The sequence below is a fragment of the Actinoplanes hulinensis genome (assembly GCF_019429605.1).
Classification (GTDB): domain Bacteria; phylum Actinomycetota; class Actinomycetes; order Mycobacteriales; family Micromonosporaceae; genus Actinoplanes; species Actinoplanes campanulatus.
Map to the genome: position 1 here is coordinate 115,344 of NZ_JAHXZI010000006.1, position 57,671 is coordinate 173,014.

The following is a 57,671-nucleotide window of genomic DNA, read 5'->3' on the forward strand; positions in this document are numbered from 1 at the left end:
CCGCCGCAACCGGAGCATGCCCCGCAGCTCGCCGGTGCTCAGCGTGCCGTCGATGATCTCGTGCACCTGCTGCAGCGTGAACCCGAGATCCTTGAGCGCGATGATCCGGTTGAGCCGGGCCAGCTGGGCGGCCGTGTAGTGCCGGTAACCGGTGGCCGGGTCGACGTGGGCCGGCCGCAGCAACCCGATGGCGTCGTAGTGGCGCAGCATCCGGATCGACACGCGGCCGTGCCGGGCGAAGTCTCCTATGGCGAACATGACAACTCCGAGTTCACTGCCTGACACCGTGTGAGGGTCAACAACCTGATATTGCTGTGTGATGCTCGTTGACTATGCCGCGCCCGTCGCGGCCTCCCCGGCCGAGGCCGAAGCGGCGGCGGTCTCCGCGGAACAGGTGGGGTACGACGGCTTCGCGGCGGCCGAGACGAAGCACGACGTCTTCACCACCCTGGCCCTGGTCGCGCGGGCCACCTCGAGGATCGCGCTGCAGTCCGGCATCGCGGTGGCCTTCGCCCGTAACCCGATGACCGTGGCGGTCCTCGCCAACGACCTGCAACTGATCTCCGAGGGCCGGTTCCGGCTCGGGCTGGGCTCGCAGGTGCGCCCGCACATCGAGCGGCGGTTCGCGATGCCGTGGAGCCGCCCGGCCGCGCGGATGGAGGAGTTCGTGTCGGCGCTGCGGGCGATCTGGCACTCGTGGGCGACCGGCGAGCGGCTGATGTTCCGCGGCGAGTTCTACCGGCACACGCTGATGACCGAGTTCTTCGACCCGGGGCCGAACCCGTTCGGCAATCCGGGGGTGGAGCTGGCCGCGGTCGGCGAGCGGATGGTGGCGGCCGCCGGCCGGGTCGCCGACGGGCTGCTGGTGCACCCACTGACCAGCCGGTCCTATCTCGGGGAGCGGATCGTCCCGGCGCTGCGGGCGGCCCGCGGCGGGGAACTGGACGGTTTCGGGATCGAGATGAGCGCCATGGTGGTGCTCGGCGGTGACGAGGCGGCCCGGAGCCGGGCGGAGCAGGCGGTCCGGCGGCAGATCGCCTTCTACGCGTCGACCCCCGCCTACCGGCCGGTGCTGGAGCTGCACGGCTGGGGTGAGCTGGCGGACCGGCTCAACGTGCTGTCCCGGCGGCAGGCGTGGGCCGAGATGGCCGCCGAGATCAGCGACGACGTGCTGGACTGTTTCGCGGTGTCCGGCGACCCGGCGACGGTGGCCGCCGGGCTGCGTGATCGGTTCACCGGCACGATCGACCGGATCTCGCTCTACACGCCGTACGAGGCGGACCGCTACCAGCTGGCGGCGGTCCGCTCCGCGCTACGGGGCTGACCGGCTAGGCGGAGAACTCCACCTTGTCCGGGTAGAAGGCGACGTGCCCCTTGATCGCGGCGACCGCGTCGTAGGGGTCCTGGTACTCCCAGACGGCGTCCGGCGCGCCGGGCAGGGAGTAGTAGGTGGCGTCGCCCTTGTACGGGCAGTACGACGTGGTGGTGCTGCGCTCCAGCACGGCCGGATCGACGTCGGCGAGTGGAACGTACCGGACCGGTGGATAGTGCGCCTCCTGGAGGAGCAGCGCGTTCCCGGTCTCCGCGATCACCCGGCCGCCGGCGGTGACCACGACCTTCTCCCCGGCCGGGGTGATCGTGATCGGATGGTCCGGGCCGGGTTCCCATCGAGGTTTGGCCATGAAAGGAGCCTACCCATCCGCCTCAGCCTTTGAGGGCGGTTGCGACCGCCTCGGCCAACGGGGTGGTGGGGCGGCCGATCAGCCGGGACAGGGTGCCGGTGGTGTCGTCCAGGTGCCCGGCCCGGATCTTGACGTCGGTGTCGGCGAACAGGTCGGCGAACTGCCCGGGCATGCCGGCCGTGACCAGCGCGTCCCGGTAGCCGTCGGGCGGCAGGTCCCGGTACGCCACCGGGGCGCCGGTCTGGCGGGCCACCTCGGCGGCCAGCTCGGCCATGGTGAACGGCTGGTCGCCGGCCAGTTCGTGGACGCCGGGCTCGCCGCGCAGCAGCACGACGGCGGCCGCCTCGGCGAAGTCGGCGCGGGTGGCGGCGGCGATCCGGCCCTCGCCGGCGCTGCCGAGCAGGGCGCCGTGCTCGACGGCCGGGCCGAACGAGGCCGCGTAGTTCTCGATGTACCACCCGTTGCGCAGCAGGGCGAACGGGATGCCGGACGCCGCCACGACCTGCTCGGTGGCCAGGTGCTCGGGGGCCAGCCCGAGCGGTGAGCTGTCCGCCCGCAGGATGCTGGTGTAGGCCAGGAAGCCGACCCCGGCCGCCTTGGCCGCCTCGACGACCGCGGTGTGCTGGGGGACCCGCTGCCCGATCGTGTTGCCGGAGATCAGCAGCAGCCGGTCCACCCCGGCGAACGCGGTGGCCAGGGTCTCCGGGCGGTCGTAGTCGGCCTCGCGCACCTGGACCCCGAGGGCGGCCAGGCCGGCGGCCTTCGCGGTGTCCCGGACCGTGGCGACGATGTCGCCGGGGGCGGCGCCCCGCGCGATCAGCGCGTCGACGACGAGACGGCCCAGGTGCCCGGTGGCTCCGGTGACGGCGATGGTCATGGTGGTTCCCTTCGACATGCTCTCGAAACCGCGCCCTCGAAAAGTGAGCGGTGACGAGAAGAATGGCACTAACTTTTAGTTAGTGCAACCACGCTGGTAAGGTGACCGGCGTGGATGAGGACTTCGCGGCCAGCGTGTTCGAGCGGAACTGCGCCTCCCGTGGCGTCCTGACCGACATCACCGGCCGCTGGGGCAGCCTGGCGCTGGGCGCGCTGCACGAAGGGGCGTTCCGGTTCAACGCCCTGCGCCGCCGGGTCGACGGGGTGAGCGAGAAGATGCTGGCGCAGACGCTTCAGGCACTGGAGCGTGACGGCCTGGTCCGGCGCGAGGTGCAGGCCACCATCCCGCCCCGGGTGGAGTACAGCCTCACCGATCTCGGCGAGCGGGTCGCCGCCAAGATGAAGGACCTCATCGTCCTGGTCGAGGGCGAGATGGATCAGGTTCGCGCGGCGCAGGAGGCGTACGACCGGGCGCATTGATAGGTTCGGGTCGTGAGCTCCGACGCCCCGATCCAGGCCGACGTCCCGCCCTCCGGCACCGGCTGCGCCGATTGCCTCGCGACCGGCGGCTGGTGGTTCCACCTGCGCCGGTGTGCCCGCTGCGGTCACGTGGGCTGCTGCGACTCCTCACCCTCCCAGCACGCCACCGCCCACTGGAGGCAGACCGGGCACCCGGTCATCCAGTCGTTCGAGCCCGGCGAGGACTGGTTCTGGGACTTCGGCAGCGAGCAGGCCGGCTCCGGTCCCGAGCTGGCGCCGCCCACCAGTCACCCGGCCGATCAGCCGGCCCCCGGCCCGGCCGGCGCCGTCCCGGCCGACTGGGCCCGTCGTCTGAACCGCTGAATCATCCGGAACCGGATGGTTCGCCGGCCGGACCAGCCGGCCGGTGAAGCTTCTCTCCTCAGGTGACGCCCGACAGGGTCGATGGACCGTATGTCGGATTCGAGGGAGGGCAGCGTGCGCGGGCTACACGACATCGGTATCGCCAAGAGGCTGGGCGTCATCGTCACCACCGGCGCGGTCGCGCTCGGTGCGATGGCGACGGTCACCCTGGCCGGGCAGTCGGCTCTGGCCTCCCAGGCCGAGGAGACGCGCGGTCTGGAAGCCTGTCTCGCGGCGATCAACCACCTCAACAACCGCCAGAGCGAGTTGAAGGTGGACGCCTACCGGGCCGCGCTCGGGCACGACGTGAGCGGGGACGTGGTCGACGACGTCGAGTCCTCGACCAGCGCCGCCGACGCTGTCGGGGCGTGCGGTCTGCCCACCGCCGTACTTCAGGAGTTCCAGAGCCACCGCGCGGACTTCGCCGACTTCAACACCTTCATCACCGGCTTCGTCACCGCCGGTGCGGCGAACCCGAAGTCGGTGGTCAACCGGACCGACGAGATCGCCGAGCGGAACAACAAGACCGACGACGCACTCGACGCGCTCACCGAGCAGGTGGAGGCCGAGATCGCCGTGCAGAAGGCGGAGATGGACGACACGGTCGCCTCCACCCGTACGGTGACGATCGTGGTGGCCGGAATCGGCCTGGCCCTGCTGATCGGCATGGCCGTCCCGATGGTCCGGTCGATCCTCGGCCCGATCCGCAAGCTGGGCGTGGTGATCGACGCCCTGGACCGTGGCGACCTCACCGTCCGCTCCGAGATCACCAGCCGCGACGAGATCGGCACCATGGCGGCCGGCCTGGACCGCTCGCTGGACAAGCTGCGCCAGTCGATGCGCACCATCGCCGAGGGCGCCGGCGGCCTCGCCACCGCGTCGAACCAGCTGGCCGATGTGTCGGCCCAGATCGCCGACGCCGCCGACAACACCGACCGGCAGAGCACCTCGGCGTCCGCCGAGGCCGGCGAGATCTCCCGCAACGTGCAGACGGTCGCGGCCGGCTCCGAGGAGATGGGCCTGTCGATCCGGGAGATCTCCCGCAACACCAGCGAGGCCGCCCAGATCGCCTCGATCGCGGTGACCGAGGCGGCGCGCGCCACCGACACCATCCGTCAGCTCGGCGAGTCGTCGGCGGAGATCGGCAACGTCATCAAGCTGATCACGTCCATCGCCGAGCAGACCAACCTGCTCGCCCTCAACGCCACCATCGAGGCGGCCCGGGCGGGCGCCGCGGGCAAGGGGTTCGCCGTGGTCGCCTCCGAGGTCAAGGACCTCGCCCAGGAGACCGCGCGCGCCACCGAGGACATCCACCGCCGGGTGAACGCCATCCAGCAGGACACCGGGGGCGCGGTCGAGGTCATCAACCGCATCTCCGAGGTCATCGCCCAGATCAACGACTTCCAGACCACGATCGCCTCGGCGGTGGAGGAGCAGACCGCCACCACCGGCGAGATCAGCCGCAGCATCGCCGAGGTCGCCGCCGGTTCCAGCCGGATCGCGGCGGACATCGGCGACGTCGCCACGGCCAGCGCGGCCACGGTCGGCGGCGTCGCGCAGACCCGGGAGGCCAGCGCGGCGGTGTCGCGTACCGCCGACGAGCTGCGCGGCCTGGTCGGCACGTTCACCTTCTGAGCCGTCGCAGGCTCCGGGGCCGGTCGCCGTCACGGCGGCCGGCCCTTCCTCAAGGCGTGGGGGCACCTGCCGATGAAGATGCCATGCGTACGGTGACAGGGGTGCCTTCGGATCAGGCGTTGCTGTCCCGGCGGCGCACGATCGAGATCTCCGGCCTGGTGTCACGGGGCATCGGTCTCGTCTGCACGGCCCTCTATGCGGCCGGGGTCGGCGCCATGTCGGCCGGCCAGCTGGAGAGCAGCGGCATGCGGGCGGCGAGCTGGGTGGCCGTCGCCGTCATGCTGTGCTGCAACCTGGTGGCCGTCCGGAATCTCCGGCGCCCGGGCTCCCGCTGGTACGAGCTGCGCAGCGCGGTCCAGGTCGCGCTGGACGCCACGGTGATCTGCGGGTTCGTGGTGATCGCCGAGGGGCAGACCCGGGAGACCGCCTGGCCGCTGATGGCCCTGGCCGTGGTGATCGCCGCGGTCCGGCAACGGCTGCCCGGCGCCGTGCTCGTCTGGGCGCTGACCTCGGCCGTCTTCGTGGCCGCCTTCCCGCACTCGCCGGACGTCCCGTTCGTGCTCGGCATCAACGTGATGGTCGCGGTGATCACCGGAACCCAGTCGTCCAGCCTGGTCCGGCACCTGCGGACCCTCCAGGAGACCCGGGCGGCGCTCCAGCACCAGGCCACCCACGACGGGCTGACCGGACTGCCCAACCGGGCGCACCTGGCCGGCTGCGCGGACCGGCTCAGCGGCCGCCCGCTCGGCGTGCTGCTGCTCGACCTCAACGGGTTCAAGCTGGTCAACGACACCCACGGGCACGCCGCCGGTGACGTGTTGCTGCACCGGGTCGGTGACCGGCTGACCACCGCCATGCGTGAGATCACCCCACCGGACGGCGAGACGCCGGTGGTGGGCCGCCTCGGCGGCGACGAGTTCCTGGTCCTGCTGCCCGGGGCCGGTCCCGGCACGGTGGCGGCGGCCTGCGAGCGGATCCGGGAGGCGGTTCCGATACCCGTGGACCTGGGCGACGGCGTACGGGTGACGGTCGGCGTGAGCATCGGTGTGGCGCTGCGGCCGGCCGGGGGAGAGGCGACCCTGGAAACCCTGACCGCCGAGGCGGACGCCGCCATGTACCGGGAGAAGCACAGCCGCCGGAAGGCCGCCTGAATCGACGGATTGCGATGAGAAGGGGCCGGGGGTAGGTTGTCAACTGCCCGGGGGCGGGTGGAACGCGTCGACGTACGCCGTCCACTTCCCCCAAGAGGCAGGTCATGAAGAGAAGACTGGCCGTCCTGGCCGCCGTCCTCATCACCCTCACCGCATCCGTGCTCACGTTCGTCAACCCCGCCTACGCCGCGACCGGTCTGCACATCGAGGGCCGCAACATCGTCGAGGCCAACGGCAACACGTTCGTGATGCGCGGCATCAACCACATGCACACCTGGTACGCCGGGCAGACCGGCTCGTTCGCCGACATCAAGGCGGCCGGTGCCAACACGGTCCGGGTGGTGCTCAGCGGCGGCCGCTGGACCGCCAACACCGCCGCCGACGTGACCAACGTGATCAACCTGTGCAAGGCGAACAGGCTGATCTGCGTGCTGGAGAACCACGACACCACCGGGTACGGCGAGGACGGCGCGGCCTACACGCTGGACCAGGCGGTGAACTACTGGATCGGCCTGAAGAGCGTGCTCACCGGCCAGGAGAACTACGTCGTCATCAACATCGGCAACGAGCCGATCGGCAACACGAACCCGTCACAGTGGACCGCCGCGACCGTCGCCGCGATCCAGAAGATGCGCACCAACGGGTTCGAGCACCTGCTGATGATCGACGCCCCGAACTGGGGCCAGGACTGGCAGTACGTGATGCGGGACAACGCGCAGACGGTGCTGGACGCGGACACCCGCGACAACACGGTGCTGTCGATCCACATGTACGCGGTGTTCAACACGGCGTCGTCGATCACCGCGTACCTGGACCACTTCCAGAGCCGCGGCTGGCCGCTGGTGATCGGTGAGTTCGGCTGGCAGTTCGACTCCGGTCAGGTCGACGACCAGACCCTGATGGCCGCGGCGCAGGCCCGCGGCATCGGCTACCTGGGCTGGTCCTGGGCCGGCAACACCGACCCGATCCTGGACATGACCAACAGCTTCGACGCCGCCTCGCTGACCACCTGGGGCCAGCGGATCGTGAACGGCGCGAACGGGCTCAAGGCCACCAGTAGGGAGGCCACCGTCTTCGGCGGCGTCCAGCCCAGCTCGCCCGGTTCGTCGTCGCCGTCGCCGAGTTCCCCGTCGCCGTCGCCCAGCTCGCCGTCGCCGTCGCCGTCGAACTCCATGCCGGGCGCCTGCACGGCCACCTACGCGATCGCCGGGCAGTGGCCGGGCGGCTTCCAGGGCGAGGTCAAGGTGACGGCCGGCTCGGCGGTCAAGAGCTGGACCGTGACCTGGACCTACGCCAACGGGCAGACCGTGAACAACGCCTGGAGCGCCACGGTGACCAGCAGTGGATCGACCGTGACGGCGCGCAACGTGAGCTACAACGGCACTCTCGCGGCCGGCCAGTCGACGTCCTTCGGGTTCCTCGGGTCGTGGACCGGCACCAACAGCGTGCCCACGCTGACCTGCTCCGCCACCTGATCCATCGATGACCGCCGAGCGGGGTCGTTGCAATGGGAGCGCTCCCATGCCACGATGTGCGCAGACGCGTGCCTGCCCCCGCTCGGCGTCATCCCCGTCAGGAACAAAAGGTCCGGCTGACAACCAGCCGGACCCACCGCCGGCCCGGCGCTCGCGGCACTGCCGTGAGCGCCCGGCCGGTTCGCGTGCTCTTCCCGTACCAGAAAACGATCTTGATTTAAGCCCAGCCGGACAGGATCTCGGTGACCGTCGCGGGTTTGACGGCCTCCGGGACGGGCGCCGGCGTGCGGCTCAGGCGCGGCGCCGGAGCGGGCTGGACCACGCCGTCGACCTCGATGAACGCGTTCCGGGCCCGGCTGTGCGGATGATTCGGCGCCTCGGTGAGCGACAGGACCGGGCTCACGCACGCGTCCAGGCGCTCGAAGATCGACGCCCACTCGTCGCGGGTGCGCTGCGCGAACCGCTCGGTGAACCGGCGGCGCAGCTCCGGCCAATCCGCGAAGTCGAACTGGCCGGGCAGGTCCGGGTCGTCGTCGAGGCCGAGGCCCTTGAGCAGTGCCGCGTAGAACTGCGGTTCGAGCGAGCCGACGGCCAGGTAGCCGCCGTCGGACGCCTGGTAGGTGTCGTAGAACGGGGCGCCGCCGTCGAGCAGGTTCTGCCCGCGGCCGCCCGGCCACCGGCCCTCGGCCAGGAAGCCGTGCAGGAAGGTCATCAGCAGCGAGGAGCCGTCGACCATCGCCGCGTCGATCACCTGACCGCGGCCGGAGACGCCGCGCTCGACCAGCGCCGCCAGGATGCCGACGGCCAGCAGCATGCCGCCGCCCGCGAAGTCGCCGAGCAGGTTGACCGGCGCGTGCGGGCGCTCGCCGGGACGGCCCAGCGGTTCCAGCGCCCCGGAGATCGCGATGTAGTCGATGTCGTGCCCGGCGGCCTTCGCGAGCGGCCCGTCCTGGCCCCACCCGGTCATCCGCGCGTAGATCAGCCTCGGGTTGATCCGCTCGCAGTCGTCCGGGCCGAAACCGAGCCGCTCGGCCACGCCCGGCCGGTAGCCCTCGACCAGCACGTCGGCCCGCTCGATCAGGCCGAGCAGCTCGGCCCTACCGGTCTCCGACTTGAGATCCACTGTCACCCGGCGCCGGCCGCGCTGCATCGGACCGATCGGCCCGGTACCGCCGGGGCGGTCGACCAGCACCACGTCGGCGCCCAGGTCGGCGAGGATCATGCAGCCGAACGGGGCCGGCGCGAGACCGGCCAGCTCCACGACCCGGATGCCGTCCAGGGGGCCCCGGCCACTAGAGGACACGGGAGATCAGCTCCTTCATGATCTCGTTCGTGCCGCCGTAGATCTTCTGGACACGGGCGTCCGCGTACATCTTCGAGATCGGGTACTCGGTGGTGTAGCCGTAGCCGCCGAAGATCTGCAGGCAGCGGTCGACCACCTCGCACTGGCCCTCGGTGAGGTAGAGCTTGGCCATGGCGGCGGTGGCCACGTCCAGCTCACCACGGGCGTGCCGCTGGATGCAGTCGTCCAGGAAGATCCGGGACACGCGGGTGCGGGTCGCCACGTCGGCCAGCACCATCCGGGTGTTCTGGTGGCCGATCAGGGGCTTGCCGAAGGCGGTGCGCTCCTTGGCGTACCCGGTCGCCATCTCGACGGCCCGCTGCATGGCGGCGACCGCGCCCACCCCGATGACCAGGCGTTCCTGCGGCAGCTGCTGCATCATCTGGATGAAGCCGGCGCCCTCGGCGCCGAGCAGGTTGGCGGCCGGCACCCGGAAGTCGTCGAAGAACAGCTCCGCGGTGTCGTTCGAGTGCAGGCCGATCTTCTCGATCTTCCGGCCCCTCCGGAAGCCCTCCGGGTCGCCGGTCAACTCGCAGACCAGCAGCGACATGCCGTGCGCGCGTGCCGAGGTGTCGGTCTTGACGGCCAGGATCAGCAGGTCCGCGAGGATGCCGTTGGTGATGAACGTCTTCGAGCCGTTCACCACGTAGTCGTCGCCGTCGCGGACCGCCCTCGTGCGGATCGACTGGAGGTCGGAGCCGCCGTCCGGCTCGGTCATCCCGATGGCGCCGATCAGCTCGCCGCTCACCAGACCGGGCAGCCAGCGCCGCTTCTGCTCCTCGGTGCCGTACTCGTTGATGTAGCCGGTGACGATCCCGCTGTGCACCGCGATGCCGAGGCTGCCCTCGCCGGTCAGCGTCTGCTCGTGCAGCAGCACGGCCTCGTGGGTGAAGTCGCCGCCCCCGCCGCCGTACTCCTCCGGGATGGAGAGGCCGAGCAGGCCGAGCTCGCCGGCCCGGCGGTAGTGCTCGCGGTCGGGATGGCCCTGCTGCTCCAGCCGCTCGGCGTGCGGCACCACCTCCTTGGTGAAGAAGGTGCGGGCGAGCTCGGCCAGGTCGTCGTGTTCCGGCTTGCGCCACGGTTCGACATAACCGTCCAGTCCAGGCGTCGGCATCGACCTACCATCGAGCACTATTGGCGAGGTGTCAATAAGCTGGATGCGAATTGCCGCCATCCTTCTGGCGAGACGATCGATGGATCGACGTGCCGTAAGGTCGGGCCCGTGGTGCGCGTCGAGTCGATGCGCCGGCGCAGGCTCGAGCCCGACGCGCGGCGCGAGCAGATCCTGTCGGTGGCGATCCGGCACTTCGGGTCGCGGCCCTACGCCGAGGTCTCGACCACGGATGTGGCCCGGGACGCCGGAGTCGCGCGCGGCCTGGTCAATCACTACTTCGGTACGAAGAAGGACCTCTACCTCGCGGTGGTGCGGGTCATGCTGACCGTGCCCGAGGTCGCCCTGGAGCAGCTCCCCGAGGGTGACCTGCAAGAACGTGCCGACTCCATCGTCGGGTACTTCCTCGACGTCGTCTCCCGGCACAGCACCTCCTGGCTGGCCGCCACCGGCGCCGGCGGGATGGCCGGTGACGCCGACGTGAACGAGGTGATCGCCGAGGCGGTCGACGTCGCCGCGGCCGGGGTGCTGCGCGCCGTCGGGATGGGGGACGACCCGTCGCCGGTGCTGCGCGCGATGTGCCGCTCCTACGTCGGCCTGGCGATCTGCACGGCCCAGGAGTGGTTGCAGCGGGGAGTCCTGACCCGCCAGCAGGTGCACGCACTCCTGGCCACGTCGCTGATCGCCCTGGTGGAGCAGGTCTTCCCGGTGCACTAGCGTCGGGGGATGGGCGCATATCGCGAGGCGTACGAGCGCAGCATCGCCGACCCGGCCGGCTTCTGGCGGGACGCGGCCGAACTCATCGACTGGCACGCGCCGCCGGACCGGATCCTCGACGACTCCGAGGCGCCGATCTTCCGGTGGTTCCCCGGCGCCACGCTCAACACCTGCCACAACGCCCTCGACCGGCACGTCCACGGCGGGCGGGGCGACCAGGTGGCGCTCATCCACGACAGCCCGGTGACCGGTGCGGCGCGCTCGTACACGTACCGGGAGCTGCGCGACGAGGTGGCGACCTTCGCCGGGGCGCTGCGCGGGCTCGGGGTGGAACGTGGCGACCGGGTGGTCATCTACATGGCGATGGTGCCGGAGGCGGTCGTCGCGATGCTCGCCTGCGCCCGGCTCGGGGCCGTCCACTCGGTCGTCTTCGGCGGGTTCGGCGCCCGCGAGCTGACCGCCCGCATCGACGACGCCCGGCCGCGGGTCATCGTGGCCAGCTCGTGCGGGATCGAGGGCGGGCGGGTGGTGCCGTACCAGCCCATGCTGTCGGCGGCGCTGGCCGAGGCGGCCCACGTCCCGTCGCACTGCGTGATCCTGCAACGGCCGCAGGCGCCCTGTGACATGGTCCCGGGCCGGGATCTGAGCTGGGCGGACGCGGTCGCCGGCGCGGAACCGGCGGACTGCGTGCCGGTCGCCGCCACCGATCCGCTCTACATTCTCTACACCTCCGGCACGACCGGGCGGCCCAAAGGCGTGGTCCGGGACAACGGCGGCCACGCGGTCGCGTTGCGGTGGTCGATGGAGAAGATCTTCGGGGTACGCCCGGGCGAGGTCTTCTGGGCGGCGTCCGACGTGGGATGGGTGGTCGGGCACTCGTACATCGTGTACGGGCCGCTGCTGACCGGGGCGACCACGATCCTGTACGAGGGCAAGCCGGTCGGCACCCCGGACGCGGGCGCGTTCTGGCGGGTGGTGGAGCAGCACCGGGTGGCGGCCATGTTCACGGCGCCGACCGCGATCCGGGCCGTGCGCAAGGAGGACCCGGACGGGAAACTGCTGGCCGGGCGGAACGTGGACAGTCTGCGGTCGCTGTTCCTGGCGGGGGAGCGGCTCGACCCGCGGACGTACGAGTGGGCCGGTGACCTGCTCGGCATCCCGGTGATCGACAACTGGTGGCAGACCGAGACCGGCTGGCCGATCACGGCGAGCCCGCGCGGTCTGGAGGATCTGCCGACCCGGCCGGGCTCGCCGTCGGTGCCGATGCCCGGCTACCGGGTGCGGGTCGTCGGACCGGACGGGACCGATGTGCCGCCCGGCGCCGAGGGGGCGATCGTCGTCGGGCTGCCGCTGCCGCCGGGTTGCCTGCCGACGCTGTGGGGTGACGACGAACGCTACGTGCGGTCGTACCTGTCGGCGTTCCAGGGCAACTATCTGACCGGGGACGGCGGCAGGTTCGACGACGACGGATATCTGTACGTGCTGGGGCGTACCGATGACGTGATCAATGTGGCCGGTCACCGGCTGTCGACCGGGGCCATGGAGGAGGTGCTGGCCACCCATCCGGCGGTCGCCGAGTGCGCCGTGATCGGGGTGGGCGACCTGTTGAAGGGGCAGGTTCCGCGCGGTTTCGTGGTGCTGCGCGGTGGGGTGGATCCGGATCCGGCGGCCCTGGAGACGGAGCTGGTGGGGCTGGTGCGGGAGCGGATCGGTGCGGTGGCGGCGCTGCGCCGGATCGACGTGGTGGCGGCGCTGCCGAAGACCCGGTCGGGGAAGATCCTGCGCGGCACGATGCGGGGGATCGCGGACGGCCGGGAGGAGCCGGTGCCGGCGACGATCGAGAACCCGGACGTGCTGGAGGCGCTGCGGCCGGTGCTGCGGTCACCCCGCGTGTCCGGGTAGGTGGTGTGCGGCGCCTGGAGTGACCGGGACCGGCGCCGCACACCACGTTTCTACTGGGCGCCGTCGGGGCCGTAGGCGGTTAGGAATTTGTCGCGGAAGTCGCTCATCGGCCAGACGGGGGCGGTGGTGGCGGGTTTGAGGCTTTCGGTCCAGCCCCACGAGTCGATCCTGTCGAGGACGGCCGGGTCCTTGGCGACGATGGTGATCGGCACGTCGTGGCTGGCGTTCTCGCCGGAGACGACGCTGGACGGCTGGTGGTCGCCGACGAAGACGAGGACCAGGTTGTCGTCGCCGTAGCGCTGGATCCAGTCGATCAGGGTGCTCAGGGTGTAGACGACCGACTTGCCGTACTCCTTGCGGACCTTCTTGCCGCTGGACCAGATGTCGGCCTTGCTGGTGGCGGCGGCCGCCTGTGCGGTGTAGACGGAGCCGTCGCCGACCTGTTCCCACGGGATGGAGCTCGGGATCGGCGCCCACGGGGTGTGCGTGGACAGCAGTGGCATCTCGACCATCATCGGCTGCCGGCCCGGCTTCTTGTACTCGAGCTCGTTGAAGCGGGTGAGCGTGTACTGGTCGGGCATGCTGGCCCAGCCGAACTTGGGGCCCTGGTAGCCGAGGTTGCGGGAGTCCCAGACCCGGTTGTAGCCGTAGAAGACGCTCTCCGGCCAGGGGCGGCTGTTGCCCGGCATCATCGCCACGGTGTCCCAGTTGGCCGTCTTGAAGGCCTTGGTGAGGGTGAGCCGCTGGCTGGCGTTGAGGTTGCGGTAGCGGGACTGGTTGTTGATCCACAGCCCGCTCAGCAGGGTGGAGTGGGCCAGCCAGCTGCTGCCGCCGAAGGTGGGTGAGGTGAGCCAGCCGCTGCGCGCGGCGAACCCGGCGGCCTTGAGCCTGTTGTCGCCGTCGGTGAGGACGGCGCCGGTGCTCTCGGCGAACTCGGGCGCCTCGACGGCGTTGCGGCCGTAGCTCTCGATGAAGGTGAGCACGAAGTCCTTGCCGCGCAGCCCGGTGAGCAACTGGTCGGCGGGGACGTCGCGGTACGGGTCGACGTTGACCTCGGCGGCGAACTCGGCCTCGTTCTTGATGCCTTCGCGGGCCTGCCAGATCCGGTCCCAGGCGTAGGTGGCGGAGGTGCGGGCGGCGAGCGGGACCTCGGCGGTGAGCTGGACGCCGAGGGCGAAGGTGAGCATCCAGGCGGCGGCGATGCCGCTGGCGGCCACTGCCGAGCGGCGGCGGTGCCGGGTGAGGAACGCCGAGACGCGCAGCATGGCCCAGGTGACGAAGGCCGGGGCGGAGAGGCCGAGCAGGATCGCGCCGATGATGGCGGCCCAGGCGGCGAGCCCGCCGTACGTCTCGTTGACGAAGTTGTAGGCGTCGCCGAACAGGGACCAGTCGAGGACCGGGTCGAAGGGCCGGGCCAGGGTGCGGAAGAAGCCCATGTCGAGGCTCTTCTCGACGACCAGCCAGCCGAGGAGGACGCCGAGGATCGAGGCGACCGTGATGCGCGGCCGGCGGGGGAGCACGATCAGCAGCAGGATGATGAACGCGGCCTCGATCGGGATGCGGGCGAAGCTGCCGACGCTGACCCGGCGAAGGACGTTCGGGTAGAGCAGTGCCACGAAGACGGTGACGCAGGCCACGACGGTCAGTGATCGCGATGCCCACGGCTTGTTCAGCAGCCGCCGGACCCGGCCGGGCTCCTTGGGGGTGGGCTCCTCGGCTTCCGGCTCGGTCGTGTCCGGTTCTGTCTCCACCTGGGGTTCTTCGGGCGTGGGCGGATCGGCGAGGTCTGTCGGCTGCACGACATGGTGAACGCGTCCCGGGCCGGGATGGTTCAGCCGCGTGACCAATCAATCGGCCGGGGCCTCTTGCCAATCTCCTATAGAAGCTATAGGAAATGTAGAGAGGAGGATCCGCCCATGCGCCGTACCCGTCCCGCCGCCGTTCTCGCCGTCGTCACCCTCGCCCTCACCGCCGCCTGTTCGCCCGGCTCCTCCGCGGCGCCCGGCGCCGGGCAGCCGGTCAGCGGCGGATCGCTGACCTGGGCCGTCGAGACCGAGCCGATCACCTTCAACCCGCACCAGTACGCCCAGGCCAAGGCCCGCCTGCTGGTCTGGAACACGTTCGAGGCGCTGCTCACCCACGACGACAAGGGCGGCTACCTGCCATGGCTCGCCACCGGCTACGAGACGTCGCCGGACGGCAGGACCTACACCTTCAAGCTGCGTACGGACGTGAGCTTCACCGACGGCACGAAGTTCGACGCCACGGCGGTCAAGGCCAACGTCGACCAGTTCGCGGTCGAGGGCTACAACCCGCAAGTGCAGGCCGTGCAGCTGCGCAACCTGGACCGGGTCGAGGTGGTGGACCCGGCGACCGTCGCCTTCCACCTCAAGCAGCCGGACGTGCTGATCCTCGACTTCCTCTCCTCGCCGCAGGGCGCCCAGGTGTCGCCGAAGTCGCTGAGCCAGGCGAAGAACCTGAAGGCCGGCGGACCGGAACTGGCCGGGACCGGACCGTTCATCCTGGACCGGTACACCGCCGGGCAGGAGGTGCATTTCACTAAGAACCCGGCCTATCAGTGGGCGCCGGCCAATGCGGGGCACACCGGGCCCGCCTACCTCGACGGGATCACCTACCGGTTCCTGAAGGAGTCGTCGGTGCGCGTCGGGGCGCTGACCTCCGGGCAGGTGCAGGTCATCGAGGGGGTGCCGGCCACCGACGAGGCCCTGATCACCGGCAACGACCAGCTCACCTTCGCCCGGGGGCTCAACTCCGGGTCGGCGTACTCGTACTACTTCAACATCGCGCACGCGCCGTTCGACGACATCCGGGTGCGGCAGGCCTTCCGCGAGGCGGTCGACGTCGACGCGGTGCTCCAGGGCGTCTACCGGGGCAGCGCCACCCGCGCCTGGAGCGTGATCGGGCCGACCAGCCCGTTCTACGACAGGAGCCTGGAGAAGACCTACAGCGGCGACGCGGCCGAGGCCAACCGGCTGCTCGACGAGGCCGGCTGGACCACCCGCGACGCCGACGGGTTCCGCACCAAGTACGGAAAGCGCCTGACCGTACGCCTGGTGCAGTCCGCGCCGTTCGTCCGCGACCGCCGCGACGTGCTCGCCCAGGCCGTCCAGGCCGCCGTCAAGCAGAGCGCCGGCATCGACCTGAACGTGGCGCTGGTCGACCAGGGCACCGCCACCCAGGCGCTGGCCGACGGCGCGTACGAGGTGTTCGACAACTCCCGCGCCGACACCGACGCCGGGGCGGCCCTCAACCTGCTGCTGCACTCCGCCGGGGCGATCAACCGGACCGGGGTGAAGGACCCGGAACTCGACAGGTTGCTCGAAGAGGGGCAGGCCGGCGGCGACCAGGCCGCGCGCAACGGCACCTACCAGCGGGTGCAGCGACTGACCGTCACCGACCAGGCGCTGATCCTGCCGCTCTACGCCCCGGCCGACCAGGTCGCCGCCGCGGCCACGGTCGGCGGGCTGGGCTTCGAACCGACCGCCGGGGTGCCGGGCAGCGCCTACAACCTCTGGCTCGCCAGGTGATCAGGGCGATCGCGCGGCGGGCCGGCAGCGGCCTGATCGTGCTCTGGGCGGCGGCCACGGCGGCCTACCTCGCGCTGCTGGCCGCCCCCGGCGACACCGTCGACAGCATCATCGGCGACGGCGCCGACAGCCCGCAGATCCGGGCCCAGATCATCGCCGAATGGAACCTGGACCGGCCCGCGGTCGTGCAGTACCTCGACTATCTGTGGCGGGCCGCCCAGGGCGACCTGGGCCGCTCCTACCTGCTCCAGCGCCCGGTCCGCGACGTGATCGGCGACCAGTTGGCGCCCACCCTGAAGCTGGCCGTTGCCGCGGCTGTCTTCGGGGTGGTGCTGGCCCTGGTCCTGGCGGTCGTCACCCGGGGCCGGTGGGCCCGCCGGGCCAGCTCCACCGCCGAGCTGGTGCTCGTCTCCACCCCGCCGTTCCTGATCGGGATCGTGCTGCTCAGCGTCTTCTCGTTCCGGTTCGGGATGTTCCCGGTCTCCGGTGACCGCGGCTGGGCGGCGCTCGTGCTGCCCGCCGTCACCCTCGGCCTGCCGATCGCCGGGGTCCTCGCCCAGGTGCTGCGCGACGGCCTGGACCGGGCCCTGGACGAGCCGTTCGCGGTCACCGCCCGGGCGCGGGGCCTGACGGAACGCTCGGTCCTCATCCGGCACGGCCTGCGGCACTCGCTGCTGCCCGCGGTCACCCTGCTCGGCTGGCTCTCCGGGGTGCTGATCGGCGGCTCGGTGATCATCGAGCAGGTGTTCGGCCGCCCCGGCCTCGGCCAGGTCACCCTCCAGGCGGTGAGCAGCAGCGACATGCCGGTGGTGCTGGCCGTCGTGGTGCTGGCCGCCGCCTTCTTCGTCGTCATCAACACGGCCGCCGACCTCGCGTACCTGCTCATCGACCCGCGGCTGCGAAGGAGCTGACCGATGACCGTCGCCCTGCCCCGCCCCGTCGCCGGCCGGCTCACCCTGCGCCGGCCACGCCCCGGCCTCGCCGCCGCCACCGCCGTGCTCGCCCTCGCCCTGACCGCGGTGGCCTGGCCCTCGCTGTTCGCCGGCGACCCGCTCGCCGCCGACCCGCTGCACGTGCTCGAAGCGCCGTCGGCCGCCCACTGGTTCGGCACCGACCAGCTGGGCCGCGACGTCTTCGACCGGGTCGTGCACGGCGCCCGGCACTCGCTCAGCATCGGCGTGGCCGCCACCGTCATCGCGGTCGGCGCCGGCATCCTGCTCGGCCTGCTCGCCGGGCTCACCCACAGGGCCGCCGACGAGGTCCTCAGCCGCGGCTTCGACGCCCTCGCCGCGTTCCCGCTGGTCCTGCTCGCGCTGCTGTTCATCGCGATCGCCGGGACCGGCACCGTCAGCCTCATCGTGGCGATCGGCATCGCCACCCTCCCGCACTACGCCCGGGTGGTGCGGGCCCAGACGCTCGTGGTGCGGCAGGCGCCGTACGTCACCCACGCCGTCGCGTTCGGAGCGTCCCGCACCCGCCTGGTGCTGCGGCACGTCCTGCCGAACGTGCTCGGCCCGATCCCGGTCCTGGCGATGATCGGGCTCGGCGAGGCGGTCCTCATCGCGGCCGGCCTCAGCTTCCTCGGCCTCGGACCGCAGCCGCCGTCGCCGGAGTGGGGCGCGATGCTCTCCGAGGGCCGCGGCTACCTGCACATCGCCTGGTGGGGGTCGGTGCTTCCGGGCTGCGCCGTCACCGCCACCGTTATCTCTCTCACCGTGATCGGTCGGCATCTGCAGAACCGGTTCGAAGGGCGGCACCAGTGATCGAAGTCAAGAACCTGCGGGTCACCTTCCGCCTGGGAAAACGGCAGGTGGAGGCGGTCCGCGGGGTCAGCTTCGACGTCGAGGAGGGCGAGTGTCTCGCGCTGGTCGGGGAGAGCGGGTCCGGTAAGAGCGTCACCGCCCGCAGCCTGGTCGGACTGGCCGGTCCGGCGGCCCGCGTCGAGGCCGACACGTTCGTCGTCGACGGCCGTGACGTCCGCGGGTTCGCGGCCCGCGAGTGGCGGCGGCTGCGCGGCCGGTTCGCCGGGCTGATCCTCCAGGACGCGCTGGTCTCCCTGGACCCGCTGCGCACCGTCGGCGCCGAGATCACCGAGGTGCTGCGCACCCACGGCATCGGCGACCGCAGGGACCGGCCGGAGCGGGTCCAGCGACTGCTCACCGACGTGCACGTGCCGGAACCGGAACGGCGGGCCCGGCAGTACCCGCACCAGCTCTCCGGCGGGCTGCGGCAGCGGGCCCTGATCGCCTCCGCCATCGCCGGCGGCCCGAGACTGCTGATCGCCGACGAGCCCACCACCGCCCTGGACGCGACCGTGCAGGCGCAGATCCTGAAACTGCTGGCCGAACGGCGCGCGTCGGGGGAGACCCTGCTGCTGATCAGCCACGACCTGGCGGTGGTGTCCCGGCTCGCCGACCGGGTGCTGGTCATGAAGGACGGCCGGATCGTCGAGTCGGGTCCCACGCGCACCCTGCTGGGCGGCGCGGGGCACGCGTACACCAAAGAATTGATCTCGGCCGCGAGCGGACGGCGGAGGGTGACCACGACGGCGCCCGGAGAGGTGGTCGCCGAGGCCACCGCGCTGCGCAAGGTGTACGGCGACCGCGCCGTGGTCCGCGACGTCGGCCTCACCATCCGCGCCGGCGAGATCGTCGGCCTGGTCGGCGAATCCGGCTCCGGCAAGACCACCGTGGCGCAGCTGCTGTTCGGGCTGACCGAGCCGACCTCCGGGCGGGTGCGGTTCGAGGGACGCGACCTCAGCGGGGTGCCGGAGCGGGCCCGCCGCCCGATCCGCCGCCGCCTCCAGCTGATCGCCCAGGACCCGCTGTCCGCTTTCGATCCCCGGTGGACGGTGCGCCGCATCGTCGGCGAGGCACTGCCGCGCGGCGCGGACCCGCAGCCGGTGCTGGAACGCGTCGGGCTCAGCGCCGACGTGCTGGACCGCTACCCGCGGCAGCTGTCCGGCGGGCAGCGGCAGCGGGTCGCGGTGGCCCGGGCCATCGCCCCACGACCGAGTTTGATCATCTGCGACGAGCCGGTCTCCGCGCTCGACGTTTCGGTGCAGGCGCAGGTCCTCGACCTGATCGCGCAGATCCGTGAGGACGACGGGACCGCGTGGCTGTTCATCTCCCACGACCTCGGCGTGATCCGTGACCTGGCCGACCGGGTCCTGGTCATGCACGACGGCCGGGTGGTCGAGCAGGGGCCGGTCCGGGCGGTCTTCGAACACGCCGGCCACGAGTACACCCGGGCACTGCTCAACGCCGTGCCCACACTGGAGGGAGCCGCATGACCCTACATCTGGCGATCGCGCTGGACGGCGACTCGTTCGCCGCCGGCGACTGGACGACCCCCGTCAGACAGGCGGACGAGGCACGCCTGGACTTCGTCACCTTCCAGGACAGCTTCGGCGGCCGGCGGCCGGACGCCGTCCAGGTCGCGGCCCTGGTCGCCCCGCTGACCCGGCACGTCGGCCTGGTTCCGGTCGCCACCACCACCCACACCGAGCCGTTCCACCTGTCCACCGCACTGGCCACCCTCGACCACGTCAGCCGGGGCCGGGCCGGATGGCAGGTGCGGGTGTCCGCCGACCCGGCCGAGGCGGACCTGCTCGGGCTGCGGGCGCCACTGGAGTTCGACGACCTGTTCGCCGAGGCCGCCGACGTGATCGAGGTGGTGCGGCGGCTCTGGGACAGCTGGGAGGACGACGCGATCATCAAGGACGTGGCCACCGGCCGGTTCATCGACCGGGAGAAGCTGCACTACATCGACTTCGCCGGGGCGTACTTCTCGGTCAAGGGGCCGTCGATCGTGCCGCGGCCGCCGCAGGGGCAGCCGGTCGTGGCGGCGCTCGCCCACGACGAGCGGGTGTGGTCGCGCCTCGACGTGGACGTGTACTTCGTGACACCGGCCGACGCCGACCAGGCCGCGAAGATCGTGCGGCAACTGCCCGGTAAGAAGGTCTTCGCGGACCTGGTCGTGGGCGGCCGTGCGCCCACCGACGCGGCCGTCTTCACCGGAACGACCGCCCAACTCGCCGACCTCATCGCGGCCTGGAGCGGCTCCGGCATCGCCGGCTTCCGGTTGCGGCCCGGCGAGGACTACGGCGTGCCCGCCATCACCGGAGAGCTTGTGCCGGAACTGCGGCGGCGCGGCCTCTTCACGCCGTCACCGCGACAGCGACTGCGCGAGCGGCTGGGCCTGCCCCAGGCCGTCAACCGTTACCAGGAGGTGGCCCGTGCCTAAGCAGATCATCCTCGCCGCGCACTTCCCGGGCGTGAACAACACGACCGTCTGGAGCGATCCACGCGCCGGCAGCCAGATCGATTTCGACTCGTTCGAATATCTCGCCCGCACCGCCGAACGTGGGAAGTTCGACTTCTTCTTCCTCGCCGAAGGGCTGCGGCTGCGCGAGCAGCGCGGCCTCATCCACGACCTGGACGTGGTCGGCCGCCCGGACACCATCACGGTGCTGGCCGCCCTGGCCGCCGTCACCACCCACCTCGGCCTGGCCGGGACGCTCAACGCCACCTACCACGAGCCGTACGAGCTGGCCCGCCAGCTCGCCACCCTCGACCACCTCTCCGGCGGCCGGGCCGCATGGAACGTGGTCACCTCGCCGGGCGCGTTCTTCGGGGAGAACTTCCGGCGCGGCGGCTTCCTCGACCACGCGGACCGGTACGTCCGCGCGGGCGAGTTCATCGAGACCGCCCGCAGGCTGTGGGACTCCGACGGCGGCGAGTTCACCGTCAGGAACAGCCAGTTCGACATCAGGGGCCGGTTCGGGGCGCCGCGCAGCCCGCAGGGCCACCCGGTCGTCCTCCAGGCCGGCGATTCCGACGGCGGCCGTGAGCTGGCCGCCCGCCACGCCGACGCGATCTTCTCCCGGCATCACCAGATCGACGACGCCCGGCGGTTCTACCGCGACGTCAAGGACCGCCTCGCCGGGTACGGCCGGGCCGAGGACAGCCTGAAGATCATCCCCGGGGTGTCCTATGTGCTCGGCGACAGCGATGCCGACGCGCAGGAGAAGGCGCACCACATCCGGCGGCAGCAGGTCAGCCCGCAGACCGCGATCCTGCTGCTGGAGCAGTTGTGGAACACCGACCTGTCCGGCTACGACCCGGAGGGCCCGCTCCCGGAGACCGACCCGGTGCTGGACGAGAGCGACACGATCATCAAGGGCCGCGCCGGCATGTACCCGGACCGGCTGAGGACGGCGAACGAGTGGCGGGCCCGCGCCGAGGCCAAGAACCTGTCGATCCGCGACCTGATCATCGAGGTCACCGGCCGGCAGAACTTCATCGGTACGGCGTCGCGGGTCGCCGAGCAGCTCGACGAGTACGTGCAGACCGGCGCCTGCGACGGCTTCATCCTGGTCTCCCACCTCACCCCGGCCGGGCTGGACGACTTCGTGGACCAGGTGGTCCCGCTGCTCCAGGAACGGGGCGTGTTCCGGACCGAGTATTCCGCGACCACCCTGCGGGGCAACCTGGGGCTGGCATGAGATTCCTGCTGCTCAGTCTGATCACGTACATCGACCGGTCCAAGACCGTCGAACAGCGGCTGCGCGAGGTGGTCGACACCGCGGTCCTCGGCGAGGAGCTCGGCTTCGACGGGTTCGCGGTGGGGGAGCGCCACGAGCGGCCCTTCCTGTCCTCGTCACCGCCGGTCGTGCTCAGCCACATCGCCGCGCGGACCAGCCGGATCCGGCTGTGGACCGGGGTCACCACGCTGAGCCTGCTCGACCCGGTCCGCGCCTTCGAGGACTACGCCACCCTCGACAACCTGTCCGGCGGCCGCCTCGAGTTGATCATCGGCAAGGGCAACGGCGCCGCCCAGGCCCAGCTCTTCCACGTGACCGTCGACGACCAGTGGGACCGGCTGCGGGAGAGCTACGACCTGTTCCGCCGGCTCTGGCGGGAGGAGAAGGTCACCTGGGAGGGCAGGTACCGCCCGTCGCTCACCGATGCCGAGACCTGGCCGCGGCCGCTCCAGCAGCCGATCACCGTCTGGCACGGCAGCGCCACCAGCAAGGCCTCGGTGGAGCTGGCCGCACAGTACGGCGACCCGCTCTTCTCCGCCAACGTCACCAACCCGATCGAACCGTACGCCGAACTGATCGACCACTACCGGGAACGGTGGGCGTTCCACGGCCACGACCCGGCGAGGATCCGGATCGGGGCGGGCAGCGCCGGCTTCTACGCGGCCCGCACCTCACAGGAGGCCCTCGACGCCTACCGGCCGGTCTACCAGCAGCGACTGGACGCCTTCCGCAAGGTCGGCGTGGAACCGGTCTTCCCCACCCTGGAGGACGCCGTCGAGCGCAGCTCCATCCTGGTCGGCAGCCCCCAGCAGATCATCGACAAGGTGCACCGCTACCACGAACGGTTCGGGCACGAGGTCACCCACCTCAGCGCCGACACCGAAGGGCTCACCGAGAAACAGAACCGGGCCAGCCTGGAACTCTTCGCCTCCGACATCGCCCCCGTGTTACGCCAGCTGAAAGGGCGGTAGCCATGCCCGTACCCCTCTCGATCCTCGACCTCGCGCCGCTGGTCTCCGGCGGTGACGTGACCGACGCGCTGCGCCGCACGCTCGATCTGGCCCGAAGGGCCGAGCAGTTCGGCTACCACCGCTACTGGGTGGCCGAACACCACTTCACCCCCGGCGTGGCCAGCTCCCAGCCGGCGCTGCTGCTCGGCCAGATCGCCGCGGTCACCGACCGCATCCGGCTCGGCTCCGGCGCCGTGCAGACCGGCTTCCAGACCGCGCTGTCCATCGTGGAGCAGTTCGGGCTGCTCGACGCGCTGCACCCGGGCCGCTTCGACCTGGGCCTGGGCCGATCCGGGCAGGCCAAGAAGGAGGCGCTGCGCCTGCGCGCCGAGGAGAAACCGCAGGAGGAGGAGCGGGTCGTCGACGGGCTTCTCATCCCGAAGCCGTTCTCCTGGGCGCCGATCTTCGCCTCCAAGCGGACCGCCTTCGCCAGCGGCTTCCTCTACCAGCCCGGCGCCGAACCGCTCGGGCTCACCGAGATCCTCGACCAGATCGACGCGCTGCTGGCCGGGCCGGTCACCGACGACGAGGGCAACGAGGTGGTCGCCGTCCCGGGCGCCGGCGCCGACCTGGAGGTGTGGCTGCTCGGCAGCAGCGGCGGCGAGTCGGCCCGTACGGCCGGGGCCCGCGGCCTGCCGTTCGCCGCCAACTACCACGTCGCCCCGGCCAAGGTCCTGGAGGCGGCCGAGGCCTACCGGGAGTCGTTCGTGCCGACCGCGGCGCGGCCCCGGCCACACCTGATGGTCTCCGCCGACGTGCTCGTGGCCGAGGACGACGAGACCGCCCGCCGCCTGGCGGAACCGTTCGCCCTCTGGGTCCGCAGCATTCGTACGGGCCTCGGCGCCGTCCCGTTCCCGAGCATCGAGGAAGCCTCCCGCTTCGCTTGGACCGACCAGGACCGGGCGCTGGTCGCCGACCGGGTGACCACCCAGTTCGTCGGCTCACCGCAGACGGTCGCCGAACGGCTGGAGACGCTGCGGCGGGTGACCGGCGCCGACGAACTGTTGATCACCACGATCGCCCACGACCACGCCGACCGGGTCCGCTCCTACGAGCTGCTCGCCAAGGAGTGGTCCGCCTGAGATCACTGTGAGGGCTGGCCGGTACGGGCGGGACCTGCGAGGATGCGGGTCCGATCATCAGGAGGACCGATGGCTCGCCGCAACATCAGCCCGCTCCGCTGGACGCCGCCCGCGCTCGACGACCCGGGACCCACCGGGGAGCTGCGCGTCGCCCGGCGGCTGGCCACCGGCGGGCGCGGCCCCGAGGACGTGGTGTTCGACGCCGGCGGGCGGGTGATCTGCGGGACCGGTGACGGGCGGATCGTGCGGCTCGACCCGGTCACCGGGGAGAGCACGGTGCTGGCCGACACCGGTGGGCGGCCGCTCGGGCTGCACGCCCGCGCCGACGGCACGGTCCTGGTCTGCGACCACGACCTGGGGCTGCTCGAGGTGGGCGTGGACGGGTCGGTGACGGTGCTGGTGGACACGGTGGACGGTGCGCCGCTCACCTTCGCCAGCAACGTGGTGGAGAGCGCCGGCGGGACGATCTATTTCACCTCGTCGACGAGCCGGTGGAACCTCGACGACCATCTCGGTGACCTGTTCGAGCACTCCTGCACCGGGCGGCTGCTGCGGCGCGACCCGGACGGGACCGTCACCACCCTCATCGGCGGGCTGAAATTCGCCAACGGGCTGGTGCTCGCGCCCGACGAGTCGCATCTGCTGGTCGCCGAGACGACCGGCTACCGGGTGCGGCGGCACTGGCTCGACGGCCCGCGCGCCGGGGAGTCGGAGATCCTGGTGGAGAACCTGCCCGGGTTCCCGGACAACATGTTCCTCGGCAGCGACGGGCTGCTCTGGATCGGGATCGCGGCGCCCCGCAACGCGCTGCTGGACCGGTTGCTGCCACTGCCGGGCCTCCTGCGGCTGCTGGTGTGGAACCTGCCGGAGGCGGTGCGGCCCAAGGCCGTACCGATCGCCTGGGTCATGGCCTTTGATCTCGATGGCCGTCGCGTGCACGATCTGCGGATCGCCGACGGATCCTACGGGTTCGTGACGTCGGTGGCCGAACGCGACGGGACGATCGCGCTCGGTAGTCTCACCGAGTCGGACGTGGCAGTACTGCATCCGGTGGCGTCCGTGCACTAGGGTCGCCGAAATGTGGTTGACCACCCTGGTGCGCAGACACCATGAAGCGGTGAAGTTCCTGTTGGTCGGGGGCATCTGCTTCGTCACGACGACCGTCATCAATTACGCGCTGAAGCTGACCGTGCTGCACGACAAGCCGGTCACCGCGCTGGCGGTCGCGACGATCATCGCCACCGTCCTGTCCTATGTGCTCAACCGCGAATGGTCCTTCCGCACCCGGGGCGGCCGGGAACGCCACCACGAGGCCGCGCTGTTCTTCTCGGTCAGCGCCATCGGCATCGCCCTCAACTCGCTGCCGCTCGCCGTCTCCCGGTACGTGCTGATGCTGCACGTGCCGGAGGTCAGCCGTCCGGTCCAGGAGGTCGCCGACTTCGTCTCCGGCATCGTGATCGGCACGCTGATCGCGATGTGCTTCCGGTTGTGGGCGTTCAAACGGTTCGTCTTCCCGCAGTCCGACGTACGGCCGCGGGTCCGTGTGCCGCGCGCCCGCAAGGGCCCGCGCAGCAGCGTGGTGCGTCACGATTCCGAGGTCCGCGAGGCCGGCTGACGTATATCGCGGGCGTATCAAGAACCGCATACGCCACCGCAACGGCGCTACGGCTTGAATGGCCCGCATGAACCGAAGGATCGTGCTCCTCGTCCTGGCGCTGCTGGGCGTCCTCTACGTCATCCGCCGGCCGCTGGCGATGTCCGCTCCGCGCTGCCTGACCGGACACTGGCACGGTTGCTACGACACCGAGAACGGTGTTGTGCTGATGACGCTGGTGGGACTGCCGCTGGCCCTGGCCGTGACGTGGGCTCTGGCGCGCTCCCGGGGCTGGCGCCGGTCGCTGGCCGAGGTGGGCATGATCTACGGGACGGTGCCGATGGTGTGGCTGACCCTGATTCCGGGGGCCGCCGCCGGTGTCGTCGAGGGGCGGGTCAGCCTCGTCCCGCTGCGCGATCTGGTCACGATGGGACCGCTCGGGATCGGCGGCAACCTGCTGATCTTCGCGGCGCTGGGGTTCTTCGCCCCGATGCGGTTCGCGGCGCTGGCGAGCGTGCCGCGGATCCTGGCGCTCGGCGCCGGCTGCTCGATCGTGGTCGAGATCGCCCAGTACGCGCTGCGGCTCGACCGGGTGTCGTCGGTCGACGACGTGCTGGTCAACGCGGCCGGCGCGGTGCTGGCGGGACTGGCGTCCCGCCGCTGGTGGGCGGCCGCCGAGTCTAGGGTTCAGGTATGCGTGTCTTGATCGTGGAGGACGAGCCGTACCTGGCCGAGGCCGTCCGGGACGGTCTGCGGCTGGAGGCGATCGCCGCCGACATCGCCGGGGACGGTGACACCGCCCTGGAGCTGCTCAGCGTCAACTCGTACGACCTGGCGGTGCTCGACCGGGACATCCCCGGCCCGTCCGGTGACGAGGTGGCCCGGCGGATCGTCGCCTCCGGCAGCGGCCTCCCGATCCTCATGCTGACCGCCGCCGACCGCATCGACGACAAGGCCTCCGGGTTCGAGCTGGGCGCCGACGACTACCTGACCAAGCCGTTCGAGCTGCGGGAGCTGGTGCTTCGGCTGCGGGCGCTGGACCGCCGCCGCGGGCACGCCCGGCCCCCGGTCCGCCAGATCGCCGGGCTGCGGCTCGACCCGTTCCGCCGGGAGGTCTTCCGCGACGGCCGCTACGTGGCGCTCACCCGTAAGCAGTTCGCCGTCCTGGAGGTGCTGGTCGCCGCCGAGGGCGGCATCGTCAGCGCCGAGGACCTGCTGGAACGGGCCTGGGACGAGAACACCAACCCGCTCACCAACGCGGTCCGGATCACCGTGTCGGCGCTGCGTAAACGGCTCGGCGAACCGTGGCTCATCGCCACCGTGCCGGGCGTCGGCTACTGGATCGGGGATGCGTAGGCGCCCCGGGCTCAGCGCCCGCATGAAGCTCACCCTCAGCTACGCCGCGTTCCTGATGCTGGCGGGCACCCTGCTGCTCGCCGCGGTGTGGCTGTTCCTGCTGCGCTACGTGCCCGACCGGGCGCTCATCGTCAGCGCCGAGACCACGCCCACCGGCGTCTTCCCGGTCCGCACCAACCTGCTGCGGGTGTTCGCGCCCCGGGCCGCCGGGGTGATGGGGTTCCTGCTGCTGTTCGGGCTGGCCGGCGGCTGGATCCTGGCCGGCCGGATGCTCGCGCCGCTCAGCCGGATCACCGACGCGGCCCGGCTGGCCGGGACCGGATCGCTGTCCCACCGGATCCGGATGACCGGCCGCCACGACGAGTTCCGGGAAACCTCCGACGCGTTCGACACGATGCTCGACCAGTTGGAGTCGCACGTCGCCGAGCAGCGCCGATTCGCCGCGAACGCGTCACACGAGCTGCGGACCCCGCTCGCCGTCTCACGGACCCTGCTCGACGTCGCCCGCCGGGACCCGAACCGGGCCGGCGACGAGCTGATCGAGCGCCTGCACACGGTCAACAAGCGGGCGATCGACCTCACCGAGGCGCTGCTGCTGCTCAGCCACGGTGACCGCTTCGCGCGCGAGGACGTCGACCTGTCGCTGCTCGCCGAGGAGGCCGCCGAGACGCTGCTGCCGCTCGCCGAACAGCGCGGCATCACCGTGGAGGTCACCGGTGGGCCGTCCCGGATCAGCGGCTCCCCGGAGCTGCTGGCGAGAATGGTGACGAACCTCGTGCAGAACGCCATCGTGCACAACCTGCCGGCCGGCGGCACCGTCTCGATCCACACCGGGCCCGGCCTGCTGCGCGTCGAGAACACCGGCCGCCCGCTCCCGCCGGACCTGGTGCCGACCCTCACCGAACCGTTCCAGCGGGCCTCGGAACGGGCCCGCACCGACGAGCACGCCGGTGTCGGGCTCGGGCTGGCCATTGTGCAGAGCATCGTCCGCGCCCACGACGGCGCCCTCGACCTCACACCCGGCCCGGCCGGCGGCCTCCGGGTCACCGTCCGCCTCCCCGGAGCGCCCTGAATCAGGCCGGCCGGCCCGGGTTCAGGGCGGCGCGCTGCTTGCGGCACTCCTCGACGGTGGTGCACTGGAAGAAGACCTGCCGGACGCCCGGCATCGCCTCCAACTCGTCGCCGGTCGGGCCGTCGCGGATCTCGCGGCTGGTGGCGGCGTCCTTCGTCCTCATCCGGAACGACTCCGGCAGGGAGTCCTCGCTGACCTGGTCGGCGAACTCCGGGTCGTCGGCCCAGAGCTTCTTGAACTTCTGGTACGCCGCGGCCTTGTCCTCGAAGGTGATCTCGATGACGCCGGGCTGTTTCTCGAGCCGGGCGCGCACATCCGCCTTCTGCTGCTCGGTCGCGTCCTCGTCGAGGAAGACGCTGAACGACGCCGTCTCGTCGAGCGTCCGCTCCAGCTTCTCCTCGGCGCTCTCCTCGAATAGTCCGCACCCGGCGATCGAGGTGACGGCGATCACCATCGCGAAGAGGATCTTCAATATCCGCACGATGCCGGATGGTAGCCGAAGCCGGGTCAGCGTGTTCGCCGGTACTGGGTGAAATCGGTGCTCTTGCGCAGCTCGAAGCCGATCGACTGGTAGAGCCGGATGGCGGTCTCGTTGCGTGCCGACGTGTGCAGGAACGGGATCTCGCCCCGCTCCCGGATCCCCGCCGCGACCGCCCGCACCAGCCGGGTGGCCAGCCCCCGCCTCCGGAACCCCGGATCGGTGCAGACCGCGCTGATCTCGGTCCACCCCGGCGGGTGCAGGCGTTCCCCGGCCATCGCGATCAGCCGCCCGTCCGGAGAGCGCAGCCCCAGGTAGACGCCGAGTTCCACGGTCCGCTTCCGGAACGGGCCCGGCTGGGTGCGCTCGACCAGATCCAGCATCTCCGGGACGTCGGCGGCGCCGAGCGGCACCGCCCCGGGCGCCGGCTCGGACCGCAGTGTCGTGGCGACCAGCTGGACACCGCCGATCCTGGTGTCCGCCTCCCAGCCGGGACGGGCCGCCCCGCCCGCCCCGGGGATCACGACCGCCTCGCCGAGCGGGACCAGATCCGCCAGGTCGTCCCACGCCTTCGGGTCGGCCGGGTCGGACAGGGCGTGGAACGGGGCCACCTCGTGGTCGTACCGGGCGGCCCGCCCGTGCACGACCGCGAACCGGGCGTGCGCGCCGTGCAGCGAGTTCCAGGCGGGGTCGTCGAGCGGGTGCGTCACTTGCCCTCGATCGGCAGGCCCGGCGGGTTGACCTCGGCCTTCTGCACCGCCTCGTTCTTCAGGTTCCAGCGGTCCAGGATGCGGGCGTAGTCACCGGAGGCGATCAGCTTGTCGAGAGCCGCCGCGTACGCCTTGATCAGCCCGTTGTCCTTCTTGGTGGTGAGCGCGATCAGCCCCTGGAGGTCCTTGCCGGCGCCCGAGTAGGTGCCGACGATCTCGGTCTGCCCGGTGGTCGCCACGTGGTAGGCCGCCGACGGGTTGGGGCCGAGGTGCAGGTCGATCTGGCCGGAGCCGAGGGCCAGGTAGACGGCCTGGTTGGTCTGGAAGTACTTGATGTCGACCGGCGCCAGCCCGGCCTTCTTCACCTCTTCGGCCCACTCCACCAGGATCTTCTCCTGGTTGGTCCCGGAGCTGACCGACACCTTTTTACCGGCGATGTCGGCCGGCTTCGTGATGGTGAACCCGGAGCCCTTCTTCGCGAGCCAGCCCAGGTTGTCCAGCCGGTAGGTGACGAAGTCGTACTTCTGCTTGCGCTCCTCGGTGACCGTGATGTTCGACGCGCCGAGCTGGTACTTGCCGCTGTCCAGGCCGATGAACAGGTTCTCCCACGAGGTGTTCTCCAGCACCGGCTCCAGGCCCAGCGTGCCGGCGATGGCCACCGCGATGTCCGGCTCGTTGCCGATCAGCGTCTTGTTGTCGGTGGCCGCGAAGGCGAGCGGCGGGAAGCCCGATCCGGCCGCGCCGACGCCGATCACCAGCTTGCCGGACGCCTTCACGTCCGGGGGCAGCAGCGCGGCGGCCGCCTCGTCCTTGGCCGGGACGATCCGGTTCTGCTCCGGCCCGGTGTTCAGCGTAGGCGCAGCCGCCGCTGCCGCGGCCACCGGCTTTTCCTCGGGCGCTGCGCAGGCGGTCAGGCTCAAGGCCAAGACCGCAGACATCACAATCCATTTTGTACGCACGAAAGCTCCCGATTCTTGAAATTTGATCAGACGAGGACTTTGGAGAGGAAGGCTCGGGTCCGTTCGTGACGGGGGTTGTCCAGCACCTCGTGTGGTGGCCCCTGCTCGACGATCCGGCCGGAGTCCATGAAGACGACCGTGTCGGCGGCCTCCCGGGCGAACCCGATCTCGTGCGTCACCACGACCATCGTGGTGCCGGCCCGGGCCAGCTCGTGCAGGACCTCGAGGACCTCGCCGACGAGTTCCGGGTCCAGCGCCGAGGTCGGCTCGTCGAAGAGGATCAGCTTCGGGTCCAGGGCCAGCGCCCGGGCGATGGCGACCCGTTGCTGCTGCCCGCCGGAGAGCTGCCGCGGGTAGGCGCCGGCCCGGTCGCCGAGCCCCACCAGGCCCAGCAGTTCGTGCGCCTTCTCGTTGGCGACGCCCTTGTACCTGCCGAGCGCCGAGACCTGTGCCTCGGCGACGTTCTGCAGGGCGGTCAGGTGCGGGAAGAGGTTGAAGTTCTGGAAGACGAAGCCGATCCCGGCCCGCTGCTTGAGGATCTGCCGCTCGCTGAGCTCGTGCAGACGGTCGCCGGCCTGGCGGTAGCCGATCAGCTCACCGTCCACCCGGACCGTGCCGCGGTCCACCTTCTCCAGGTGGTTGATGCAGCGCAGCAGGGTCGACTTGCCGGAGCCGGACGGTCCGAGGATCACGGTGACCGTGCCGGCCCGCGCCGTGAGGTCGATGCCGCGCAGCACCTCGACGGCGCCGAAGGACTTGTGCACGCCGGTGAGCTCGATCATCTCCGCAGAGCCGCCTTGAGTCGCTGGAACGGGGTGGGCGGCAGGGTGCGCAGCGCGCCGCGGGCGAAGTGCCGTTCGGTGTAGTACTGGAGGACCGACAGCAGCGCGGTGAGGATCACGTACCAGACGGTGGCGACCATCAGCAGCGGCACCACCCGGCCGTTGCGCCCATAGATCACCTGGACCTGGTAGAAGAGTTCGCCGATCGCCAGGATGTACACCATGGACGTGCTCTTGAGCAGGCTGATCAGCAGGTTCGCGGCGTTCGGCAGGATGGCGCGCATGGCCTGCGGCAGCACGATCCGGTAGAACTGCCGCCACTTCGGGATGCCCAGCGCGGCCGCCGCCTCGTGCTGACCCTGGTCCACCGAGAGCAGCCCGGCCCGGATCACCTCACCGGCGTAGGCCGCCTCGTGCAGCGCCAGGCCGAGCAGCGCCGCACCGAACGAGCTGATCAGGTTGACCGTCGGGAACGACCACCCCGGCCCGAACGGGACGCCGACCTGCAACGTCTCGTACAGGTAGCCGAGGTTCGCCCAGAACAGCAGCTGCACCAGCAGCGGCACGGACCGGAACACCCAGATGAAGGTCCAGCTCACCGTGGACAGCACCGGGTTGGGTGACAGTCGCATCGCGGCGAGCGGGATGCCGCCGAGGAAGCCGAGGACCGCGCCGGCGAGGGTCAACTCGACGGTCAGCAGCAGCGCCTCGACGATCGACTCCTCCAGGAAGTACCCGAAGAAGGTCGGCCAGTCCCAGCCCGGGTTGGTGGCCAGGCCGTGGACGAACTGGGCGAGCAGCACCAGCACCAGGGCGGCGCCGGCCCATCTCCACGGATGGCGGGCCGGCACGACGACGAGTTCGCCGTCGGCCTCCTTCGTCCGCTGCGGGATCAGCAGGGTCATGTGAGAACGCTAAGCAGCCGCTCAGGTAACCCACAATGCCTACTGGGTATATATGTTTAAACACATCGTTACGGCTATTGCCTCAAAGTCCATCTACGCGATAGGAATAGTCGGCATTCCCGCGTACCCCTGCCAGGAGAAACCGTGACCACCCTCGTCGCACCCGCGCCACCGACAGCGCCCACCGCGGCGCTCGCGCCCGGCGGCGGCCTCCGCCGCCGCCTCGCGCTGCGGTTCCTCGCGCTGCTCGCGCTCTACCTGCTGTGGGAGGCCACCGCGCGGATCATGCGCAACCCCACCTTCATCCCCCCACCCTCCGCGGTCTGGGATCAGCTCATCACCACCTCGACCACCCATGACGGGGTACGCGGATACAGCGGCCACCTGCTCATCGAGCACCTCGGCGTCAGCCTCCGCCGGATCGTCATCGGGTCGGCCATCGGCATCATCGGCGGACTGATCCTCGGCGTGCTGATGGGAACCATCGGCTGGCTGCGCGTGGTCACCGAACCGGTCGTCACGTTCATCCGGGCGCTGCCGCCGCTCGCCTACTTCAGCCTGTTCATCATCTGGTTCGGCATCGACGAGACCCCGAAGCTGTGGCTGCTGTCGATCGCCGCGCTGCCCCCGGTCGCCGTGGCCACCGCCGCCGCCGTCCACGGCGCGCCCACCGGGCTCGTCGAGGCGGCCCGCGCGCTCGGCGCCGGCCGCTGGCAGACCACCCGCGACGTGGTGCTGCCCAGCGCCCTGCCGGAGATCTTCACCGGCATCCGGCTCGCCGTCGGCGTCGCCTACTCGTCGGTGGTCGCCGCCGAGACGATCAACGGCGTACCCGGCATCGGCGGCATGATCCGCGACGCCCAGCGCTACTCCCAGACCGACGTGGTCGTCCTCGGCCTCTTCGCCATCGGCCTCTCCGGCCTGCTCATCGACTCCGTGCTGCTGACCGCTGAGAACAAGCTCATCCCCTGGCGCGGACGCGCCTGACCGATAAAGGAAACCCCCGTGAAGAAACTCCTCGCCCTCGTGTCCGCCCTGTTCCTCGCCGCCTGCGGCGACGGCGCCGCCAGCGGTGGCGCCGACCCGGAACAGAAGACCATCCGCCTCGCCTACCAGGCGTTCCCGTCCGGCGACCTGATCGTCAAGAACCAGGGACTGCTGGAGAAGGCACTGCCCGACTACAAGATCACCTGGACCAAGTTCGACTCCGGCGCCAGCATCAACACCGCCTTCGTCGCCAAGAGCGTCGACATCGCGGCGATCGGCTCCAGCCCGGTGGCCCGGGGGCTGTCCGCGCCGCTCAACATCCCGTACCAGGTCGCTTTCGTCCTCGACGTGGCCGGTGACAACGAGGCGCTGGTCGCGCGCAACGGCAGCGGCGTCACCGACGTCGCGTCGCTGCGCGGCAAGAAGGTCGCCACGCCGTTCGCGTCGACCGCCCACTACAGCCTGCTCGCCGCGCTCGACTCCGCCGGAGTCAAGGAGTCCGAGCTGACCATCGTGGACCTGGAGCCGCAGGACATCCTGGCCGCCTGGACCCGCGGCGACCTGGACGCCGCCTACAGCTGGCTGCCGTCGCTCGACGAGCTCAAGAAGACCGGCAAGGTCCTGATCACCAGCCGGGAGCTGGCCGCCGGCGGCAAGCCCACCCTCGACCTCGGCGTCGTCTCCACCGCCTTCGCCAACGCCCACCCGGAAGCCGTCGACGCGTGGCGCAAGGTCGAGGCCCAGGCCCTCGACCTCATCGCCACCGACCCCGACGCCGCGGCCAAGGCGGTCGGCGCCGAACTCAACCTGTCCGCCGACGAGGCCAAGGCCCAGCTGTCACAGGGCGTCTTCCTCAAGCCGGCCGAACTGTCATCGCCGGAGTGGCTGGGCACCGAGGGCAACCCCGGCAAACTCGCCGACAACCTGGTCAGCGCCGCCGAGTTCCTCAAGTCCCAGCAGAAGATCGACGCCGTGCCGGCGCTCGCCGACGTACAGAAGGCGCTCTACGTCAAGGGACTCCCCGGTGTCCTCGGCTGACGCGATCGTTCTGCCCGCCTGTCGAGAGGGGCTGCCGGGTGTCCTCGACTGACGCGATCGTGCTGGACGGCGTCTCCCACGCCTACGGGGACGTCACCGCCGTCGGGCCGGTCGACCTGACCGTCCCGGCGGGGGAGTTCCTGGTCCTCGTCGGGGCGTCCGGGTGCGGCAAGTCCACCCTGCTGCGCCTGATCGCCGGCTTCGAACAGCCCACCGCCGGCACCGTCCGCACCGCCGGCCGGGCGCCCGTCCCCGGGCGCGGCGCCGGCCTGGTCTTCCAGCAGCCCCGGCTGTTCCCGTGGAAGACCGTCGGCGGCAACGTGGCGCTGGCCCTCAAATACGCCGGCCTGCCCGCCGGCACCGACCGGGTCGACGAACTCCTCGCCCGGGTCGGCCTGCACGACGTGGCCCGCCGCCGTATCTGGCAGATCTCCGGCGGCCAGCAGCAGCGGGTGGCGATCGCCCGCGCCCTGGCCGTCGACAACCCCCTGCTGCTGCTCGACGAGCCGTTCGCCGCGCTGGACGCCCTCACCCGCGAGAATCTCCAGGACGACCTTCGCCGGGTCAGCACCGAGACCGGCCGGACCAGCGTCTTCGTCACCCACAGCGTCGACGAGGCGGTCTTCCTCGGCAGTCGCGTCGTGGTCCTCACACCTCGGCCCGGGCAGATCGCCCTCGACCTGCGGATCGGGCTCCCGCGTACCGGGGTCACCGCGGACGAGCTCCGTGGCTCCCCGGAATTCGCGGCCTTGCGCACCGAGGTGGGCCAGGCCATCCGCGAGCGAGTCACCGCCTGAACCACTCCCGGGAGGCCGGGCCGCACCGTCCGCGGCCGGCCTCCCACTCCTCCGGCTCCGCCGGAACCCCCGGCTGGCTGTCAGTGCTGTCTCATCGGGGTTGAGACAGCTCCCAGGGCCGGCCGGGCACTGGGGCGGGGGGGCGGGAATGGCCGGTGGGGAGCAGAATGCTCCTCATGATCGAGGCGACCCGGGAACTGCTCGCCGTCCTTGAACCGCTGCCCTACCGGAAGCGGCTGCATCATGTCGCCGCGTGGGCCAGGACCGCGCCGGAGCGGGCGGCGGTCTGCGCCGATCTGCGCTCGGGTGGGCAGTATGAGCGGCATCTCGCGTTGATCGCCGCGATGTCCAGCGGGGACCTGGCGGCGATCGACGAGTTCGCCGGCGATCCGGTGCCCGCTCTCCGGGCCGTCGCCCTGGACGCCGCACTGCGCACCGGGACGCTCGCCGGGCGGATCGCGGATCTGACGGCGGTCGACCGGCGACGGCTCTATCGCAGGGTGCGGCGGCTGCGCCGGCCCGACCTCGCCGACCGGCTGATCCGCGACGTGCTCACCCATCACGGGCCACGGGAGGCCGCCGCGGTGCTGCCCGCCTGCGGAGCGGACACGGTCCGGGAACTGCTGCCCACCCTGGAACACCTGGTCAACATGGCCGCGCTGGCCCGGCGGCACCCCACCCCGGTCCACGAGCGGTTCCGGGAACGGCTGGCCGCCGCCGAACCGGCTCAGCGCACCTGGATCTGGTACGAGGCCGCCCAGCCGATCCTCGACGGCGACCCGGAAGTCGCCCTCGACCTGCTGGAACGGTACGGGCCGGAGGATTCGCTGCCGAGCGCGCGTCACGCGTACGCCCGATTGGCTCTGATCGACCCGGAAAGGGTGACCGCGCTGCTCAGCACGCCCGGCCGCCGGGCCTGGCTGCTCCGCACGCCGCTGAGGCCGTCGCTGCTGCGGCGCCTCGCCGTCCTGCCGGACGAGCGGCTGATGCCGTTCGCCCGGTTGATCCGGGATCGTTCGCTGCCGGACCTGCTGGCCGCGCTGCCGCCGGCGCGCCGAGGTGCGGTGTACGACGCCGCGCTGGCCGATGTGGACACCGGAAAGCGCGTTCCGGTCGTTCGCGAGATGGAGGTCCTGCCCGCCGCGATCCGGATCCGCGAGGCACGGCGGATCCTGGCCCTGCCGGTGATCCGCGACGACGAGGCGCAGGTGCTGACCTGGAGTTCCTTCCTGGACTTCCCGGCCGCCTCGGCCGCCTTGGAGAGCGCGATCCGAGCCGGCGACGCGGGCGTGCGGGCCCGCGGGTACGCGCTGCTGGTCGCCGCAGCCCTGCGCACCCGTGACCCGGGAACGGTGGCCGAGGTGACCGCCCGGCTGCGGTGGCTGCGCAACGAACACGACCCGGTCCGGACGGCCGCGCTCACCGCTCTCGTCGGCGCGGCCCGCCTGCTCACCCCGGCCGCGGTGGACGACCTCACCAGGATCGCCACCGACGCGATCGAGGCCCGGGACGCCTCACCCGCCGGCATCGGCGCGCTCGGCCGGCTGGCAGCCGGGGTCCTGCACCACCACTTCGATGAGCCGGAACTGGTGGAATGGGCGGTCGCGACCGTCGAACGCACCTCCACGGTCTGGTCGGTGCCGTCCCCGCACCGCCTCGACCTGCTGCGCCGCGGCCAGGAGGCGATGGTGTTCGCGCGGCTGCGGCCCTTCGTGGCGGCGGCCTCGGCGCGCGGTTCGCACCGGCCGCTGCTCGCGCTCACCGCCGCGCTCGGCGATCGGGCACACGACCTTCAAGACCTTCAAGACATGCTGCGTACGGCGATCGCCGACACTCCCGAGGCGGTCGGATACTGGCTGGACGACCGGCGTACCCGGGGAGAACGTGTCGCCGAGGTGCTCGCGATCGACCCGGAGACGGCGCGGCTCCCGATCGTCTGGCAGACCGTCTGCGCCCACCGGACCGACCTGCTGGACACGGTGCTCGACGCGATGGAGCCCTACCGGGTGCCGGCCGGCGCGCCCCACCCGGAACGCTGGCTGCCCCGTCAGCAGCGCCGCTTCGTCGACCTGATGGAACGGGTCGTGGACGCGCCCGACGTGCCACCCCGGGAACGGGCGGGGGCACTGCGGGCCGCCGCGCGGGTGCCGGAGGTGGGCCGGGAACTGGTCCGGCGCCATCTCGACTCGCCCGACGTGGTGCTGGCGGAGGCGGCCCTCGGTGCGCTGATCTGGACCGACCGGCCCGACCTGGCGCTGCCCGACCTGCTCGCCCACGCCGGTGGGGAGCGGGCCCGGGCCGCCCTGTACGCGGCGGCGCGGGCGGTCGGGCACATTCCGCCGTCACGGCTGCCCGGGCTGCTGAACACGGTGCTGACCGGTCCGGCCAAGGTGACCAGCCGCAAGGAGGCGGTCCGGCTGCTCGGCCGCTACGGGCCGCCGGGGGCGATGGGGACGCTGCTGGAGGCGTACCGGCTGGACGGCCAGCACCGGGACGTGCGCGCCGCGATCGTGTCCACCGCCCGCCGGCATCTCGACGTCGAGGAGAGCTGGGCGATCATCGAGGCGGCGGCCGGCGGCAGCCGGGAGGAGTACGAGGCGGTGCTCGGCGCCATCCCGGCCCGGGTGCCGGTCGAGTACCGGCCCCGCTATGCGGCGCTGATCGTCGCGGCGTGCGACGCTTCGGACCGGGAGATCCGCCGTGCCGCCTACGGGGAGCTGCCCCGCTGGGCGCCCTGGTCCGGCGACCTCACCGAGATGCTGGTCGACCGGATCACCGACCTCGACGAGATTCTCGACGGCGACGAGGCCGCCTGGCTGATGACCCACGCCGGCGCCGGCTGGCTCGACAGCGCGTTCGACCGCCTCGCCGCACAGGACGCCGCCGAGGGTGGGCTTGATCGCCTGGTTGTTCGGGATGCGGCTGAGGGCGCACTTGACCGCCTTGGTGCGAGGGATGCCGCTGGCGGTGTGCTTGGTCGTCCTGTTGCGCGGGATGCCGCTGGCGGTGTGCTTGGTCGTCCTGTTGCGCGGGATGCCGCTGGCGGTGTGCTTGGTCGTCCTGTTGCGCGGGATGCCGCTGGCGGTGTGCTTGGTCGTCCTCTTGCGCGGGATGCCGCTGGAAGCGGGGTTCTCTCGCCGCGGGCGGACCGGCCGGCGCGGCGGCGGATCGAGCTGATCGTGCGGGCCGCCACCCGGCGCGGTTCGGGTGTGGGCCGTGTCGAGTTGATCCCGGAGATCCGGCGGCTCGCCGGGCGGCCCGGCTATCTGCGGCTCGCCCTGACCGCGCTGGTGGAGCTGGGGCGCCTCGACAACCTGGACGAGATCGCCGACCGGTGCGCGGGCCGTCCGGTCGTCGCGGTGGATGTCGCCCAGCGGGTGGGGGCACGGCTGCGTCAGTTGCCCGAGCTGATCGACGCGGAGTTCCTGGCGCCGCTGATCAGCGGTCTCACCGCCCGCGGCGACCTGCCCGGTGGTCTCATCGCGCTGTCGCTGGCCCGGATCGGCGCCACCTTCGGGTGGGGGCGGCCGTGGCACGATCTGCTGCTCGCGCTCCGGGCCCACCCCGACCCGGAGGTCAGCGACAGCGCCTACGAGATCGACATGGGTTAGCGCTTCTTGACGACGACCTTCTTGCCGGACGCCTTGACCGAATACTTGACGGTCTTCTTCGTCCACGGGTTGACGGCGTACACATTGACGCCACCCGTCACGTTCTTCACCTTGACCATGTTGACGCCGGTCTTGCCGTTGACCGTCGACACGTCCTTGCGAACCACCTTGCGCAAGGTGGAGACCTTCACCTTGCGGCCCTTGGCGGCCTTGCGGGTGTCGGCGGCGCCGGTCTTGGCGGCAAGCTGCACGGTGGCCGGCATGTCGAGGTACGCGACTCCGGCGGCCAACGTCCGGTGGTCGATCGTCTGGCCGGCCGTCGGGAGGGTCACCGACTGCGGTCCGTACGAGTTCTCCATCGACACCGCGAGGGTGCCGCCGTCCTCGGTCACCGTGACGTCCGTCCCGGTCAGCACGGAATCGACGTTCACGTGCAGGGCGAAGACCGCACCGTCCTCATCGGTGAACGCGTAGTCGGCCGAGCCGTCGTCGTGGGCCGTCCTCGTGCCCGGGACGGAGTAGTCACCGGCCAGGTAGCCCGGGTCGGGGGCGCTCTCATCCAGGTCGATCGTCTTGTCGGCGACGAAGGTGTACTTCACCGAAGTTCGGCCCATCATCTTGAGCGCCGCATTCCACTGCGGGTCGGTGATCGACTGGTAGACGCCGGAACCCTCGTCCATGAACACCGTCATCGTGCCGTACCCGTTGAACGTGAAGACATCGGAGAGCAGCCCGTGCGCACGATCCGCGGTGATCGTCTCGGTGGCCGCCACGACGGCGGCGCTGCCGGACTCCGAGAAGCTGTAGTCAGTAGCGCCCTTCCAGCCCACAGCGGCGGCCGAGTCGCTCGCCGCCGCCACCTCTTCCAGAGCCGCCTTCATCTCGGCCGCGGTGAGTTCGGTGGTGGTGTCGGCTGCGTAGGCGGCGCCGGGCGCGACGAGCAGGCTCGCGGCCACGGCGGCGCTGGCGAGAAGGACGGCGGGGCGGGTCAGAACGGACATACGGCAGAATCCCAAGGGGTCGCGAAGCGGAAGTATCAGGTGCCGCTAGGTATCGGCCGACGCCCGGCGCACCTGAATGTTCCGCCCGCTGTCAGTTCGAGAAGCGACCCGCCTTCACGTCGTCGACGAACGCGGACCAGCTGACCCGCGGAAACACGAGCGTCCTGCCGCCGGTCTCCCTAGCGGGCGGTGCGCACGTTCGTTCGGGCGGTGGAGGCCTGGGTGGCCGCGCGCGTTCGTTCGGGCGGTGGAGGCCGGGGTGGCCGCGCACCTTCGTTCGGGCGGTGGAAGCCGGGGTGGCCGCACACGGAAGACCTCGTGTGCGCGGCCGCCGCGGCTAAATGCCACCTAGGCGACCGCGACACTGCCATCGTGTGCGCCCACCCACCCTGGGGAAACCGCGACCATTCGCCCCGGGTGACCGGCGAAACGGCCGGGAGCGGGCAACCCGGGTGCCTGGACGGCAAGACCGTGACTACCGGCCCAGCGTGACCGAAAGGCGAGCCGGCGAGTGGGTTCCGGCTGGATCCGGTCCAGGTAGCGGGCCGGATCGGGTCCGTTGACAGGCTGTTCCGGAGCGGGTGAGAGGGCTCTGGTGGCCAGTCGGGTTGGTGTGACCGGGCTGGATCGGGTTCGGGCCGGCGTACGAAATCGGTTTTCAAAGGGCCTGGTGGGCACTCGGTGCAAGATGGACGGTCGCGGCGAGGTGGCGGTCACGCCGGTGCGGCGGCAGTGGAGTACGGCGCTGGTGCTCGCCGGGGCGATCTTCCTCGTGCTGTTCGACAGCCTGGCGGCGGCGACGGCGCTACCTGCCATCGGGGACGAGTTCGGGCTTGCGCCGGGGCGGTTGCAGTGGGTGGTGACCCTCTACTCGCTCAGCATCGGCGGGTTCCTGGTGCTCGGCGGGCGGGTCTGTGACGTGGGGGCGCCGGACGGGTGTAGCGTCGGCGCTCTTCGAGTCGGCGAGCCACGTGGGCGGGGCGGTGGCGGTGGCGGTGGCCGTCTTCCTGTCGATGATCGGCGCGGGCGCCGGGTACGGCGGAGCGCAGTACCTGGGCGCCGCGACCGGCGCCGTGGCGGTGGCCGTCCTGCTGGCGGTCATGCCACGGAGCGATCCGAACAGCCCTGTCTCAGGCCCCGAAGCGGGCGCGGCGGGGGCGAATATCGAAACGGCCCGCATCGGTGACGAGGGGTGATCCGGAGCGGCTCGTCCCAAGGACGAGGGGTGATCGGGAACGGCTCGTACCGGGGGTGAGGGGTGATCGGGAACGGCCCGGACCGTGGGCGAGCGACGTTCCGCAACGTCGTCCGTCCGGTGTGGACCGGAAAGGATTAGGGCGTATGCTTCCCGCCATGACCGACAGTGACGCGGCCAAGCTCGACACGAGCGTGCCGCACTCGGCCCGGGTGTGGAACTACTGGCTCGGCGGGAAGGACAACTTCCCGGTGGACCGGGCGGTCGGTGACGACTTCGCGAACCTGTACCCGGACATCACCGTGGTGGCGCGGCATTCGCGGGCGTTCCTGAAGCGGGCGGTCACGTTCCTGGTGCAGGAGCGGGGGATCCGCCAGTTCCTGGACATCGGCACCGGCATGCCGACCGCGGAGAACACGCACCAGGTGGCGCAGGCCGCGGCCGCCGACTCGCGGATCGTCTACGTCGACAACGACCCGCTGGTGCTGGTGCACGCGCGGGCGCTGCTGACCAGCACGTCCGAGGGGAAGACCGACTACGTCGACGCCAACCTGCACGAGCCCGCCGAGATCATCAGGGCTGCGCGGGGCACGCTGAACTTCGACGAGCCGGTCTGTCTCATCCTCATGAACATTCTCGGTCACGTGCCCGATCTTGATCAGGCCGTGTCGATCGTCCGGCAGCTGCTCGCGGAGCTGCCGCCGGGCAGCTACTTCCTCACCGCCGACGGTACGAACGTGATCGACGGCCCGGCGTTCGAGGAGGCGATCGGGGTGTGGAACGCGAACGCCCCGCTGTCGTACCACTTGCGTCACCCCGACCAGCTCAGCCGCTTCCTCGAGGGCCTCGAGGTCCTGGAGCCCGGCCTGGTGCCGTGCTCGAAGTGGCGCCCGGCCGCCGACGCCGCCGGTGAGAACCTGCGCGAGGTCGACGAGTTCGGCGCGGTCGCCCGCAAGCCCTGACCGGCCGGGCGAAGGACCCGGTCACGCGGGCTGGGTTTGAAAGAGGTCGACCGCCGGCATAGGGCGGGCGAAGTGGTAGCCCTGGGCGGTGTCGCAGCCCAGGGCCGCCAGCGCCTCCGCGGTGGCGGCGTCCTCCACACCCTCGGCGACGACCGTGAGACCCAGGTTGTGGGCCAGGTCGACCGACGAGGCGACCAGTGCGCGGCTGCTCGGATCGGTGACCATGTCGGCCACGAACGAGCGGTCGATCTTCAGCTCGTCGACCGGCAGCAGCTTGAGGTACGTCATCGACGAGTAGCCCGTACCGAAATCGTCGATCGAGGTGGTGACCCCGAGGGCGCGCACCCGGTTCAGGGCCTCGATCGTGGTGCTGGGATCGGACATGACCGTGTGTTCGGTGATCTCGATGCCCAGCAGCTCACCGGGTACCCCGGTGGACGCCAGCAGCGCGGCCAGCCGGTCCGGGAAGGACTCGTCGAGCAGGCTGCGGGTGGACAGGTTGACGGCGACCGGGATGCGGTGGCCGGCGTCCAGCCACTCCCGGGCCTGCTGGAGGGCGATGGTGAGGACCCGCTCGGTGAACGGGTGGATCAGGCTGGTGGTCTCCAGCACCGGTACGAACTGGCCGGGCGGGACCGGGCCGCGGGCCGGGTGGTGCCAGCGGGCCAGCGCCTCGACGCCGATCAGGCCGCCGGCTCCACCGAGGCCGATCTTGGGCTGATAGTGCAGGGTGAACTGGGACGCGTCGGTCAGCGCCCGCCGCAGGTCGCCGAGCAGGGTGAGCCGGTCGGCGCTGTCCTGTCCGGACTGTCCCGTGAAACGGCGGTACCCGTCGTGCTGCTCCTTCGCGTCGTGCAGGGCGCTGTCGGCGTTCCCGAGCAGGGTGCTCACGTCGTCGCCGTCGGCCGCCGTGGCCGCGCCGATGCTGATCTCCAGGTCCACGGTGACGTCGTCGAGCTGGAACGGCTCGTCGAAGGCCTCCCGCAGCCGGGCCGCCACGTCCTCGGCCCGGGCCGGGTCCAGGTCTCGCAGCATGATCGCGAACTCGTCGCCGCCGGTCCGGGCCACCATGTCGGTGTCGCGCACCACGGTGGACAGGCGCCGGCCCGCCTCGGCCAGCAGCCGGTCACCGACGTGCGGGCCGAGCTGGTCGTTGACGTGCCGGAAGCCGTTGATGTTGACGGTCAGCACGGTGACGCCGGGCGCGGCACGGTCGGGCCGGGCGGCGACCAGTGCTCGTTGGAGCTGCTCGGTGAAGGCGATCCGGTTCGGCAGCCCGGTGAGCAGGTCGGTCGTGGCCATCGTCTCCACCTGGCGGCGGTGCGCGCGGCTGTTCCAGACGAACAGCGCGATCACGACCAGGCTCAGCACGAACGTGAGGATGCCGGCGACGAGCAGCCGCCGGGAGTCGTGGCGGGCGTCGGCCACCCGCTCGTCGTACTCCTGCTGGTAGCGGTTTCGCAGTTCGAGCAGCTTGGCGCCGTTGCGCCGGTAGGCGGGGGCGATCGAAGCCTCCAGCGTCTCCCGCGCCTCGGTGATCTTGCCCTGGTCCAGCATCGACAGGTACCAGGTGATCACTTGGCGCAGGTGGATCTGCCGCTGGACGACGGTCGTCGCCTCCGGGTTGAGCTCGGCGATCCGCAGCGTCGCCTGGTAGGTCTCGGTGTCCGCGCCGAGCACCTGGAGGCGCTCCGCGCTCCGCGGGTCGGCGGCGCTCGCCCGGAGCAGCGACATCTCCCGTGCCGACAGGTACGCGGCCTCCTGGTAGGCCGACACCTGGTCGCCGGCGCGGGCGATGTCCTCGACGATGCGGGCGTGCCGCTGGCTGTCCACCAGGGCCAGCCCGGACAGCAGTGCCAGCGACGCGATCAGGGTGCCGAACATCAAACGGCGGGAACGGTGGTTCATCCGGCCACCACGCGGTTGCGCCCGGCGTTCTTGGCCGCGTACAGGGCCTCGTCGGCGAACTTGATCATGTGTTCGGGCTCGTCGCCGTCGGCCGGGGAGCCGGACGTGACGCCGACGCTGACGGTGACGACGCCGCCGTCGGCGAGCGCGTGCGGCTCCGCCAGCCGGGACACGGCCCGGCAGGCCCGTTCGGCGACGACCATCGCGTTCTCCGGGGAAGCGCCTGGCATCACTATGCAGAACTCCTCGCCGCCGTAGCGGGCCACCAGGTCGGTCGTGCGTGCCGAGGCGAGCAGCGCCTCCGCGACCAGCTTGAGGGTGTCGTCGCCGCTCTGGTGGCCGTAGTGGTCGTTGTACTTCTTGAAGTGGTCGATGTCGATCATCGCGATGCCGACCGGCTCCCGGGACCGGGCCGCCCGCTGCCACGCCTCGTCCAGGAAAACGGTGAGTTTGCGCCGGTTCGGCAGCCCGGTCAGCGGATCGGTGACGGTGAGCAGTTCCAGCTGGTGGTTGGCCGCGGCCAGCTCCTCGGTGCGTTCGGCGACGGCCCGCTCCAGCGACGCGTAGACCTGCGCGTTCTCCAGCGAGACGGTGAGCTGCCCGGCGACCAGCAGGACCGCGTCGAGCCGGCCGGCCGAGAAGGCGCGACGGCTCAGCCGGTTCTCCAGCACCAGTACGGCACGCGGCTGCCCCTGCCCGATGACCGGCACCACCAGCAGCGAGCAGTGGTCCAGCCCGGCCAGGTACGGATCCCGCCCCACCCGGTCGTCGATGGTCACGTCGTCGATGAGCAGCGGTTCCCGGGTGCGCTCGGCGTACCGGATCGCGGTCAGCGGCAGCAGGCCGAGCCGGGCCGCCTCGTCCGCGTCCATCTCCGGCCGGTCGCCGTCACCGGGAAGAACCCATTGACCGGTACGGTCGTCGCGCAGCACCACATGCACGGCGGTGGCCCCGGTCATCGCGCCGAGCACCTGCCGCACCCGCACCCGCAGCGCGTCGAGACTCGTCTCCGAGCTGAGCGCCCGCGCCGCCTCGAGGACCGCCATCAAGTCGATCACCTCGGTGGACAGGTTCACGCTGTGGCCGCCGCCGAGCGTGGAGGCCCGTGTCCCGGAGCCACCCGCGACCGCCGAGCCGAGCGCCGGATGGGTGCGCTTGAGAGCGTGGACCTTGCCGGTGGCGCCCCAGCGCGCGTACCCGGACAGCGCCTCGGCCAGCAGCCGGGTGCCCACGTGCTCCAGGCCGGCGTCCAGATAGAACAGCGCGGCCCGCTCAGCGATCAGCGGCGCGTGCCAGGACCGTCCGGCGGTGGCCGCGTCGGCCATCGCGGCGTCGTACGCGGCCGCCGCCGACGCGAAGTCGCCGTGCGCCGCGGCCCGGGTCGCCTCGGCGAACCGGTACAGGTGCCGGAAGTTGGCCGGCTGCGCGTCGGCGCGGGCGGCCAGGAACGCGACACTCGTGTCCAGTACGGCCATGGCCCGCTCGCGGTCGGCGCCGGTGGCGGTACGCGCGGTCACCTCGGCGCCGAGCGCGGCCAGCAGGTGCGCCGGAACGTGCGGGTAGGAGCCGGGCACGGCGGGCAGCAGCGCCACCGCGGCGGCACCGTGCCGGACCAGCGCCCCGTCGTCGCCGAAGATCGCCGCGTCCAGCGCCCGCACGGTCGAGTAGAACTGTGTGGCCGGCTCGTTGCCGATCAGCTTCTCCAGGTAGGCGTCGTCGAAAGTGGTCTCGCCGCGCATCGTGCCGACCAGGCGTGCCGCGATGACGAACATGTGGGTCTCCGCTCCGGCGCCGATCCGCTCGCCGAACGCCAGCGCGTCCCGGGCCTCCCGGTGGACGGACGCCAGGTCGGCCGAGCAGTCCAGTATCTGCGGAACCGATGCGAAGTACGTGTAGAGCGCGGTACGCAGGTCGCCGCCACGCAGCAGCCCGTCGCGGGCCTCGTGCGCCAGCCGCACACCGGCCTCCAGCGGCTCGAACCAGGGCACGGTACCCAGCGCGTGCAGGAACCGCACCTGCGAGGTCTCCGGCTCGTGGCCGTGCTCCTCGCCGGCCGCCAGCACCCGGCAGATGGCCTGGTAGGCGGCCCGGTGGTCGCCACCGCCGGCGATCGTGATCACACCCAGGTGGCCGAGCGCGCCGGTCAGGGCGGCACAGGTGCCGTGCGCCGACCACAGCTCACCGGCCTCCACCACGAGCCAGGCCATCGTCGTACGGTCGGCGAAGAACGCGGTCGGGACCAGCCGGTTGATCAGGTGGGCGACGGCCAGCAGCCGCGGATCGGTCAACTCCGGCCGGACGGCTCCGGAGGCACCCGGCCCACTGTGGAAGGCGGCCAGCCCGGCGCCGATCCGTGCGCCCATCGCGGCCGGCTCCGGCACGTCGACGCCGAGCCGGGTGAGCAGGCCGGTACCGAGCCGCAGGGCGTCGTCGAGCATCCGGCGGTTGGTGAGCGCGCCGATCTGCTCGGCCACCGGGCGGGCCAGCCAGACCGGGTCGCCGGCGTCCGCGGTGATCTCGGCGAAAACCCGGTCGGCCTCGTCGAACCTGGCGAGCGCGCACAGCACGGCATGACGATCGGCGCGCGTGTCCGCGTACCCCTCGTCGGTCTTGTCGAGAAGACGCAGCGCGACCGAGAGATGCAGCTCGGCCCCCGCATGGTCGGCGACCAGCCGGGCCGACGTGGCGGCCCGGCGCAGCAGCGCCGCGGCCGACGCCCGCTCGGCCGGATCGGTGAGCAGATCCGCCGCGGTCAGATAGAGCGGCGCGGCGGCCGGGGCCGGGGCGATCCGGCGGGCGAGCGTAAGGCTGAGCCGGGCCCGGTCGTCCGGGGAAAGGCGAGCGTACGCGGCCTGGCGCACCCGGTCGTGCCGGAACCGCGCCCGGCCGCCGTCGACCACGACCAGGCCGTCGTCGACCGCCGGCCGCAACGCCGCGGACGTCTCCAGCGAGTCGCCGAGGCAGGCCATCGCGTCGACGAGCTCGCGCGCCCGCGGGGGCAGCGCCTCGATCCGGGCACTGATCAGGGCGACCACGTCGCCGTGGCCGACGAAGTCCCGCACCTCGGCCGGATCCCAGCGCCAGCCGCCGTTCTCCGGGACCAGCACACCCTCTCGGCGCAGCGCGTTGACCAGTTCGATGGTGTCCAACGGGTTCCCGCCGGTCCGCTCGGCCAGCACGGCGGCCAGCGGCGCCGCGTCCGCCTCGGGAAGGCGCAGCATCCCGGCGATCAGTTCGGCCAGGTCGTCGCCGGCCAGCGGGGAGAGCGCGATCCGGTGCGCTCGTGCCACGATCGCGGTCAGCGGGTGCGTCTCGTCCACCTCCTCCTCCCGGTAGGCGCCCAGAACGAGCAGGCCCGGCAGGTCGCCGGCGTCGAGAACATCGCGAAGGAACGGCAGCGACGGGCCGGTCGCCCACTGGAGGTCGTCGAGGAAGAGCACCAGCGGGCGCTCGGCGCTCGCCACCGCCCGCAGCAGGGTGAGCGCGGCCGTGCGCAGCCGCGCGACCACCACCCGCGGGTCGTCGCCGGACGGCCCCTCCGGCTCCACGGCCAGCAGCGGCCGGAACGACGGCATCATCATGGCGATCAGGCCGCGGTCCGGGCCGAGCGCGGTACGCAGCCGGTCGCGCAACTCGGCGACCACGTCCTCCGGCTCGGCCAGCAGCTGCTCGCCCAGCCGGCCGAACGCCTCCCGGATCCCGCTGCCCAGATCGTGGTGGAACTGGTCGAACCTGCCGGCCACGAACCGGCCCCCGGCACCGGCCAGCGCTGGGCGCAGCCGATCCACCAGGGCGGTCTTGCCGACCCCGGCGGGCCCGGTGATCAGGGCGAACCGGGTTGCTCCGGCGGTCTCGCTGTCCTCGGCGGCACCGGCGGCACCGGCGGCACCGGCGGTCACCCCGGTCAACAGGGTGTGCAGCGCGGCCAGCGGCTCGTCCCGGCCGATCAGCCGGGCGGGTGGCGCGAGGCGGAGCGGGAAGTCGTGCTCGCCCAGCTCGAACGTGTTCCCGTCCCTGTCCCTGAGCCGGATCAGGTCGTGCATCAGGCCCTCGGCGCTCTGGTAGCGCTGGCCCGGCTCCTTGCGCAGCAGCCGCAGGATGATCCGGGACAGGTCGGACGGAATGGCCGGATTCACCTCGTCCGGCGGCATCGGGACACGGGCCAGGTGGTCGTGGATCAGGCAGAGCGGCTCCCGGTCACGGCCGAACGGCGGCTCTCCGGTGGCCAGCTCGTACAGGCTGGCGCCGAGGGCGTACAGGTCACTGCGGTGGTCGACCGGCCGGCCGGTGCGCCCGGTCTGCTCCGGCGACAGGTAGGGCAGGGTGCCGGCCAGCACCTCGCCCGCCTCCCGGCCCGGGTCCCCGGCCAGCTCGAAGTCGATCAGCGTGGGCCGGCCGTCGTCGTCGACCAGCACGTTCGCCGGGCTCACGTCGCGGTGCACCACGCCACGCCGGTGAATCCCGGCGAGCACGCCGGCCAGGCGGACGGCCAGCTCCGTCAGCGCCTCCGGCTCCCACGGCCTTTCCCCATCAGCGAGCGTACGCGCGGCGTCGTCCACCAGCGTCAAGGAGCGCTCGTCCGGCTCCCCGGCCAGCCGCGGGGTACCCGGGACACCGTCGAGGCGGCGCAGCATCGCGATCTCGTTACGCAGCCGGTCAGCCGCACCAAGCCCGAGCGGCTGCTTGCGAACCACCCGCTCGCCGCCCACCACGTGGACGCGCGAAACACGGGTGCGGTCGCTGTCATGCAGCACTTCGTCCAGGCCGTTGAGAGTCACGAATTGCGAATCGGCCCGCCACGCTCCCCGCTGAGGCCTGCTACCGCACCGCCACCATTCACCCACCCGCCGCCCACCCGGGCTCCCAACCATCGCCATGCGCGTCCGGTCAGCAGGTGTGCGCCGGCCGGCTCACTGACATCGCCGCCGGGCCGCGGCGAGGACTCAAGCCCGCGAAGTCTGCTTTGGGTGGGAATCGGCCCGCAAGGTGGGTGTTGCCGATGCGCAAGTCTCTCGAGTACGCGGCATCGCAACCGCTTCTGCCTCCACCGCTGTCCCCCTCCCAGCCCGAAGGCCATAGCGCGTGGCCACGGGACATGTGGGAACGCGCTGGGCTTGGACCCGCCCTTGCCTGGGCCTCACGGCTCTCGTGCGCTGGGCCTTGGTCAGCGGCGCCACTGAACTCGTGGCCGCGACCCAGCCACGTGTCGACAGTTCGGGGTCAGTCGGCGGCCTCTCCGGGGCAATAGGCCGAGGCGCACAGCTGATGCGGTGCCGGCACCGGAATCGGAACCGAACCGATTCGGAGGCGGCCGTGCCTATTCTCTATCGCCTGCGTATCCTCTATCGCTGGCAAAGGGTTTCTCCATGCGGCAGCGCAAATGCAGGATTGAACCCCTCTCTCCAGCCTTCCTCGGTCGCTCCTCGTCGATGACCGAGAAGAAACGGACCGGGCGTCAGCGTCACGGCGATCAGCTATGAATCGGCACGGCGGCGGGCAGGACGTCCGATCTGGCCATTGTTAGTCGCCGCTTTGACTCGTTCAGGAAGGTTGGTTGCCGGCAGCGGTCTCCCGATCCCACTGACCGATGTTCCCCTTAACCCGACTGGCCGAATCGGCGGCCACCGCGGCCGCGCGACGCCGGTTGATGGACGGTCATGGTCGGAGCCTCCCTCGGTGTGGGTTGGAGCTGGCACCGTCTTTCGGTGTGGGCGCCCTCTGTCGGTGTGGGTTGGAGCTGGCACCGTCTCTTGGTTTGGGTTGGAGTCGGCGCACTCTCCCGTGTGCGGTTGTGCTGGGCGGGTTTGGCGGGTGTGGGTATGTGGTTGATGGGTTCGGCCGTGCTGCGGGTCACAGCCGGATGGGTTCGGCCGGCGTGAAGTAGCGGACGGTGGGTTGACCGGTGCCGGTTGTGGTTGACGGGTCTGATCGGCCTGGAGCCGTGGCGGGGGGAACGATCGATTTGGCTACGTGGTTGGCGCACTTGGGCGGTGGGCCGCTGTGGCCGGGGCTTCAGCGGCGGGCGGTTCCAGTCAAGCGGCGAGCCGGCCCGTTCGACGGGGTCGGCGAGTTGATCAGCGGTTTCGTCCACGGAAGGACCGTCGGTGGTGGCGGTGCCAGCACGCCGGGTTGGTGCGCGGAACTGCTGGGCGAAATCTTCCGGAGCGCCCGTGCCATTGGCGTGTTTGTGCAGTTCAGACACTTGATCTGCGGGTCTTCCAGCCGTGTGGTCCCAGGCCCGTCCCCGGTGTGAGGTGCTCCTCGGCCGGCCGAGTCGAGGCTCCACTCGATGGTCATGGGGCTGTATCAGGCCGCCATTGATCGGCTGACCTTGTGCTGCCGGCCGCTCAACCGAGTGCGTGCCGCTCCGTTCGAGGCCGGGATGTGCATCGACCGAGCGCGGCGGGGCGCTCGTGCCCAGGCGCGCTGGGGTAGCCCTGCCCGGGCGCGGCGGGGCGCTCGTGCCCAGGCGCGCTGGGGTAGCCCTGCCCGGGCATGGTGGAGTGGTCGTGTTCGGCTGCGCTGGGGTTGCCCTGCCCGGGCATGGCGGAGTGGCCCTGTTCGGCTGCGCTGGGGTGGTCGTATTCGGGCGCGGTGAGCCGGTCGTATTCGGGCGCGGTGAGCCGGTCGTATTCGGGCGCGGTGAGGTGGTCGTGTTCGGGCGCGGTGAGGTGGTGGTGTCGGGAAGCGCTGGGGTGGCCCTCTCCGGCCGGGGTGGGGTGGTTGTGTCCGGGCGTTCTCCCGTGCTGCTCTCCGGTGCGCGGCCGGCTGACTGAGCTGTCTCGTCGGCACGGGTGCGGATGCGGCGGAGGCGCTCTTCGTGTCGCCTTCGTAGGCCCCATGCGCGATGACGCTCGTGTTCGCGACGGAATTGTTCAGCGGCTGGAGAGTGGTTCCGGCGCGCGCTCCAGTCACGCATCTCGGAAGTCTTCTTCTTGGTGAACAATTGGAGCTGCGGCATACTTCAATTCTCCTGCGCCGACGCGAAGAAGTGTAAGCCCGACCTTAAAGTCGATCATGCCAAATTGGTCCCACCGAGATGCTCTCTAGCTGCCTGTGGAAATCCTCGCTGTCGGCATCGTAGGCTGCCGCTTCCGCCTCGGATTCACTCGTGTGATCAAGGCATTGAATGGGTGTTCTCCAATATGATCTTGGAGCTTCGGGCTTGTATGGCAGAGCCGGTGATCGACGGGTGCGAGGTTCGGGGGCTGTTCTGATCGTGCGGGTCGGGCCTTGTCCGAAGACGGGTCTCAGGGTCAGCGTTTGCGGACGATCAGGAAGGCGCCCTGCCGTGTGGGGTTCGGAACGGTGTAGGGCGGTGGGATCTCGTGGATTGTTGTCACCACCGGCTCGAAACCGGCTTCGGTGAGCAGGACGGCGACCGCTTCCGGGCGGCGGCGGTGGATGGTCAGGGCCACCCCGTGGCCCCACGCCTCGGTGTAGTGCTTGTCGTCGTCGCCGGCCTGGAAGGCCAGCATCAGGTGGGCGCCGGGTCGCAGTACACGGTGGAACTCGGCGAAAACGCCGGGCAGCTCGCGGTCCGGTACGTGGATGGTGGAGAACCAGGCGTTCAGGCCGGCGAGGCTTTCGGTGGCCAGGTCGAGGTCGGTCATCGAGCCGACCTCGAAGCGCAGGTCCGGGTAGTTGGCGCGGGCCTGTTGGACCATGCCGGGGGAGAGGTCGACGCCGAAGACGTCCAGGCCCCGGCCGTGCAGGAAAGCGGTGACGTGGCCGGGGCCGCAACCGATGTCGGCGGCCGGGCCGTCCACCAGGTCGGCGAAGAGGGTGAGCAGGCTGCGCTTCAGCGGCTGGCTCGGCAGGTCGTCGGTGAACAGGGTGGAGTAGCTGGCGGCCACCGTGTCGTACGAGGAACGGGTTTGATCGAGGAAGTCGAGATCGCGCATGGCCGGGAAGGCTATCGGGCCGAGCCGGACGGGAACCGCTTCCGCCGAACGGGGCTGCTCGGAGAGGCGAGTCGGGTTCTCAACCGGAATCGGGTGCCGGCGTAGCCGTACCGGAAAGGGTCTGGAACGGCGACCGCGTGCGAAAGGGCGGCAGGAGGGTGAGGGCCCGGCTGATGGCGTGGGTGCGGGCGCGGCGTGCCGGGGTGCGGCAGTTGGGCGAGGGCCCGGCTGGTGGCGCGTGGGCTGCGGGCGCGGCGTGCCGAACTGTGGCAGGAGGGTGAGCGCCCGGCTGGTGGCATGGGCTGCCGGCGTGGCAGGCGGGGCCTGCATGGCGGCGTGGTTTGCGGGGTGCCCGGTCCATCCTCCACCGTCCTGGGGATGGACCGGGACGAATCCGTCCTAGAGGGACCACCAGACGGTGGTGTCCGGGGGGAGGACCACATTGTCGCTGGTGCCGTCGATCGGGCCGCTGGTCAGCAGCAGCTCGCCGGGGCGGCCGACGGCGACCGGCTGGTCGCTCATGTTGACCGTGCAGCGGAAGACCGGCGCGCCTTCGACCTCGCGCTCGAAGGCGAGCACGCCGGCCGGTGCGGGCACCCAGCGCAGGTTGTCGGTGGGGGCGAGCGCCGGGTCGGTGCGGCGGATCGCGAGGGCCGAGCGGTACAGCTCCAGGGTCGAGCCGGTGGCGCCGGCCTGCGCCGCGACGCTGAGGGCCGCCCACGAGTCCGGCTGCGGCAGCCAGCTCGTGCCGCCGTCGGGGCCGAAGCCGTACGGGGCCTCGGAACCGCTCCACGGGATCGGCACGCGGCAGCCGTCGCGGTAGCCGTCCTGGCCGGCGGCCCGGTGGAACGCCGGGTCCTGGCGCACCTCCGGCGGCAGGTCGACGACCTCGGGCAGGCCGAGCTCCTCGCCCTGGTAGAGATACGCCGAACCGGGCAGGGCGAGCATCAGCGTGCTGGCCGCGCGACCGCGGCGCAGACCGGCCGCGTCGTCGACCGCGGTGGGCTTGCGGCCGGCCGCCTCGCCGTCGATCTTCTGCATCAGGCGGGTGGTGTGGCGGACCACGTCGTGGTTGGACAGTGTCCAGGTGGTCGGGGCGCCCACCTCGCGCATCGCGGCGAGCGAGTCCTCGATCATCTGGCGCTGCTCGTGCACGTTCCACGCGGTGCCCAGGTAGCTGAAGTTGAACGCCTGGTGCAGTTCGTCGTCGCGGACGTAGTTGGAGACCCGGGCCAGCGTCGGCGCCCACGCCTCGGCCACGGCGATGCGCTCGCCGGGGTACTCGTCGAGGATCTTGCGCCAGTCGCGGTAGATCTCGTGCACGCCGTCCCGGTCGAAGAACGGGCTCTCACCGGCGCCGAGCAGGTGCCACTCGCCGGTGTCGCCGAGGTCGGGCAGGCCGGCCTCCTTGACCATGCCGTGCGCCACGTCCACCCGGAAGCCGTCGACGCCCAGGTCGAGCCAGAACCGCAGGATGGTCTTGAACTCGTCCCGGACGGCCGGGTGCTCCCAGTTGAAGTCGGGCTGCTCGGGGGCGAACAGGTGCAGGTACCACTCGCCGTCCTCGACCCGGGTCCAGGCCGGGCCACCGAAGATCGACGGCCAGTCGTTGGGCGGCAGTTCGCCCTCGGCGCCCTTGCCGGGGCGGAAGTGGTAGCGCTCGCGGAACGGCGAGCCGGGGCCCTCGGCGAGCGCCCGCTTGAACCAGTCGTGCTGGTCCGAGGAGTGGTTGGGAACCAGGTCGACGATGACTCGCAGACCGAGGGCGTGCGCGCCGGCGATCAACTGCTCGGCGTCGGCGACGGTGCCGAAGATCGGGTCGACGGTCCGGTAGTCCGAGACGTCGTAACCCGCGTCCGCCTGGGGTGAGGCGTAGAAGGGGGAGAGCCACACCGCGTCCACGCCGAGATCCCGCAGATACGGCAGCCGGCTGCTGATGCCGGGCAGGTCGCCGATGCCGTCGCCGTTCGAGTCGGCGAAGCTGCGCGGGTAGATCTGGTAGATGACCGCGTTGCGCCACCACGATGCCGGGGGCGCCTCCACGGTGGGCGGTGCGATCAGTTGGTCCGTCATGGCGACGAACGCTAGCAAGAAACTAACACGTGTTACATAGCCCGAGGCTTGCTTTCTTGCAGCAAGTTCTTGCAGAGGTCCGTTATGCCGGTTTTGTGGTTGATTCCCGGACGATCAGCGAGGTGCCGAGAACCTGGTGCGGGTGCTGTTCCTCACCCCTGATCGCCGAGATCAGGAACTCCGCGGCCATCCGCCCCTTGGTGACGATCGGCTGCCGGACGGTGGTGAGCCGGGGACGGAACCAGGCCGACTCGGAGAGGTCGTCGAACCCGGTCACGGACACCTCTGAGGGCACTTTGATTGCAAGTTCTTGCAAGGCATCCACGGCCCCGTACGCGAGGATGTCGGACAGCGCGAGGATAGCGGTGGGAGCGCGCCCACCGGCCATCAGGTCCCGGGTCGCCCGGTAGCCCTCGGCGCGGGTCACCGGCACCTCGGTCAGCTGGACGTCGGCCATCGTGAGATCGCATTCGGCCAGCGCGTCGGCGATCCCGGCCATCCGCCGGGCCAGCGGCCCCCGGTAGCCGCGCTCGGTCACCGCGGCGCCCGGGTCCATGGACAGCACGGCCAGCCGCCGGTGGCCGAGATCCAGCAGATAGCGGGTCACCTCGTGGGCGCCGCCCCGGTCGTCGACCTCGACGCTGGGCGCGCCCGGCACCCGGTCGCTGTCGATCAGCACGAACGGGATGCCGCGCCGGCTCAGCTCGGCCACCTCGCCGCGGTCGGCCTCCAGGCCGCAGACGACGAAACCGTCGACCGCGGCGTACGGAATGGCCTTGAGCACCGAGTCCTGCAGCGGCGGGGTGAGCAGCAGCGTGTAACCCTCCTGATCGCACACCTGCCCGGCGCCCATCAGGAAACGGGAGTAGTACGGGTTCTCCAGGATCCAGGCCAGCCGCTGGGGCAGCAGCACACCGATCGAGTTGGTGGTGCCGGCCCGCAGCATCCGGCCCAGCGGGTCCGGCGTGTAGCCCAGCCGCTCGGCGGCGGCCAGGATCCGCTCCCTGGTCGCCACCGAGATCCGCTGTGGGTTGTTGAACGCGAACGAGACCGCCGAGCGGGAGACGCCCGCCGCCGCCGCGACGTCGTTGGACGTGGCCTTTCTCGACGACATGGGTCATGTTATCGCCGGCCGCGTCACACGGCGCTCACCGGCACACGGACCACCGCGTCGAAGACGTAACCGAGCGTGTTGTGCCGGGCCGCGTCGGGCTGGGTGTTGCCGCGGACGTCGGTGGCCCGCGCCAGCAACGTGTGCTGCCCGGCCGCCGGCGTCCAGTCGACCTCCCAGCGCTGCCAGACCCCGCCCGGGGTGGCGCCGTACGGGCGGGCGCGCCGCCACGTCGTACCGCCGTCGGTGGAGACCTGGACGTGCCGGATCGGGCCGTCCGCCGACCAGGACCGGCCGGTCAGTCGCGTCCGGACCCCGGCGGTGAAGGTCGTGCCGGGGTCCAGCTCGAAGGCGCTCTTGATCACCTGCCGGTCGAAGGGCTGCCCCTCGGCCGGGTAGCCCTCGCCGAACAGCCGGTAGAACTGCGTGTTCCAGGGTGAGAAGAGCGGCTCGGTGGACACCTCGATCCGGCCCACCCACTTGATCGAGGAGATGCCGATCCAGTGCGGGACGACGACGCGGACCGGGAAACCGTGATCCGGCGGCAGTGGTTCGCCGTTGAGCTCGTAGGCGAGCAGCACGTCGTCGAACGCCTTGCCGACCGGGAACGGCCGGCGGACCGGGCCGAGGTCGACGCCGCCGCTCACGAAGTTCGGGTCGAGGCCGACCGGCTGCACGTCGACGGTCTTCCTCGAGATGCCCGCCCGGCGCAGCACGGTGGACAGCCGGACGCCGGTCCACCTGCCGACACCGATGCCGCCCAGGCCCCACGCCGTACCGGAGACGGTCTGGCCCTGCTGTGAGGTGTAATAGCTGCGGCCGTTACCGGCGCACTCGATGGCGACCGGCCGGGTTTCGCGGGGGAGCTTCCTCAGGTCGTCCAGGCTGAAATGGGCGGCCTGGGAGAGCCCGGATCCGGAGAGCTCCAGCGACCAGGTGGAGGCGTCGATCGTCGGCGTGACGGTGTGGTTGCGGACGAAGAACCGGTCCACCGGGACGTAGTAGCCCTGGTCCCTGAGCGCCGACCATCTGGTCTCCGCGTTGGTTCCCAACTGCCGGAACAGCTCGGGCGGCAGCGGCTTGACGATCGGGCCGGCGGCCAGCGCCGGACCGGGGATCGCCGCGCCCGCGCCCACCGCGGCGGTGAGTGCCAGCAGGTTCCGCCGGGAGAAGCCACGGGTCCGCCCGGCAAGGAAATCGCGCAGTCTGCGCTCGTCGTATACGCCCTCGTTCATGGCTACTCATCCTATCGACTACATAGGATTTGTGGGAAGGGTGGCGGAAACGCCGGCGCCGGGCGGCCCCTGACAGGGACCACCCGGCGTCCTTCTCTGGCGGTGAGTGAAGCCTCAGCCCTTCGGGCCGTCCGCCGTCTCGGCGAGTTTCGCCCGGTTGACGGCGTCCCAGTCGGTGTGCGGCCGGGACGGCGCGGGAATGGTTCCGGCCGCGACGGCCGCCGGGCGGCCGGGCCACCAGAACCGGTCGCCGGTGAGCGTGGCCAGGGCCGGGACCAGGACGGTACGCACGAGCAGCGTGTCCAGGAGCACTCCGATGCCGACGATGACGCCGATCTGGGTGAGCGTGACCACCGGCAGCACCCCGAGGACCGCGAACACCGCCGCCAGCAGGATGCCGGCGCTGGTGATGACGGCGCCGGTGACCGCGAGAGCGTGCACCATGCCGTCCCGGGTGCCCCGGGTCGCCGCCTCCTCCTTGGCCCGGGTGACCAGGAAGATGTTGTAGTCGACGCCGAGCGCCACCAGGAACAGGAACGAGAACAGCGGGACCGCGTTGTCCAGTGCCGGGTAGTCGAACACGTTGCGGAACAGCCACGATCCGGCGCCCAGCGAGGCCAGGAAGCTGACCACCACGGTGATCATCAGCAGGATCGGGGCGACCAGGGCGCGCAGCAGGGCGACCAGGACCAGGAACACCACCGCGAGGATGACCGGGACGATGACGATCAGGTCGCGGCGGGCGGCGTCCCGGGTGTCCATGGCGGTCGCGACGGTGCCACCGACCAGTGCGTCGCCGTCGAGGTTCTCGCGCAGGTCGCGAATGGTCTGGAAGGCCTCGGCGGTGTCCGGGGCGGCCTCCAGCACGGCGCTGATGCTGACCCGGGTGGGGGTCTCCTCGGCGATGCGGGCCTGGGCGACGCCCGGAGTGGCGGAAACCACCGAAAGCACCTTCTCGGACTGGTCCGGAGTGGTCAGGACCACCGCCGGCCCCGCGGCGCCGGCCGGGAAGTACTTGGAGAGCGTTTCCAGGCCCTGCACCGACTCGGCCTCGACCCGGAACTGTTCGGTCTGCGACAGACCGACTCGGGTGCCGAGGCCGCCGAGCGACAGCAGCCCGAGCACCACGGCGGACACGACGGTCACCGCGACCGGGCGGCGCACCACGGCCCGGCCGATCTTGGCCCACATGCCCTTGCCGTCCTCCGGACCGGACTCGCCGACCCGCGGGATGAACGGCCAGAACAGGCCGCGGCCGCAGACCACGAGCGCGGCCGGCAGCACCACCAGGGCGAACACGGCGGCGATGGCGACACCGGCGGCCGACGTGATGCCCAGCGCGGTGTTGCTCTTCAGGGTGGCCAGCACCAGGGTGAGCAGGGCCAGGATCACGGTGCCGGCGCTCGCCGCGATGGCCGGGCCGGCGCCGCGCAGGGCTTTGCCCATGGCCTCGAACCGGTTCTCGTACCTGTGCAGCTCCTCCCGGTAGCGGGAGATCAGCAGCAGCGCGTAGTCGGTGCCGGCGCCGAAGACCAGCACCGTGACGATGCCGGTGGTGGAACCGTTGACGGCCAGGTCGGTGTGCTGGGAGAGCAGGGCGACGACCTTGGCGGCGAGCTGGTCGGCGAACCCGACGACGAACAGCGGGACGATCCACAGGATCGGGCTGCGGTACGTGATCAGCAGCAGCACCGTGACCACCACGACGGTGACGAGCAGCAGTTTGGTGTTGGCGCCGCTGAAGCTGTCGGCCAGGTCGGCGCTGAAGCCGGCCCCGCCGGTGACCTGGGCGGTGACGCCGGGCGGCAGGCCGGTGGAGGCCTTCTCGCGCAGGTCGCTCACCGCGTCGATGGTGGCGGCGGAGTCACCGGTGGTCGCCAGCGGCACGGTGATCAGGGCGGCCTTGCGGTCCTCCGACAGGATCGGCCGGCCCAGGGCCTGCACCGTCGCCAGGTCGGCGTCGGAGAGCGGTTGCCCGCCCTTGGCGACCACGATCAGCGCCGGGTTGGTCCGCCCGGACGGCAGCTCCTTCTGG

Annotated in this window: 46 protein-coding genes and 1 pseudogene (2 of these 47 cut by a window edge); 27 read left to right on the forward strand and 20 right to left on the reverse strand. The window is 71.3% G+C overall.

Annotated features, from left to right (window positions below; all coding sequences use genetic code 11):
- Positions 1-258: the start of a MerR family transcriptional regulator gene (locus KZ829_RS12975; RefSeq protein WP_220144122.1), read on the reverse strand. It extends 558 nt beyond the left edge of the window; only the first 258 of its 816 coding nucleotides appear in the window; the start codon lies at positions 256-258; the stop codon falls past the left edge of the window.
- A 61-nt stretch (positions 259-319) separates the two neighbouring features.
- On the opposite strand from KZ829_RS12975, the gene KZ829_RS12980 reads away from it, so the two are divergent.
- Complete coding sequence (locus tag KZ829_RS12980) at positions 320-1,324, forward strand: TIGR03617 family F420-dependent LLM class oxidoreductase (protein ID WP_220144123.1); 1,005 nt, start codon at positions 320-322, stop codon at positions 1,322-1,324.
- Positions 1,325-1,328: 4 nt separating this feature from the next.
- Here KZ829_RS12980 and KZ829_RS12985 read toward each other — a convergent pair whose 3' ends face one another.
- Both KZ829_RS12985 and KZ829_RS12990 read right to left on the reverse strand, forming a co-directional pair.
- A complete protein-coding gene (locus KZ829_RS12985; RefSeq protein ID WP_220144124.1) occupies positions 1,329-1,682 on the reverse strand; it encodes a DUF427 domain-containing protein in 354 nt (117 codons plus the stop codon).
- A gap of 22 nt (positions 1,683-1,704) precedes the next feature.
- Positions 1,705-2,559, reverse strand: coding sequence for an SDR family oxidoreductase (locus KZ829_RS12990; protein ID WP_220144125.1), 855 nt, complete (start codon positions 2,557-2,559; stop codon positions 1,705-1,707).
- Positions 2,560-2,669: 110 nt separating this feature from the next.
- Here KZ829_RS12990 and KZ829_RS12995 point away from each other — a divergent pair, with 110 nt between their 5' ends.
- From KZ829_RS12995 to KZ829_RS13015, 5 genes are all read left to right on the forward strand, one after another.
- Entirely contained in the window at positions 2,670-3,038 is a 369-nt protein-coding gene (locus tag KZ829_RS12995) for a winged helix-turn-helix transcriptional regulator (protein WP_308285456.1), read from the forward strand.
- Positions 3,039-3,050: 12 nt separating this feature from the next.
- Positions 3,051-3,401 carry a UBP-type zinc finger domain-containing protein gene (locus KZ829_RS44465; RefSeq protein WP_220144127.1) on the forward strand — a complete coding sequence of 117 codons (351 nt, stop codon included), beginning with the start codon at positions 3,051-3,053 and terminating at the stop codon, positions 3,399-3,401.
- Positions 3,402-3,515: 114 nt separating this feature from the next.
- Positions 3,516-5,075 carry a methyl-accepting chemotaxis protein gene (locus KZ829_RS13005; protein ID WP_308285457.1) on the forward strand — a complete coding sequence of 520 codons (1,560 nt, stop codon included), beginning with the start codon at positions 3,516-3,518 and terminating at the stop codon, positions 5,073-5,075.
- 101 nt (positions 5,076-5,176) lie between these two features.
- The gene (locus tag KZ829_RS44470) at positions 5,177-6,226 is read left to right on the forward strand and encodes a GGDEF domain-containing protein (protein ID WP_220144129.1); all 1,050 of its coding nucleotides are present in this window, start codon (positions 5,177-5,179) and stop codon (positions 6,224-6,226) included.
- A 104-nt stretch (positions 6,227-6,330) separates the two neighbouring features.
- Entirely contained in the window at positions 6,331-7,701 is a 1,371-nt protein-coding gene (locus KZ829_RS13015; RefSeq protein WP_220144130.1) for a cellulase family glycosylhydrolase, read from the forward strand.
- Between the two features lie 217 nt (positions 7,702-7,918).
- Here KZ829_RS13015 and KZ829_RS13020 read toward each other — a convergent pair whose 3' ends face one another.
- Entirely contained in the window at positions 7,919-9,004 is a 1,086-nt protein-coding gene (locus KZ829_RS13020) for a CaiB/BaiF CoA transferase family protein (protein WP_220144131.1), read from the reverse strand.
- Positions 8,994-10,157: an acyl-CoA dehydrogenase family protein gene (locus KZ829_RS13025; RefSeq protein ID WP_220144132.1), complete on the reverse strand. Its 1,164-nt coding sequence runs from the start codon at positions 10,155-10,157 to the stop codon at positions 8,994-8,996. The genes KZ829_RS13020 and KZ829_RS13025 overlap by 11 nt, the downstream gene beginning before the upstream one ends.
- A 108-nt stretch (positions 10,158-10,265) precedes the next feature.
- Between KZ829_RS13025 and KZ829_RS13030 the strand changes: the two genes are divergently transcribed.
- On the forward strand, positions 10,266-10,871 hold the full coding sequence (locus tag KZ829_RS13030) for a TetR/AcrR family transcriptional regulator (protein WP_308285458.1): 606 nt from the start codon (positions 10,266-10,268) through the stop codon (positions 10,869-10,871).
- A gap of 9 nt (positions 10,872-10,880) precedes the next feature.
- Positions 10,881-12,773, forward strand: a complete 1,893-nt coding sequence (locus KZ829_RS13035; RefSeq protein ID WP_220144133.1) for a propionyl-CoA synthetase — start codon at positions 10,881-10,883, stop codon at positions 12,771-12,773.
- Positions 12,774-12,823: 50 nt separating this feature from the next.
- Here the strand turns inward: KZ829_RS13035 and KZ829_RS13040 are convergent, their stop codons facing one another.
- On the reverse strand, positions 12,824-14,524 hold the full coding sequence (locus KZ829_RS13040) for a sulfatase-like hydrolase/transferase (RefSeq protein WP_308285459.1): 1,701 nt from the start codon (positions 14,522-14,524) through the stop codon (positions 12,824-12,826).
- Between the two features lie 165 nt (positions 14,525-14,689).
- Between KZ829_RS13040 and KZ829_RS13045 the strand changes: the two genes are divergently transcribed.
- From KZ829_RS13045 to KZ829_RS13105, 13 genes are all read left to right on the forward strand, one after another.
- The gene (locus KZ829_RS13045; RefSeq protein ID WP_220144134.1) at positions 14,690-16,321 is read left to right on the forward strand and encodes an ABC transporter substrate-binding protein; all 1,632 of its coding nucleotides are present in this window, start codon (positions 14,690-14,692) and stop codon (positions 16,319-16,321) included.
- Positions 16,318-17,232, forward strand: coding sequence for an ABC transporter permease (locus KZ829_RS13050; protein WP_308285460.1), 915 nt, complete (start codon positions 16,318-16,320; stop codon positions 17,230-17,232). Before KZ829_RS13045 ends, KZ829_RS13050 begins: the two co-directional genes overlap by 4 nt.
- 3 nt (positions 17,233-17,235) lie before the next feature.
- Positions 17,236-18,084 (forward strand): ABC transporter permease, encoded by an 849-nt coding sequence (locus tag KZ829_RS13055; protein ID WP_220144135.1) that lies wholly within the window; start codon positions 17,236-17,238, stop codon positions 18,082-18,084.
- On the forward strand, positions 18,081-19,613 hold the full coding sequence (gene nikE, locus KZ829_RS13060; protein ID WP_220144136.1) for a nickel ABC transporter ATP-binding protein NikE: 1,533 nt from the start codon (positions 18,081-18,083) through the stop codon (positions 19,611-19,613). The genes KZ829_RS13055 and nikE overlap by 4 nt, the downstream gene beginning before the upstream one ends.
- Positions 19,610-20,566, forward strand: coding sequence for an LLM class flavin-dependent oxidoreductase (locus KZ829_RS13065; RefSeq protein ID WP_220144137.1), 957 nt, complete (start codon positions 19,610-19,612; stop codon positions 20,564-20,566). The genes nikE and KZ829_RS13065 overlap by 4 nt, the downstream gene beginning before the upstream one ends.
- Entirely contained in the window at positions 20,559-21,827 is a 1,269-nt protein-coding gene (locus KZ829_RS13070) for an LLM class flavin-dependent oxidoreductase (protein WP_220144138.1), read from the forward strand. The genes KZ829_RS13065 and KZ829_RS13070 overlap by 8 nt, the downstream gene beginning before the upstream one ends.
- Positions 21,824-22,837 carry an LLM class flavin-dependent oxidoreductase gene (locus KZ829_RS13075; protein ID WP_220144139.1) on the forward strand — a complete coding sequence of 338 codons (1,014 nt, stop codon included), beginning with the start codon at positions 21,824-21,826 and terminating at the stop codon, positions 22,835-22,837. Before KZ829_RS13070 ends, KZ829_RS13075 begins: the two co-directional genes overlap by 4 nt.
- Positions 22,838-22,839: 2 nt before the next feature.
- The gene (locus KZ829_RS13080) at positions 22,840-23,958 is read left to right on the forward strand and encodes an LLM class flavin-dependent oxidoreductase (protein ID WP_220144140.1); all 1,119 of its coding nucleotides are present in this window, start codon (positions 22,840-22,842) and stop codon (positions 23,956-23,958) included.
- Positions 23,959-24,027: 69 nt separating this feature from the next.
- Positions 24,028-25,026, forward strand: coding sequence for an SMP-30/gluconolactonase/LRE family protein (locus KZ829_RS13085; protein WP_220144141.1), 999 nt, complete (start codon positions 24,028-24,030; stop codon positions 25,024-25,026).
- Positions 25,027-25,075: 49 nt separating this feature from the next.
- Complete coding sequence (locus KZ829_RS13090; protein WP_308285461.1) at positions 25,076-25,573, forward strand: GtrA family protein; 498 nt, start codon at positions 25,076-25,078, stop codon at positions 25,571-25,573.
- A 67-nt stretch (positions 25,574-25,640) separates the two neighbouring features.
- Complete coding sequence (locus KZ829_RS13095) at positions 25,641-26,258, forward strand: VanZ family protein (RefSeq protein ID WP_220144143.1); 618 nt, start codon at positions 25,641-25,643, stop codon at positions 26,256-26,258.
- Positions 26,246-26,908, forward strand: coding sequence for a response regulator transcription factor (locus tag KZ829_RS13100; protein ID WP_220144144.1), 663 nt, complete (start codon positions 26,246-26,248; stop codon positions 26,906-26,908). The genes KZ829_RS13095 and KZ829_RS13100 overlap by 13 nt, the downstream gene beginning before the upstream one ends.
- Entirely contained in the window at positions 26,901-27,980 is a 1,080-nt protein-coding gene (locus KZ829_RS13105) for a sensor histidine kinase (protein ID WP_220144145.1), read from the forward strand. The genes KZ829_RS13100 and KZ829_RS13105 overlap by 8 nt, the downstream gene beginning before the upstream one ends.
- Before the next feature lies 1 nt (position 27,981).
- Here KZ829_RS13105 and KZ829_RS13110 read toward each other — a convergent pair whose 3' ends face one another.
- From KZ829_RS13110 to KZ829_RS13130, 5 genes are read right to left on the reverse strand one after another with little or no spacing between them, the layout of a single operon-like run.
- Entirely contained in the window at positions 27,982-28,461 is a 480-nt protein-coding gene (locus KZ829_RS13110) for a permease-like cell division protein FtsX (RefSeq protein WP_220144146.1), read from the reverse strand.
- A gap of 26 nt (positions 28,462-28,487) precedes the next feature.
- Entirely contained in the window at positions 28,488-29,168 is a 681-nt protein-coding gene (locus KZ829_RS13115) for a GNAT family N-acetyltransferase (RefSeq protein ID WP_220144147.1), read from the reverse strand.
- A complete protein-coding gene (locus KZ829_RS13120) occupies positions 29,165-30,106 on the reverse strand; it encodes an ABC transporter substrate-binding protein (protein WP_246635552.1) in 942 nt (313 codons plus the stop codon). Before KZ829_RS13120 ends, KZ829_RS13115 begins: the two co-directional genes overlap by 4 nt.
- A gap of 47 nt (positions 30,107-30,153) precedes the next feature.
- Positions 30,154-30,909: an amino acid ABC transporter ATP-binding protein gene (locus KZ829_RS13125; protein ID WP_220144149.1), complete on the reverse strand. Its 756-nt coding sequence runs from the start codon at positions 30,907-30,909 to the stop codon at positions 30,154-30,156.
- The gene (locus KZ829_RS13130; RefSeq protein WP_220144150.1) at positions 30,906-31,814 is read right to left on the reverse strand and encodes an amino acid ABC transporter permease; all 909 of its coding nucleotides are present in this window, start codon (positions 31,812-31,814) and stop codon (positions 30,906-30,908) included. The genes KZ829_RS13125 and KZ829_RS13130 overlap by 4 nt, the downstream gene beginning before the upstream one ends.
- A gap of 144 nt (positions 31,815-31,958) precedes the next feature.
- Between KZ829_RS13130 and KZ829_RS13135 the strand changes: the two genes are divergently transcribed.
- From KZ829_RS13135 to KZ829_RS13150, 4 genes are all read left to right on the forward strand, one after another.
- Complete coding sequence (locus KZ829_RS13135; protein ID WP_220144151.1) at positions 31,959-32,801, forward strand: ABC transporter permease; 843 nt, start codon at positions 31,959-31,961, stop codon at positions 32,799-32,801.
- Between the two features lie 18 nt (positions 32,802-32,819).
- Positions 32,820-33,839, forward strand: a complete 1,020-nt coding sequence (locus KZ829_RS13140) for a taurine ABC transporter substrate-binding protein (protein WP_220144152.1) — start codon at positions 32,820-32,822, stop codon at positions 33,837-33,839.
- Positions 33,840-33,877: 38 nt separating this feature from the next.
- On the forward strand, positions 33,878-34,636 hold the full coding sequence (locus KZ829_RS13145; protein ID WP_220144153.1) for an ABC transporter ATP-binding protein: 759 nt from the start codon (positions 33,878-33,880) through the stop codon (positions 34,634-34,636).
- A gap of 176 nt (positions 34,637-34,812) precedes the next feature.
- Positions 34,813-38,247: a thioesterase domain-containing protein gene (locus KZ829_RS13150; protein WP_220144154.1), complete on the forward strand. Its 3,435-nt coding sequence runs from the start codon at positions 34,813-34,815 to the stop codon at positions 38,245-38,247.
- Here KZ829_RS13150 and KZ829_RS13155 read toward each other — a convergent pair.
- Positions 38,244-39,248 (reverse strand): hypothetical protein, encoded by a 1,005-nt coding sequence (locus tag KZ829_RS13155; RefSeq protein WP_220144155.1) that lies wholly within the window; start codon positions 39,246-39,248, stop codon positions 38,244-38,246. The two genes, KZ829_RS13150 and KZ829_RS13155, sit on opposite strands and share 4 nt — an antisense overlap.
- Before the next feature lie 995 nt (positions 39,249-40,243).
- On the opposite strand from KZ829_RS13155, the gene KZ829_RS13160 reads away from it, so the two are divergent.
- Together KZ829_RS13160 and KZ829_RS13165 are read left to right on the forward strand one after the other, a co-directional pair.
- On the forward strand, positions 40,244-40,444 hold the full coding sequence (locus KZ829_RS13160) for a hypothetical protein (RefSeq protein ID WP_220144156.1): 201 nt from the start codon (positions 40,244-40,246) through the stop codon (positions 40,442-40,444).
- Between the two features lie 157 nt (positions 40,445-40,601).
- On the forward strand, positions 40,602-41,405 hold the full coding sequence (locus KZ829_RS13165; protein ID WP_220144157.1) for an SAM-dependent methyltransferase: 804 nt from the start codon (positions 40,602-40,604) through the stop codon (positions 41,403-41,405).
- Positions 41,406-41,426: 21 nt separating this feature from the next.
- Here the strand turns inward: KZ829_RS13165 and KZ829_RS13170 are convergent, their stop codons facing one another.
- The 8 genes and pseudogenes from KZ829_RS13170 to KZ829_RS13200 all read right to left on the reverse strand — a co-directional run.
- A complete protein-coding gene (locus KZ829_RS13170; protein ID WP_220144158.1) occupies positions 41,427-43,313 on the reverse strand; it encodes a putative bifunctional diguanylate cyclase/phosphodiesterase in 1,887 nt (628 codons plus the stop codon).
- Complete coding sequence (locus KZ829_RS13175) at positions 43,310-47,356, reverse strand: diguanylate cyclase (RefSeq protein WP_372453866.1); 4,047 nt, start codon at positions 47,354-47,356, stop codon at positions 43,310-43,312. The genes KZ829_RS13170 and KZ829_RS13175 overlap by 4 nt, the downstream gene beginning before the upstream one ends.
- A gap of 33 nt (positions 47,357-47,389) precedes the next feature.
- Positions 47,390-48,190: pseudogene (locus KZ829_RS44860) on the reverse strand (serine/threonine-protein kinase); the annotation flags it as partial.
- Positions 48,191-50,569: 2,379 nt separating this feature from the next.
- Positions 50,570-51,217, reverse strand: a complete 648-nt coding sequence (locus KZ829_RS13180; RefSeq protein ID WP_220144160.1) for a class I SAM-dependent DNA methyltransferase — start codon at positions 51,215-51,217, stop codon at positions 50,570-50,572.
- Between the two features lie 399 nt (positions 51,218-51,616).
- Positions 51,617-53,290 (reverse strand): glycoside hydrolase family 13 protein, encoded by a 1,674-nt coding sequence (locus tag KZ829_RS13185; RefSeq protein WP_220144161.1) that lies wholly within the window; start codon positions 53,288-53,290, stop codon positions 51,617-51,619.
- Between the two features lie 82 nt (positions 53,291-53,372).
- Positions 53,373-54,404: a LacI family DNA-binding transcriptional regulator gene (locus tag KZ829_RS13190; protein ID WP_220144162.1), complete on the reverse strand. Its 1,032-nt coding sequence runs from the start codon at positions 54,402-54,404 to the stop codon at positions 53,373-53,375.
- A gap of 23 nt (positions 54,405-54,427) precedes the next feature.
- On the reverse strand, positions 54,428-55,636 hold the full coding sequence (locus tag KZ829_RS13195; protein ID WP_220144163.1) for a molybdopterin-dependent oxidoreductase: 1,209 nt from the start codon (positions 55,634-55,636) through the stop codon (positions 54,428-54,430).
- Positions 55,637-55,750: 114 nt separating this feature from the next.
- Positions 55,751-57,671 carry the 3' portion of an MMPL family transporter gene (locus KZ829_RS13200; RefSeq protein WP_220144164.1) on the reverse strand. The gene runs 140 nt beyond the window's last position, so 1,921 of the gene's 2,061 nt are visible here — the last part of the coding sequence; its start codon lies off the right edge, out of view; the stop codon is at positions 55,751-55,753.

Bases quoted from the DNA above. Each gene is read 5' to 3' on its own strand.
- KZ829_RS12980 (WP_220144123.1), top strand. From the start codon at position 320: ATGCTCGTTGACTATGCCGCGCCCGTCGCGGCCTCCCCGGCCGAGGCC.
- KZ829_RS12985 (WP_220144124.1), bottom strand. From the start codon at position 1,682: ATGGCCAAACCTCGATGGGAACCCGGCCCGGACCATCCGATCACGATC.
- KZ829_RS12990 (WP_220144125.1), bottom strand. From the start codon at position 2,559: ATGACCATCGCCGTCACCGGAGCCACCGGGCACCTGGGCCGTCTCGTC.
- KZ829_RS13015 (WP_220144130.1), top strand. From the start codon at position 6,331: ATGAAGAGAAGACTGGCCGTCCTGGCCGCCGTCCTCATCACCCTCACC.
- KZ829_RS13025 (WP_220144132.1), bottom strand. From the start codon at position 10,157: ATGCCGACGCCTGGACTGGACGGTTATGTCGAACCGTGGCGCAAGCCG.
- KZ829_RS13035 (WP_220144133.1), top strand. From the start codon at position 10,881: ATGGGCGCATATCGCGAGGCGTACGAGCGCAGCATCGCCGACCCGGCC.
- KZ829_RS13045 (WP_220144134.1), top strand. From the start codon at position 14,690: ATGCGCCGTACCCGTCCCGCCGCCGTTCTCGCCGTCGTCACCCTCGCC.
- KZ829_RS13055 (WP_220144135.1), top strand. From the start codon at position 17,236: ATGACCGTCGCCCTGCCCCGCCCCGTCGCCGGCCGGCTCACCCTGCGC.
- KZ829_RS13065 (WP_220144137.1), top strand. From the start codon at position 19,610: ATGACCCTACATCTGGCGATCGCGCTGGACGGCGACTCGTTCGCCGCC.
- KZ829_RS13075 (WP_220144139.1), top strand. From the start codon at position 21,824: ATGAGATTCCTGCTGCTCAGTCTGATCACGTACATCGACCGGTCCAAG.
- KZ829_RS13080 (WP_220144140.1), top strand. From the start codon at position 22,840: ATGCCCGTACCCCTCTCGATCCTCGACCTCGCGCCGCTGGTCTCCGGC.
- KZ829_RS13085 (WP_220144141.1), top strand. From the start codon at position 24,028: ATGGCTCGCCGCAACATCAGCCCGCTCCGCTGGACGCCGCCCGCGCTC.
- KZ829_RS13095 (WP_220144143.1), top strand. From the start codon at position 25,641: ATGAACCGAAGGATCGTGCTCCTCGTCCTGGCGCTGCTGGGCGTCCTC.
- KZ829_RS13100 (WP_220144144.1), top strand. From the start codon at position 26,246: ATGCGTGTCTTGATCGTGGAGGACGAGCCGTACCTGGCCGAGGCCGTC.
- KZ829_RS13105 (WP_220144145.1), top strand. From the start codon at position 26,901: ATGCGTAGGCGCCCCGGGCTCAGCGCCCGCATGAAGCTCACCCTCAGC.
- KZ829_RS13120 (WP_246635552.1), bottom strand. From the start codon at position 30,106: ATGTCTGCGGTCTTGGCCTTGAGCCTGACCGCCTGCGCAGCGCCCGAG.
- KZ829_RS13125 (WP_220144149.1), bottom strand. From the start codon at position 30,909: ATGATCGAGCTCACCGGCGTGCACAAGTCCTTCGGCGCCGTCGAGGTG.
- KZ829_RS13130 (WP_220144150.1), bottom strand. From the start codon at position 31,814: ATGACCCTGCTGATCCCGCAGCGGACGAAGGAGGCCGACGGCGAACTC.
- KZ829_RS13150 (WP_220144154.1), top strand. From the start codon at position 34,813: ATGATCGAGGCGACCCGGGAACTGCTCGCCGTCCTTGAACCGCTGCCC.
- KZ829_RS13155 (WP_220144155.1), bottom strand. From the start codon at position 39,248: ATGTCCGTTCTGACCCGCCCCGCCGTCCTTCTCGCCAGCGCCGCCGTG.
- KZ829_RS13165 (WP_220144157.1), top strand. From the start codon at position 40,602: ATGACCGACAGTGACGCGGCCAAGCTCGACACGAGCGTGCCGCACTCG.
- KZ829_RS13170 (WP_220144158.1), bottom strand. From the start codon at position 43,313: ATGAACCACCGTTCCCGCCGTTTGATGTTCGGCACCCTGATCGCGTCG.
- KZ829_RS13175 (WP_372453866.1), bottom strand. From the start codon at position 47,356: ATGCACGACCTGATCCGGCTCAGGGACAGGGACGGGAACACGTTCGAG.
- KZ829_RS13180 (WP_220144160.1), bottom strand. From the start codon at position 51,217: ATGCGCGATCTCGACTTCCTCGATCAAACCCGTTCCTCGTACGACACG.
- KZ829_RS13185 (WP_220144161.1), bottom strand. From the start codon at position 53,290: ATGACGGACCAACTGATCGCACCGCCCACCGTGGAGGCGCCCCCGGCA.
- KZ829_RS13190 (WP_220144162.1), bottom strand. From the start codon at position 54,404: ATGTCGTCGAGAAAGGCCACGTCCAACGACGTCGCGGCGGCGGCGGGC.
- KZ829_RS13195 (WP_220144163.1), bottom strand. From the start codon at position 55,636: ATGAACGAGGGCGTATACGACGAGCGCAGACTGCGCGATTTCCTTGCC.